Source organism: Pontibacillus yanchengensis (assembly GCF_009856295.1).
Taxonomy (GTDB): Bacteria; Bacillota; Bacilli; order Bacillales; family BH030062; genus Pontibacillus; species Pontibacillus yanchengensis_A.
In genome coordinates, this window is sequence record NZ_WMEU01000004.1 from 403,700 (window position 1) to 461,370 (window position 57,671).

The window sequence follows — 57,671 nt, forward strand, 5'->3', positions numbered from 1 at the left end:
GCTGGCATTTTGAACTTAAATGCTGTGCGCTATGCCAAGTTCAAACTAAAACCCGCACTTATATCAGCAGGGGTGGCAGCTGTACTATATTTAGTACTACCGTTCTTCTTATCATGAGAGCTGACCTATCGAAAATAACCTCGATGTCTCACTCCATCAGACAGAAAAAAGATCAGCCTTTATGAGCTGATCTTTTTATCATGAGAAAAGGTTGGATGTGTACTTCTACCTATACGCTCCACAATCTTGTACAAGAAATACATACATAAAAACACACCGATACAGAGCACTTCAAGGTTTATATAATACCAGACTCCACTACCTAGTAAATCGAGTGGTGAATTAACAGTTGGAGTGTCAGAGAGGTACAAATAATTGGCTCCAATCACCATGTTTAAGAAAAAGGCAAATACTGCATATACGTTCAAATAGGCATACGTCTCAACCATAGAGCGGAAGGTGATGCTAACTTGAGACGTGAGTACAAGAAAAACCCCGGTTAACGATATCGTCATATGATGAACGAAAAACTTCCAAAATCGAAAATGCGGGAATCCATAAATTAATTCTGGTGTTAGAAGCGCTATAAAAGCTGGTATAATACCAATAAAATAAAGGATCTTTATCATTTTTTTGCTATTGGAAAGGATGGCGATCATCCCAATAATTCCTGCAATGCCACATAAGTGGAGGGGAGCATGTTCGCGCATATTCCATGTATTTGTTGATAAGGCCCAGGTCGTGTAACCAAGTTCAGACACAAGCAAAAGCGTAAATAGTGTCCATTTGGTAAATGTGTAAAGTCTTTTTTGATTAAGCAACGGTTTGTAGGCTAGGAAAAAGTATAGGAGTACGATGAAGTAAATGCTAACCATCGTAAAATGGCTTGCTGAAAATATATCAAATGAATTCGTAACTTCAGGTGCGAACCAGTGCTTCATATGACCAGTCCTTTTAGCTGATTTTCCATTCATTGTAGCACAACGTATGTCCCTAGAGAACGATTTTGAAGGAGGGCAGCATGACAAAAATAAACTGTTTTCAATGTGTACATTTTTACACAACATGGAACCCTAAGTTTCCGCGAGGGTGCAAAGCGTATGGGTTTAAAGCCAAGGAAATCCCATCAGATTACGTGTTGAAGGTCTCAGGATCCCCTTGCTTTCACTTTGAATCAAAACAGAAACCAACTTCACCAAAACCGACTAGTCTCTCTACATTTGATGTGAAAAGGTAAACGATTATGCAAGCCTATGGCTGAGTTTACGCCAAGTCTTGAAGGAAAGAGTGGTCCATAATTGAATCAGCTGGCCATAGAAGCATAAGGAAATGAACGTTCCAATAAATACTGGACCTCCAAGCAATAGCGCAGAGCTAGTTGCTACAAACGATATGGAGGTTTGAGCGAAGCGGATACTTTTGTGAAACCGCTCGCTAATCGCCAAGAATAGATCATCGCGTGGTGCATTTGGGTAACCTACAGTCATATATGTTGCGACACCAAAGCTAGTTAATCCAAGACCGATTACAAACAGAACGACTTTCTCGATAAACAGCTGACCGTCCATGGTGAAAGAATGAAACACAATCTCTAACCAAAAATCAAAAAGAACTGCCTCTAATACTAAAGGAAGAATGGGCGAGAGAGACGGCTTACGCTTAAATAGCAGCGCATTAACAAAGATTAAGATAAATTGGGTGAAGCCATACCAGAATCCGATGGTAAGGCCGAATTGATGTTCAAGTCCAGCAAAAAAAGCTGTCCAAGTCCCAGTTCCTATATTGGCTTTGACCATCAATGCCGCACCAATAAAACAAATATTCATTCCGACCAGATAAGCAATAGATTTTACATAAAGCATTTTTTCACCAACCATTACAATAAAATTTTCAAAGGGATGAGCATCATTGAATTTAGAATCATTAAACTATTTCATAGAAGTGTGTAAACAAAATAGCCTGACAAAGGCAGCTGAATCCCTCTTTATCTCCCAGCCAGCATTGAGCAAGCAAATGAAGTCGCTGGAGGAACAATTTGGTTATGCGCTATTTCATCGCACACATCAAGGTATTGAATTAACAGAAAAGGGTCAAAAGCTGTATGATGATCTGGAGCCCCATTTCGCAGCCATTGCGCACAAAGTGGAACAAAATCAATTAAATCAACAGATACGATTTGGATCCATCCCCTCTATTAGTACCTATTTGTTACCTAAATACTTAGATCAATTAAAGAAGTTATCCGTTGAAGTGACTGTCGTTAAAGATTACAGCAAAGACTTGCTTCCTCTTCTCAAGAAGCAGAAAATTGATGCAGCTATTTTGCCAGATCCCCCTGACGTAGAGGAGCTATATTCCCGCTTTCTATTTCATGATGAGATCTATGTTGCTGTATCTACCTCTCATCCATTAGCGGAAAAGGAAAGCATTACGATAGAGGAATGCTTTCAATATCCTCAGCTACTCACACCATCATCAACACTTCTATATCAACAGGTCTTTCAACTGATAAAAGAAGCGGAGCAATCGCCTATCATTAAAGAGATGAATTACTATGAGATGCTAGGCTATGCATATTTAGGAGATGGTGTGGCCTATATACCAGGGTTGTTAGCAGAAAATACGTCTCATATAGGAGTAGTGTTCTTAAAGCTAAAACATGCTCCATTAAGTAGGAAGATGTTTTTATATGGTGCTACAAAAGAAATAGTAGACAGACTTTACTGGGTATTCCTACCTCCTGAATAAGTTGTATGAATCTATCTTATATCGTTTGAACAAAATAGAAGAAATACTGTTTTTTTATGAGGGCATAACGACTGGTTATATCCCTGTTTTTTACGTAGTAAAAGACAATTGTTATATAATTGAAATTTCAGAATTCATCTATCCTTTAGTGCGATTGTGTGCTATAGTGATGTGTATTTGATACGTAAGGAGGTTATCTAAGATGGCAAGAGAAAAATGGGCATCGAAGCTAGGCTTCATGCTGGCCGCCATGGGATCAGCAGTAGGTCTAGGGAATATATGGCGCTTCTCTTACGTAGCCGGTGAAAATGGTGGAGGAGCGTTTTTACTTCTGTACCTTGGCTTCGTATTTCTAATCGGAATTCCGGTACTGCTTTCGGAGTTTAGTATAGGTAGACAAGGACAAGGAGATGTAGTTGGTTCCTATCAAAATTTAGCACCAAAAAAACCGTGGTATTTAGCGGGTTATATGGGAATTGCAAGTGCCTTTTTAATATTATCCTTTTATAGTGTTGTTGCAGGTTGGTCTTTATATTATTTATGGAATTATATCAACGGCACATTCTGGGTCCTTCCAGATGCAGGGTACGGGGCTACATTCCAATCATTAATTTCAAATAACTACACACCACTATTTTGGCATGCATTATTTATGGTGTTTACGATTCTAGTCGTCCTTACTGGTGTAAGGCAGGGAATCGAAAAAGCCAATAAAATCTTTATGCCAGCTCTAGCGGTCATGATGATTGGTTTAGCGATATACAGTGTGTCATTAGACGGCGCTATGGAAGGGCTAAAGTTTCTTTTCCAACCAGATTGGAGCAGTTTAACAGACCCTTCAGTGTATTTAGGGGCGTTAGGACAGGCTTTCTTCTCCCTTAGTATAGGGATGGGTGGCATGATGACTTATGGAAGCTATTTATCCAAAAAAGAATCCCTACCATCTGCTACGGTTGGCATTGGAATTATGGATACTGTATTTGCAATTATTTCAGGTATTGTCATTTTTCCTGCTGTATATGCATTCGGTATCTCACCAAGCTCAGGTCCAAGCCTTGTATTTATCACGTTGCCAGGTATATTCGCAGAAATGCCGTTTGGCAACGTCGTTGGCTTTACGTTCTTCTTACTCTTATCGATTGCATCGTTATCATCAGCAATCTCAATATTAGAAGTACCTGTGGCCTATTTCACTCGTAAATTTAATTGGTCTCGAACCTTCAGTAGCGGCCTCGTTGGAAGTATCATGTTCGTATTAGGAATCTTTGTATCCCTAGGTATGGGCGTTTGGTCTGGAGTAACCTTAATTGGCGAGAATAATATAATGGATTCGATGGACTATGTCGCATCTAATATTTTCTTACCACTTGGAGGCTTAGTGATTGCTATATTTGTAGGCTGGCAATGGAAGAAGGATGAAGCTTTTCAGGCAAGTGATATGTCAACGTCCAAGCTTCGATTTGTATGGTATGGTTTGATTAAATTTATCGCACCATTATTAATCATTATTATCTTCCTTCAATCGGTTGGCTTGCTTGGTTGGTAGACGATGAACTGCGCGTAACAAGGAGCGACTTTTAGAATATTAGAGCGAGATTCGAAATTAGGAGCAACTTTCGAGATATAGGAAGCGACTGCAATCGTGATTCGAATTACAGTAAGCACTGGCCACCTTATTGAGGTGAACCAGTGCTTTTCTTATCTCTGAAATATCATTACATGAAGAAAAGCAAGCATATCAGGCGTTTGCGGTAGGAATCTGATATACTAGAAAAAAGTACATAGGGGATTGGTATGGTGGTCAAAAAGCGCTTAATCCTTATATTTCTGTTATCTACCTTATTAATACTAATAGGTTCGATAGGGTATATGATTCTAGAGGACCTGGATTTTTTTGATAGTTTATGGCTTACGGTTGTCTCGGTTCTTACGGTTGGATATGGTGATGCTGTTCCTTCGACACTTGGAGGTAAACTATTTACTCTTGCCTTGATTCCAATAGCGATAGGAATCGTTACCTATACTTTAGGGATTACTGCCGCAACCATTATTGAAGGCACATTTTCAAAGGAAGCAAGGATGAGGAAAATGGAAAAGAAGCTCTCTAGATTAGAAAATCATTTTATTTTATGTGGGTTTGGTAGAGTGGGGGAGCAGGTTTATGAACAACTACTAAAGCACAATCATACAGTAGTCATTATTGATCGGGATGAAGAAGTAGGGAGTAGACTCGGAGATCAAGTGTTGCTGCTAAATGGCGATGCTACAGATGATGAGACGCTTGAGAAGGCAGGAGTTGAGAAAGCTGCTGGACTCGTTACGACACTACCAAACGATGCCGATAATGTCTTTGTAACCTTAACGGTAAAAGGGTTGAATGATAAACTTCAAGTCGTGGCGCGTGCGGAGAAACAAGCAAGTGAGGAAAAATTAAAACGAGCTGGAGCGGATCGTGTAATCAACCCATCTCATTTAGGTGGAAGACGTATGGCGTTGTCTATTTTAAAGCCAGTTAGTATAGAATATATAGATACTATTTTACATGCGGGTCATGAGGATTATAATGTAGAGGAGATTGAGGTATCCAGTAGCTCCGCCTGGCATAAAAAAAGTATCAAAGACCTTAATATTCGAGCGATTTATGGGATTACGGTGGTTGGTATAAAACGAGGCGAGCAATTCATACGAAATCCTGCTCCTGATGAATCTATCCACACAGGTGATGTACTTATCGTATTCGGTGAACAATCAAGATTAGACCTATTTGAAAAGCAAGCGTAAGGAGGAAAACATCATGTCTGTTTCATACGATCAAATTTTACAAAAAATGATGAAGGAGCTTCAGGAGGCCAACCTTTTGAAGCAACATCCAGAGAAGGTACAAGAGCATGTCCGAGCTGTAAAGTTATTAGCAGACTTAATCGTAGATGATGATGGGGCATCCATGCAAACCATGCAGCAACCATCTACATCATCTCAGCAAATAGCACCAACACAGTCTCAACCTACAGCTTCTCCATCACCACAACCGGCTCCAAAGAGCGAACCTTCCATTGATCATGAAGAAGCAAATGGAGACTCATTATTTGATTTCTAAGTAGCAATAGATAGAAAGGGGAGTTAGAATATGAAATTATTTTTAATCCTAGCCGTTGTAAACGGGTTTATTTCCGTTGCACTTGGAGCGTTTGGTGCCCATGGGCTAGAAGGTAAAGTATCAGAGAAAATGTTAAAAACATGGGAAAAAGCAGTCGATTACCAAATGTTCCATACGATGGCACTGTTTATTGTAGGATTGCTTATGAGTAAAATAACAGGCAATCTTGGCGCTGCAGGCTGGGCTTTTTTAGTGGGCATTATCCTGTTCTCCGGTAGCTTATACATTTATAGCGTAACAAGCATCAAGACCTTTGCGATGATTACACCACTTGGCGGTGTATCATTCTTAATCGGCTGGGTTTTACTTGGCTATGCCATTGTGAAGTATCTCTAAAAATACAGGATTGTAGCGAATACCACAATGAGCAGAGCACGAATGACTTGTTGGGCGAACGGAAGCATTTCGTGTCTGGAGTAGTGCGCTAAGCCTTCAAAAATTAGACTTAATGCTAGGGAATAAAATACAAATAATAAAAAGAATACAAAACTCGTTTTTATTAAAAACATAATACCAAACAAGAATGCTACACCTAGCATAACAAACTGAAGCTGCACAAATTTTTGAGAAGGATGCTGCAAGGACATGCACTCCTTTCTAATCCGTTGATAATAGAAGAGTAGGAGTATCCATCAAGGATACTCCTTTTTTATCGTCTAGGAAACTACAAACGGGTTAAGTTTGTGGATAACATTAATAAAGTAATGTGGCCACATCCAGCGCCCAGCGACTAGTATGCTTCCCTCACCTCCGTACGATAAGTTAACATCGAATCGCTATCGCTCTTCGTGTTGCCTTTATCTCCTACGGCTCAGTCCAGCATATACGTCGCTAACCGGGCGCTTGCGCTTTTGTTCTATCCAGCTCCAGCGCCCAGCGACTAGTATGCTTCCCTCACCTCCGTACGATAAGTTAACATCGAATCGCTATCGCTCTTCGTGTTGCCTTTATCTCCTACGGCTCAGTCCACCATATACGTCGCTAACCGGGCGCTTGCGCTTTTGTTCTATAAATACATGCTTTTCTCCGTGGAGTGGAAGAAAAGCTATTACTCTACATCAGCAAAACATTAGGGATAAAGGATTAAATCATGAACATGTGCTGAACATTTATATTTATGATTGAAAAGATAAAATATGAGTGATTTTCTGATTAAAGGAATCGGAAAATCTACAAAGAATTATAAAAAACGGTTGCCATTATCGCTGGTTATTACCTGTGTTCCCACCGTATGGGTAAGCGTAGTTAATTTCCTCAGGGAAGGTGATGTAGTCAAGATAAACCATCAGTAACAGGTAACGTATCCCCGTTTCAGGATCACTTAGAATGATATGATCTCTTCCTGCGGCTTCAATAATGCCTTTAAAAACTTTAGCATTCCAATTCTCATTATTTTCAAAGGTCATATAAACGGTTGCTTGCTTCCCTTTATTCAAACGAAGAATATTTTCAATATAGGATTCTTCTTCTGGTAGCATTCCAGGAAAATTAGTGTAGCCAGGACTTTGTGTTTGTGGGAATGGAGGAACTTGATATTGTCCCTGTTGCTGACCTTTTGGCTGTTGCATTTGCTGTGGCATCTGTTGTTGGCCCGCCATTTGACTTTGATAAGGGTACATCATAGGCTGCCCCCCTTGACCTTGTTGACCATATTGCCCATAGCTATAAGGGTTATTCCCTTGACCGTATGAGCCTCCTTGATGTGTAGGTGTCATTCTCCAATGCACTCCTTTCAGATGTTAAAACGCTTTAGGGCATTCAGAACGTAATATGGGTTGTAGAAACAGTGAGATTTGTAACGGCCAAGATTGGATTGCCCAAACCATTCGGCAGGACAATCACCTTCTGGTCTGAAGAACCATAGTGAATTGCTAGCTGGGTGATACTATCCTGAATGGTTTTCTTCGCCTAACGTTTGTCTTTTTCTCGAGCTCGTTGATAGAAGTAACCTTTCTGGATCGCCTCAAATCCTCCAGGGCTTTGATAGATTATTTCATCAAGACGATTGATGCCTTTTAAATCGAGGCAGTTTACGTGCATGCGATTTATGCCAGTGTTACCTACCATCAGCATCCCAAGTTTCCCATCACCTTCAGCTCGCATAAGCCTAGCCAGCAACTTCAAATCACTTTGATTATAAGGAACGACGGCCATAGGTTCACCCCTTTTTAACCTGACATCAGCATATGCCCTAAAAGGAGGATTCGTTCCTTACCACTACTCACAATCCTCTTAGAACCATGTGTATGTACCAAAATGCTGATTATGAACAAAAATATAAGCTGTTGGGAGGATGGGAGAGGCTTTGTTGGGGTGTGATTTGATTATAGGGAGGAAAAGAGCGGATAGTGAGGGGAAACTCACGCATATCCAGAGAAACTCCTGATCTTTTTTTAATCCTAGAGCAAACTTCGACCTTTCATTGTAAAAATCAAGGGAGAGCTCAACTAAAACTGTAGTTATGCCTACAAATTCTATAGAGTAGTTTAAAGTGTTTCTGCGCAAAATAGATGTAAATCTAATATTGGAGGTAGCGGAAGTATGACACTACAAAACGAACATGAAATCCGCGAAATTATGGAAGCATACGGCAAGATGCAAAATGCTGTACAACAAGCTCAAAATAGTGGGGACTCACAGCAAATTCAGGAAACGCAACAACAATTACAAGAGTTGCAGGCAAAGGTGCAAAAAGCTCAAGGCAAAGCTACAAAATCAAATGATCAATCCAATGTGAAATTGTTTGATGCTCAACAACGTTTAGAACAATATGAGCAACAAATGACGCGGGCACAATCGAATATTTCTGCCCAACGAAACACGATCGAATAAAAATAACGTTTCACCTATACATCAACAAAAAGAAGGCACCCACATGCCGGGCACACTAAAAAACGTCTAGGGTCAACATAACCCTAGACGTTTTATGAATTTATTACTTGTAGTTTGTAGCTGTTGGTCTCCCTCAGCCTACACGTGTAAAAACTGTGGAAGCTGTTCTGGCTTCAATAGGTTACCTACATAGAAAGAACCGAAATCGCCATAACGAGCACTTACTTCGTCAAAGCGCATTTCATAAACAAGTTTTTTGAATTGAAGTGGATCGTGTGCGAATAGCGTTACGCCCCATTCCCAATCGTCAAAACCAACGGAACCGGTGATAATCTGGCGGACTTTACCTGCATACTTACGGCCAATCATACCATGGGAATACATAAGTTTGCTTCGTTCTTCCATTGGTAGCATGTACCAGTTGTCTTCACCGTCACGGCGCTTGTCCATAGGATAGAAGCAGATATAATCCCACTTAGGTAGAATTGGCTTAAGGCGAGCTTGGATTTCAGGATCATTGTCCACGTCCTTACCTTTCGCCATATACGTAGATAGTTCTACGATGGAAACGTAAGAATAGCTTTTAGTCGTAAATTCAGCTAACTTTGTTTTGTTAAATTCATTCTCAATTTCGTTTAATTCTTCTAATGTTGGTCGAAGAATCATCATAATAAAGTCAGCTTTTTGGCCAACCACAGTGTATAAGGAATGGCTACCTTCTTTCTTATCCTCTGTATCCTTCCACTTATCTAGAAGTTGATTGAATTCATGTATAGCTGTTTCTCGTTCATCACTAGAAGCTTTCTTCCAGGATGTCCAGTCCATTGTGCGTAAATCATGAAGGCAATACCAGCCTTCCATTGTAGTAGCTGCTTCTGGCATTATGATTCGCTCCTTTACATTGTGAAAATCGAATGTTTCTTAAAGAAAGTATTAGTTGTTGACTTTTACATGTCTAGCTCCAGCGCCCAGCGACTAGCAAACTTCCTGCACCTCCTTACGATAAGTCAACATCGAACGCTTGCGCTCTTCGTGTTTCCTTTATCTCATACGGAGCCGTCCAGTTTGTACGTCACTAGACGGGCGCTTGCGCTTTTGAAGTGTCTAGCTACAGCGCCCAGCGACTAGCAAACTTCCTGCACCTCCTTACGATAAGTCAACATCGAATCGCTAATGTTTTCGTGTTGCTTTTATCTCCTAAAACTTAAAGGAAGTTCGATTAAGATCGCTACGTCACGTAGCAACATCGAACCAACCGACGTCCTGTCGGCAGGCTAACCCGGGCGCTTGCGCTTTCTTATTTGCAACTGAGTCAACTATAACATAAGTTTTAACCAATTAGGAAACGCTTAGAAAAGGGTGGAAGCGGGAACAACGGTATAGGAAAGCATCTAGTAGAGAGTGTTTTACAATCGTGTGAAAATAAAGACATTTTTGTATAGGCATGTCTTGACTTTCATTTGAACACAAAACGATTTATCATATATAACAGATACACTGATGGAGGGATAAAATATGAGCAATCTATTTGATTCTTTACGCGATAAATTAAGCGGTTCTAACAAGCGAGTCGTGCTTCCGGAAGGCTTAGACGAACGAATCTTAGAAGCAGCTGCTAAGTTAGCAGAGGAAGGTTATATCACACCTGTATTAATTGGAAATGAAGATGAAGTGAAACAGAAGGCTTCCGATTTAAACGTAGATGTTAGCGGTGCAGATATTCTTGACCCTCACAATTATGAAGAATTTGATACCATGGTACAAAGCTTTGTAGAACGTCGTAACGGCAAAGCGACAGAGGAAAAAGCACGCGAAATTCTATTGGATGGAAACTACTTTGGGACGATGCTTGTCTATATGGGGAAAGCAGACGGCCTTGTAAGTGGTGCAGCGCATTCTACTGCTGACACCGTACGTCCAGCTCTACAAATCATTAAAACGAAGCCAGGCATCAAGAAGACATCTGGTATCTTCATCATGGTTCGAGACGATGAAAAATATGCATTTGCTGACTGTGCCATCAACATTTCTCCAGACAGCCAGGACCTTGCAGAAATTGCATTAGCCAGTGCAGAAACAGCGGAACTATTCGACATCGATCCAAGAGTAGCGATGCTAAGCTTCTCTACAAAAGGATCTGCTCAATCACCTGAAACAGAAAAGGTAACCGATGCGATTCAAATTGCCAAAGAACAAAAACCAAGCCTTACCCTTGATGGTGAGTTCCAATTTGACGCAGCATTCGTTCCATCTGTTGCAGAGAAAAAAGCACCGAACTCTGAATTAAGCGGTGACGCCAACGTATTCGTATTCCCAAGCTTAGAAGCAGGAAACATTGGCTACAAAATCGCACAACGAATGGGCGGATTTGACGCCGTAGGCCCTGTTCTTCAAGGTCTAAACGCACCTGTAAACGACCTATCCCGTGGTTGTAGTGCAGATGAAGTGTACAAGCTGTCCATTATCACAGCAGCTCAGTCTTTAAAATAAATGAAATGATAGTAAGAGAGTCCAGACCATTAATGTGGCTGGGCTTTTTTGTTGGATGGGGTGGAAGATAAGCTGGAATTAGATCGGGGATTAAGATATCAAAGTTAGATTTTGGGAATAGGAGCGAGAATCAGAATTTAGGAGCGAGATTACAAAATCAGGAGCGAGTCTACATTTCAAAGCCACCCCCTCAACAATAAAAAAGCACTGGCACCTATTCCAGGTGATCCAGTGCTTTTCCATTTCGTTGCACCATATGTTCGAAACGTTGTTCAAACCATTCCATCTCTTGATTGGATAAAGGGTCTGTTACAATATGACCGCTTAGCTCGTGTAGCTTATACAACATCCGGTTGCGAATGTCTTGAACGGATAGATCCTTCTGAAAAAGTTCCTCTAAGGAAGCCATCGTTTCCGGTTCAATGGTAGGGTAGGCGAAGCGGGTTTCTTCACCTTTTTTGCTTATATCATAAAAATGTCGCAACAATGCTGCACGTTCTTGTCCACTTCCTGTCACGCACAAATAGATTTGAACCGCACTGCCATTTTTCACTCGTCGTTGTGAAATACCGGCAAATTTTTTCCCATCAATACTTAAATCATAGGTACCAGGACAATAGGATCCTGTAATTTCGAACGCTTCAATCGGATAGCCTTCTTCTTGAAATAACAGCTTAATAAATTGCACCATCGCTTCGTAACCATCATGGATATTAACCTCTTTCGCATCCGGAAAAATGAACGAAAGGTTTAACACTCCATCATCTAAAACAACGGCAAGCCCACCTGAATTCCGAACAATGGCTTGGAAGCCTTGTTCTTTTAAATAATCGATTCCTTCATCAATATAAGGAAGTCTTGCATCAGGGATCCCCAACACAATGGTGTTGTGATGGACCCAAAGGCGAGCGGTCGTAGGGGAGTTGCCTTGCCCTACCGACATGGCAAGAGCATCATCCGTCGCAAACGATTGAAGGGCAGAAAAGGTCGGCCCCATTTCACTTTGATCGATAAAACGGTATGTAGAAGGGCGTAGTAAGTTATGTATAGCTTGCATCATCCGTTCTCCTTTACCTCATTGCATTACTATCTATTATATCAAAAACGACAGCCAAACGTCTGGAGGAAATAACATTCACACTTGTCTGGATTTTCATGTCTAAACTTTATGAGTGTATCCAACTCCCTGTCGAACTAATTGTATATGGTGTTAAAAAACGTTCTCTCTATTTCACCTTTAATTTCATATTGACGTTCACTAAAATTAGTTACAAATATTGACAAATACTCGCATAATAGAGGTGGATTATAGTGGGCAAGAAGACCGAATTTAATTTTTATATCGTTATTGGGTATCTTGGGATCGTGTTAATAATGTTACCGGCAGTAAGGTTGTTAGCAAAAGAAGGTTACTTTCCCTTCATGTCAGTAATGGGTTTTATTTGTATTAGTTCTTATTTTACCTTTTTAGAGAAACGGGCAAATGCGGACCGAAGAGTTATTAATATAACCAAAACTATAGTAATACTAGCATTAGGCATTCTATCGATTATTCTTTATTATTAAGTAAAAATGCAAGGTCACATCATGGATGAATTGATTTGATAGGCATAATAGCGGCCAGTACCTCGAATGCCGAAAGCAAGTGAACATCTTGCATATGAATCTGTTTCTTTGTACAATACCATTTAGTCTTATCAAACGAAAAAAAGAGGACATGGGTAAGGAGGGAAGCATAGTGGCTAACGAATTTCGAGTATGTGATGATTGCCAGGCAACTAATATGAAAACGTTGCTTCCTCGCCTAGAACAGATTGACCCTGATGCAGATGTGCAAGTAGGGTGCCAATCCTATTGTGGACCAGGACGGAAGAAATCTTTTACATTTGTGAACAATCGCCCTGTTTCTGCATTGAGCGAAGATGAATTAATAGACAAGATCGATTCCAAATTAAAAAAAGATGCCAAAAAAAGACGATAGTTTAAAAGCCTGTTCTCCCAAGTTTTGGATGTGTTGAGAACGAATGATACAGACGCCTTGCCATAAGTCAAGGTGTTTTTTCACTTTCAAAAGGTTTAAAATTTCTTATAGGATGAAAGTATAATTTTCTGGCGCTTACGTGTCTAGCTCTAGCCCCCCTCGGGGTCTTAAGGCAATATCGCCACGACGAGGCTTTGCTTAAGCCTGTCGGGGATGAGCAAGGCGCGTGCGCTTTTCTTTATATGGTCCATTTTCGACTAAAATAGGGAGAAGGTAATAACATTCTACATGTTTCAGATTTGGAATGTTTCGTATATAATAAGTAAAAGTATATCTCGAAAGAGGAAGGGCATTTATCTATGGCGTATAAAGACGAAAAATTACACGAAGAAAAGGTTTTTAAAGACCCTGTCCATCGCTATATCCATGTTCGTGATCGTGTCATCTGGGATCTAGTTGGTACTCCCGAGTTTCAACGCTTGCGTAGGGTTAGGCAACTAGGAACCTCGTATTTGACGTTCCACGGAGCGGAGCATAGCCGTTTTAACCATTCGCTCGGTGTCTATGAAATTGTGAGACGGATTATCGAGAACTTCGAAAATCGTCCTTATTGGAACCACGAGGAGCGGTTGTTATGCCTAGCTGCTGCACTACTTCATGATTTAGGACATGGTCCGTTTTCCCATTCCTTTGAGAAGGTGTTCAAACTCGACCATGAGGATTATACAAGGGCGATTATACTAGGCGACACGAAAGTAAATGCCATTTTACGTAAAGTAGAGGAGTCCTTCCCTCAAAAAGTTGCCGACGTCATTAATAAAACGTATGAAAATAAGCTGGTCGTAAGCTTAATTTCAAGTCAAATTGATGCGGACCGTATGGATTACTTACAACGAGACGCTTATTTTACAGGTGTTAGTTATGGACACTTTGATATGGAACGCATTCTTCGCGTGATGCGTCCAATGGAAGATCAAGTTGTTGTAAAAGAAAGCGGGATGCATGCTGTAGAAGATTACATCATGAGTCGTTATCAGATGTATTGGCAGGTGTACTTTCACCCTGTAACGAGAAGTGCTGAAGTGATTTTGACGAAGATTCTACATAGAGCGAAAGAGCTGTATGAAAATGATTATACGTTTTTCCTTGAGCCTTATCATTTCACCTCCTTTTTCACAGGAGAAGCTGATTTAGAAGCTTATTTAAAGCTAGATGAAGCTGTTACGCTCTATTATTTTCAAATCTGGAGAGAAGAAGCAGATCCCATCTTAAGTGATTTGTGTGACCGTTTTGTCAATCGTCACCTATTTAAGTATGTGGAATTCAACCCAAATCTTCATATGAATGAATGGATGGAACTTCATCAGCTATTTCAAAAAGCTGGGATTGACCCTGACTATTACTTGGTTGTAGACTCCTCTTCGGACTTACCGTATGATTTTTATCGACCTGGGGAGGATGGAGAGCGTTTGCCAATTCATTTATTGCAACCAAACAATGAGCTGAAAGAACTCTCCAGAAAGTCAGAGATTGTGGAAGCTATATCAGGGAAAAAACGAACGGATCATAAATTATATTTTCCAAAAGACCTAATCGAAGGGTTATCCAATCGAAGTAAGACGAAGAAGCGAATTATGGAAATCTTGTACGGATAGGAGAGGAACCGTTTTGTTGAATGATCACGCCAAATTGGTTAAGTTTTTTTCGCAGTGTGATGAAGTCGTAGGAAGAAAAAGACTCCAGAAAATGATCTATATTTTAAAGAAGGCTGGCTTCCCATTTGAAGAACGCTATCAATTCCACTTTTATGGACCATACTCAGAGGAATTAACACTACGTGTGGAAGAGCTGTGTAACCTTGGATTCCTACAAGAAACGTGGGAAAAGAAAAGCAATTACTCCCAATATCGATACGCCCTGACAGAGGGTGGCGAAGAATTTCTTGAGCACTATCCAAATATGACATTCCCTCGAATGACAGGCCTCATCGAAGGAATGAATGAGAAAAGCTCCCGTTTTCTCGAGCTTGTATCTACGATGATGTACTTTGATGATCTCACAAGAGAAGAAGTCGAAGAAAAAGTACAAGCCGTTAAGAGTAAACAGAACTATACAGAAGAAGAACTCCAAGAAGCATGGAGCTTCATTGACCGCATGCTTCAACAATAGGCCCACTTCATAAAGCATCTCTTGTTTTCTACTGCACCAGAAAGCAAGGGATGCTTTTTTTAATCACTCATCAAAACCTACTGTCCCTCCTTCCGATACCAATTCGTTTCACTTCATAGATAACGAAAAATCACATACAATAAGAAGCATGAATCAGTAGCTTCGGCAGACGTGATGTTAGCCCTTGTAGTATGTTAGAATAAAAAAATAAACGGTGCTATGAAGAAGGAGGAGTATGAAAAGATGTCATCATCTGATCAATCCAATTCCAATAAAAAGAACAACCAGTTTACTATTATTAATGATGATTCCACCGATGGTCATGGCGGTTATGGAGCAGGAACGTTAAGCTTAGAAAATATTTCGCCTGTATTTGTCTGTCCTTCAGCTGGAACAGCAGAAGTAGATATGGGAGCACTCCACGCCCGAAGCCAAGTGGAAAAGCGTGTAAAATTCAAGCCGGACAAAAGTATTGTACCAAACCCAACGTTGTACTGGCTCGTATGGGTTACAGTAGAACATAATGAAAATGGACCTTACTATGCAGGTGTAGCTGGCTGTGAAATGCTCGTTGATAAAGAAAATCGTCGCGGCTATAAATCCATGCCAGAACATGTGAACAATATGGATAAATCAATGAAAGGGAAAGTTGTGGTGGAGCAGATGGACGATGAATCCAAGCGTCTATTAGGGGAATTTCTTCATCAGCACAGCGAAGATATGTGGAACAACTCACCTGATGAATTGAAACAAGCGTTAGAAGTTTAAAGAGAGAAAGCCTTTGCCCATTGTTGCGGGCAAAGGCTTTATTATTGTTGTATAAGAAATGTTGAAATGGTTGCTTGAATTTAAATTACCTAAACTTAACTTCATATTCTCAATAAATTAGAAAAAGGCCGGCACTGTGTGGGTAGCCGGCCTTTTTCTGTGTCCTAGTAAACATGTGAATAAACCATGTGCTTCATATTTTACAAATTTCCAATCAAAACCTCAAGAATTTCGTAATTTATTCAAAAATCAGACACATTTAGATGCTTCCTTATAGGTCTTTTGGCTTGAATGAAGGGACTAAAACATAATATCTAACCAGTTTTTAAGGCCGCTTTTATTCTTTTGCTTATCCACTTCTTCGGGGGTTCTGCGTTCCCCATTTTCATCAATTGGAAGGTGAAGCTCGCAATAACTAGATGGCTCTGTCCCTTCTATGAAATAAGCTAATCGATGATGGGTGCAGTATGGTGTTGCTAATTGTCCGCTATCTGGATCAATGTATACGCCTACAACTCCATCTGTTGGAGTGAATTGAGCATATGGTAGGTCTTTGTGGGTGTTTTCCATGAAATCAGCCCAAATATCTTTTGCATATTGATGTTCCTTTACTTTATCAATTGGTTTGTTTTGGTCATAACCAGTCCAAATCCCAGTTGTCACCTCTGGGCTGAATCCAATCATCCAGCTATCTGTCTGAGTAGTTCCAGATTTACCAGCGAACGGTCGGGATAGTTTATCCGTGATTGATGAACCAGTTACTTTCATATAATCATTTAAGGATTCATCGAACATACCAGTCATCAAGTGAGCCATGACAAACGCATGGTCTTCGTCTATGATTTGTTTTCCGGGATTATGATTTCGTTCATATACGGTATGACCATAGGAATCGGTAATGCGTTGAATCGTATGAGGTGATACTTCTTTACCTCCATTAGCAAATAAACTATAAGCTCCGACCATTTCCTGAACGGAGACAGATGCAGTTCCTAGAGCGAGAGATGGAACAGCTGGCAAGGAGCTTGAGATGCCCATGCGATGAGCCGTTTCTACTAATGTTTCCTCACCTAAAAATACATTCGTTTTAACAGCGTACACATTGTCCGATAACGCAATCGCCTGAGCAAGTGTGATTGGTTCATACGCATAGTATCCATTGTAGTTGCTTGGCTCATATACATTGCCATCTTCTAATTCAAAATAGGTTGGCTTACTCATCAGGGTAGTAGCTGGTGTGTACCCATTTTCTAACGCTGCGTAATAAAGAAACGGTTTGAAGGTAGACCCAGGCATTCGTTTGGCTTGCACGGCCCGATTATAAGAGCTTTTCTCATAATCACGTCCACCCACCATAGCTAAGATATCTCCTGTTTGTGGATCCATGCTCATTGCACCAATTTGCAAATCAGTGCTAGTTGGGATTGTCTCTTCTACTGTTTTTTCAAGTTCTTGTTGTAGGTCTACATCAAGACTTGTAAACACATGATATCCTCCTGAACGGATGGATTCCTCATCTAATTGTAAAAGTTGTTCCGCCTCATTCATCACAACATCCTGAAAATATGGTGCTACTTGTTGCTGGTGCTGTTCCTCCTGAGGAGCAAGCTCTAATGATGCCTGGAGTGCTTCTGTTTTTTGCTGCTCTGTAATATAGTCTGTCTTTTGTAAATTTTCTAGAATAAGGTGCTGACGTCTCTTTGCATTCTCCATGTGAACATAAGGAGAATAGTAAGAGGGACCTTTTGGGATGGCTGCTAATAAAGCAGACTCAGCTAGATTTAGTTCATGAGCATCTTTTTGAAAATAGTACCGACTAGCTGCCTCGATTCCGTAGGCACCGTGGCCATAGTAAATCGTATTTAAATACCCTTCTAGTATCTCATCTTTTTCATAGAACATTTCCAGTCTTACCGCATAAAGGGCTTCTTTTATTTTTCTCGTCCATGTTTTCTCGTGGGAAAGGTAGAGATTACGTGCATATTGCTGGGTGATCGTGCTCGCACCCTGGGCTTTAGACATGGATTGGATATCATGGTAAATAGCTGCTGCAATACGCTTGAGGTCAAAGCCAAAGTGTTCATAAAAGCGCCTGTCCTCGGTTGCTATCGTAGCTTGAATAAACTCAAGGGGCATCTCGTCTAGCTCAATCCAGTAGCGGTTTTCACTACCATGCTCCACACCTATGACCTGGGCATCATGGTCGTAAAAAATAGTATTTTGTTCGTTTTTTAGAGGGGGTGCCCCTAATAGATAACAATAGAGTAATACTCCCGCAATCGTACTTAGGCTTAACCCTGTCACAGAAATCACTCCGATCGTTATCCATCTCCAGGGACCAGTACGCTTGAAGGTAGAGAGTATTCTATCCATACACAATCATCTCCCCTACCCAATCAACGTTCGTTTTTTAATCAGTATGGCTAAAAAACAAGTTTCTAAACCTATGGGTCTAGTGAAGGGGGGGAGATGGAGGGACAGGTTCCTCGTCCCAAGGGTATAGGGTTTCGGAGCGAGAATCGAAATATAGGAGCGACCGGCCCAAGTCCTGACTCTAACTAGAGAGGGAAATACCAATCTCATCCAAAAAAACTTGCTTTTTTTTGGAGATTCTCTATAATTTGATTGTTTGAAAGATTTGAGAGCATGGTATGATAAAACAATAGACTTCACTACATTTCATTACATAGGTTGAATCGTTACAATCATTTACATAATGAGAGGGGCAATGGATATGGAACTTTGGTACACAGAAAAACAAACGGATGGTTTTGGGATTACTGCAAAGGTGAAACAAACCCATCATACAGAACAAACGGATTATCAACGGCTTGATATGCTAGAAACGGAAGAATGGGGCAATATGCTGACGCTAGATGGGATGGTGATGACAACGCAGCGAGATGAATTTGTTTATCACGAAATGGTAGCTCACGTTCCATTATTTACGCACCCTAACCCGAAAGACGTGCTCGTAGTTGGTGGTGGAGATGGTGGTGTGATTCGCGAAATTCTTAAGCATCCAAGTGTTGAGAAAGCGACACTAGTCGAGATTGATGGCAAGGTAATTGAGTACTCCAAACACTATCTCCCTGAAATTGCTGGTGACTTAGACGACCCGCGTGTCGAAGTGAAAGTAGCGGATGGGTTTATTCATATTGCGGAAAGTGAAGCAGCTTATGATGTCATTATGGTTGATTCTACTGAACCTGTAGGGCCAGCTGTGAGTTTATTTTCAAAAGGGTTCTATGCTGGTATCTCAAACGCCCTTAAAGAGGATGGTGTCTTCGTTGCCCAAACCGATAACCCATGGTTTAAAGCAGACCTTATCCGTCAGGTATTCCGTGATGTGAAAGAAATCTTCCCAGTTACACGCCTTTATACGGCGAATATCCCTACCTATCCAAGCGGGCTATGGACATTCACAATTGGAAGTAAGCAACACGACCCATTAGAGGTTAGCGACGAACGTTTTCACGAGATAGATACGAAATATTATACGAAGGAGCTTCATAAAGCTTCTTTTGCATTACCGAAATTCGTTAAAGATTTAACAGAGTAGGGGGGAAAAGCATGCGATTTGATGAAGCATACTCAGGCAAAGTATTTATAATGAGTCGTCCGGAGGTTGAGGATTGTGATGTCGTGATGTATGGTATGCCGATGGATTGGACGGTTAGCTTTCGTCCTGGTTCTCGTTTTGGTCCCAATCGGATTCGGGAGGCATCCCTTGGCCTGGAGGAGTACAGTCCTTACTTAGACAAGCACTTGGAGGAAGTCTCGTACTTTGATGCAGGTGATATCCCTCTCCCATTTGGGAATCCAGCACGTAGTCTTGATATGATTCAGGACTATGTTCAACAAATTCTAGACAAAAATAAATTCCCGCTTGGTTTGGGTGGCGAGCACCTAGTAACATGGCCAGTCCTCAAGGCAATGTATGAAAAATACCCTGATATGGCATTTGTTCATATTGATGCTCATGCCGATTTACGTGAGGAATATGAGGGAGAAGTATTATCTCACTCCACACCTGTTCGTAAAATATGTGAGTTAATCGGTCCTGAAAATGTGTATTCTTTTGGTATTCGCTCAGGGATGAGAGAAGAATTTGAGTACGCAAAAACAAGTGGCATGCATATGGACAAGTATGAAGTGGTAGAGCCGCTAAAAAAAGCACTACCGTCGCTTGAAAACCGAAATGTCTATGTAACGATTGATATCGATGTGTTAGATCCTGCCTTTGCACCTGGAACAGGAACAGCGGAAGCAGGTGGAATTACCTCTAAGGAATTACTAGAGGCTATTCATTTGTTAGGTGAGGCAAACATTCATATTGTAGGTGCCGACCTCGTGGAAGTGGCTCCGGCTTATGATCCAACAGAACAAACGCAAATCACAGCTAGTAAATGTATCCGCGAGATGTTGCTTGGCTGGGTGAAGTAATCGATTACTTCCTGGAGGTGAGGATAACGCCTTTAGGAAGTTTTTTTAAAGATTTCTGGAGCTTACCTGTCTAGCTTCAGCGCCCAGCGAATAGTGTGCTTCCCTCGCCTCTGTACGATAAGTCACCATCGAAGCACTCATGTTTTCGTGTTTCCTTTATCTCCTACGGATTCAGGGAGATTCTAGGGTGAAGGAGGTTCGATTAAAACCGCTGCATCATGCAGCAATATCGAAATGACCTACGTCCTGTAGGCCGCAGCCCCTACGTCGCTAAACGGGCCTGCGCTTTTCTTTAAGTAAAAACATCACTTAATCTGCTTGCTAGTCGACAAGTTTTAGGAACCCATCGACGTGACATGTATACTTGTGTAAACCTGTAAAGTATGGCATATTTCCATTATTCAATTAATTCTGGAAATGATTTGACCTTTATATAATCGCAAAGGATAATGGGAAGGTAGCATTGCCTCAGTCTATCTTACCAGAGCTGTGCTTGGGAATGAAACGTAACGTCATTTATTTCATAAAGATAAAGAGGAGCTCGATTTTTCGAATGATATTATTTGAAAATCGCATCCTATTAATAGAAACTAGCCTTTCATACATATCATGCAACGTTTCAGGGCTAGCATATAGTTTGAAAGGGATGAAAGTAAGAGAATGCATAATGATGAAATACGTAGTGATCTAAATCCTATATGTAACTCGCTATTCTTAAAGGAGAAGCAATTAAAAGCTACATATTCAAACCAAGAAGCCATCCACAACATGAAGGAGTATATTTTACATTCTACAACTCCTTGTGAACTGCGTTATGGTTTAGAGTATCTGTATTTAAATGGATTTTTTCATGAGCTTCCCCAACTTATTGACATCAATCTTGCCTCAAGTTATGCAGTCAATCAACAGTGGGGATGGGTGTATCAACTATTACTAGAGCGTTATCGTGATCAGACTGATCCTAATGTTTTTTTAGCAAAAGTTGCAACCATACATCCTCTTGAAGATCATATGGCGTTTTTAAAAACGTTGATGCATATTTATGGAAACAATGCTCTTCATCGTTACAACGTATTTGGCTTGTATCTCGATGATATACAAGAATACCTCCGAAACATGGACAACAATTTCCTGAAGGATTTATTTCAGTTTCGTGTCGATGAAGTTCTTTTTCACTATCATTGGAAACGAAATGAGTTAGTCATTTCACGTAAGTATGCATTTCGATTAATCAATCACTTTCATAATGATTATAAAGTAGGTCTCATTCACAATGTACTAGCCTATACCTATATATTTGAAAGCTATGAGCAAGCCATGTATCACGCTCAACAAGCTTTGTACTTGTCACAAAACTGTCCATTCAAAGATTTAGAATACCTCGTTACACAAAATACAATCCCCTTTGTTTCCAGTATTCATGAAAAAGCAGAAGGTATCACATCAGAGGATAAGGGGGAAATTGCACACCTTGCTATTGCTAGAGGGGATGTAGAAGAAGCCATTCAATATTTACGTTCTTTCTCTAACCTTTCTCCATTTAAAGAATATTACTTAGGTAAAGCTGAACAAAATATGGATTTATTGCAGCGCTCTTACAATCGTTTTATTCAAGAGCAAAGTGATTATTTCTTTGCTCGACTCCCTTTAAATGAGATGCAGAAAATCAAGCGTAACTGTAAAAATTAGAATTAAATGTTTATTAATGGTAAAATGGTGTTTCTTGAGAATCGGTTTGTGTTGTGGCAAGCTATGTTAACATTAGTAGTATATTCAATGATGAAACTCTCGTCATGATTTTCTATTTTATGCTTTGGGGATGGTTTAATGATTCAACCACAAAATAATAGCTCTACCTTTCAATGGCACCAGTGGACGGAACAAGATGCGCAACATGCGATTGCTCCTTTTTTGCAAGAAGGTTTCGAAGCCTCCCTTCACAACGTTCAACGTATGTTGTCTCTTCAATATGATTCTGAAACCACCGCCCAACTTATGAAAACATTATGTCTTGAAACGAATTCTGACTTGAATCAACGCCATGCGCTAGAATATATGTATATGAACGCTTTCTTCCAAGAACTTTTGGATATGATTGAAAAAAATAAAGTATCCTCAAACCCAACCAACAGGCAGTGGGCCTATATATATGAACTGATCTGGAATCGAATTGCCAAGAAACCAGATCCTAATCTTACGCTACAAAAAATCAAAGAGCTTATACCTTTAGATGAAGGGTCCGAGGTACTTCAAACCTTTCTTATTCAATATAGCTACTTCGATTTATTAGCATATGGGGAGTTTGGAAACTACTATCAACGTTTAGTTGAACAAGTTAGTGGGATTGATTCCCCTTTTCTATCCTACTATTTTCAATTACGGTTAGAGGATTTTCAGTTTTACTATCATTGGAAGCGTAATGAGGTCATTATTGCTAGAAAGTATGCCTTTCGTGCTTTAAATAAAACCATGTCTCCTTTTAAAAAATGCCATCTTCAAATAGCGTTAGCAGAATCTTATTCCATCATTGATTATGACCAGGCAATTTTTCATATGAATGAAGCTTTGAACATAGCAGATTACTATCAATTTGCCATTCGGGATGCGATAAGAACGAGATTTTATCCCTTTATTTCGGCTGTTCATAACAAAACGGAAGGATTGACAACAACAGACCTTCCAGAACAAGCACATCTTGCTGCAGCTCGGGGAGATGTTGGGAAAGTGCAGGAGATCCTTGGGGATTGTGAAGAGCTAACGCCGTTTCAGGAATACTATTTAGGGTTAGCCACCCAAAGCGTTAGATTGCTCACAAACTCATATCGACGGTTAATGAATGAGTATGGCGATTACTATTACGCAATGCTGCCATTCCAGGAACTTCAACGAATCAAAACACATAACACCATTACACTGTAGGTGGTTACGATGACAAACCATGAACAAAACTTTATAGATGAGAATGAGCAGGTTACTCAACAGGATGACAACAAGTTAAAGCAAGTAACAAATGGGAAACTTGATATGCCTTTATATCACGTGAATAAAATTCTATTTGTGTTGTACGAAGAAAACCAAGCCCTTCATCTAGTGAGGCAGTATTGTTTTATGACAACGTGTGATGAGAATAAACGCATGGGTCTCGAATTCTTATATTGGAATGGCTTCTTTGAAGCGTTGCCTATTTTGATTGAGAAGAATTACCAATCTGAAAACCCCATCAATCAACAATGGGCTTGGATTTACGGTGTCATGTTGGATCGACTCAAAAATAGACCTGATCCATATGAGTACATGGAAAAGGTAAAGAAAAAAGGATTCATTGATGCAGACCTTCAATGTTTGTCTACTTTTCTAATGGTTTATGCGTATTTTGAATTGCATCAATTCGGAAAGCTGGGTACGTATCTGGAGCAAATCCAATCCCATTTAGAGCGAATGGAACAAAACTTTTTACAAGACATGTTTACCGATCGCTATTATGAACTCGTTTTTCAATATCATTGGCGTCGAAATGAACTATTGATCGGTCGTAAATTTGCCTATCATTTTATGAATCGATCTAATAATCTGTTCAAAAAGACACAGATGCACATCCAACTGGCGGAGACGTATGTATTTGAGAGCTATGAACAGGCGATGTTTCATATTCAAGAAGCACGTTCCATTGCAAAACGACGAAATGACAGCTTTTCCATAAAACTTATCGAAAGCCGCACAATACCCTTTATAGCAGCAGTGAATGAAAAAGCAGAAGGCATCGTGACAACTTACCTTCCAGAAAAAGCACATGTGGCCATAGTAAACGGAGATGTGGAAACAGGCATAGCTATATTAGAAAGCTTTGAAGAGCTCACCCCGTTTCAACAATATTACTTAGGCAAAGCCACCCAAAACAAACTATACCTTCAAAAAGCTCATGATCGTCTCTTAAACGAACAAAGTGATTACTTTTTTGCAAGATTACCTTTGCGAGAATTACAAAAACTACAACAACATACCTACTATCAAAACGGCTAGCTGGAAATGGAGGCAAGTCGTTTTTTAATTTTTGGTTCTCTCTGGAGTGCGTTATGCTCTCTTCAAACCGACTTATGCTCTCCCCATCACCTCATGCCCCCTTACCTACTGTTTTCACCAATTCATCTCAACTTCAACTCTTCAATATTATACCTTGATTATTGAATAATTTATGTCTTCGATTTAATCAACTAAAGGAAAAACCAGCATTTACAAGCTACTACCTAACCTCCATCTATTGTATTTTTGACGTGGAATTCTTATAATGGTTAAGTTAAGGACATTGTACGTTTGCAAATCGTAAAAAGAGGTGACATCCGAATTGTCAGATGAACGCACGCCGATACAGGTTAAATTGGTGACGGAAATTAAAAACCAAGACCATACAGATGAGATTGTTGTAGAAGAATCAGGGGATTTTATTCATAAAGGCAATGCCTACATTTTGCGCTTTACAGAGCATCATGATGAAGAACAACCTATTGATAATTTAGTCACGATTCATCCGGACAAAGTGATCGTACGTCGGACCGGCCCCGTTCGTATGAATCAAGTGTTCCGCGAGAATGCCATAACAGAAAATGTGTACTACCATCCTTATGGTAAATTTCATATGCAAACCACCACGAAATCTATTACGCTTGAGGAATCTTCCGATCAGATAAAGGGTAAGCTGATGATCAGCTATGATTTAGAAATGAATGGACAGGACAAGCAAGGGCATCGTTTATCACTACGTTATAACGAGGAGGGCCAATCATGAATATCGTAGAACAAACAGAACAAAGGCTGAAGGATGAAATTATCCAAGCCGTCTTAAAAGCTGAATTGGCAACAGAAAGCCAGTTACCACCAGTAGTTTTAGAACAACCGAAAGATAAAAATCACGGCGACTATGCCACTAATATGGCCATGCAGCTAGCGAAAATAGCTAAAAAAGCACCTCGCCAAATTGCGGAGGATATTGTTGCACACTTTGATACATCCAAAGCGTCCATTGATAAAATGGAAATTGCCGGACCTGGATTTATTAACTTTTTCATGGACAATCAATACCTTACAAACCTAGTACCGACCATCCTAAAAGCTGGCGAAAGCTACGGTTCTAGCATGGTTGGAAATGGCCACAAGGTACAGGTAGAGTTTGTATCTGCGAATCCAACAGGGGTGCTTCACCTTGGACACGCTCGTGGAGCTTCTGTTGGGGATGCAATGTGCAACATTATGGCAAAAGCAGGCTATGATGTAGCCCGAGAATACTATATTAATGATGCAGGAAATCAGATTAATAACCTGGCTACTTCTGTTGAAGCTCGTTATATGCAAGCACTTGGTGATGATTTCCCGATGCCTGAGGATGGCTATCATGGGAAGGATATTATTGAGCTTGGCGAAAAACTCGTAGAAGAGTATGGGGACGAGTGGAAGCATAAATCAGAAGATGAACGTCTATCTTTCTTCCGTGACTACGGCTTGAAGTATGAACTGAAGAAGATTGAACAAGATCTAGAAGAGTACCGCGTTCCGTTTGACCATTGGTTCTCTGAGACATCCTTATACAATGAGGGCAAAGTAGAAGCCATCGTTGAAACGCTTCGTGATAAAGGTTATGTCTATGAGCAGGACGGCGCAACATGGTTCCGTTCAACGGACTTTGGCGACGATAAAGATCGCGTGCTCATCAAGAATGATGATACGTACACGTACCTGACACCAGATATCGCCTATCACAAAAATAAGCTAGACCGTGGTTTCGAAACGCTAATCAATATCTGGGGAGCCGACCACCATGGCTATATCCCACGTATGAAGGCTGCAATCCAGGCTCTAGGTTATGATGAAGATACGCTAAAAGTTGAGATTATTCAAATGGTCAACCTATTCCAGGATGGCGAAAAAGTGAAAATGAGTAAGCGTACAGGTAAAGCCGTTACGCTACGCGAATTGATGGAAGAGGTCGGCATCGATGCGATGCGCTATTTCTTCGTTATGCGTTCCAGTGACTCTCATTTAGATTTTGATATGGACTTAGCGAAATCTGAATCAAATGACAACCCTGTCTTTTATGTACAATATGCACACGCGCGTATTTGCACGATGCTTCGTCAGGCAAGTGAAAAAGGGTTCGAACTTACCGAAGCCATTGATCCTTCTCACTTGAATTCTGAAAAAGAAGAAGCACTTCTGAAGCGTTTAGGAGACTTCCCGCAAACCGTTGCAGACGCAGCACAAAAACGCACACCACACCGCGTGACGCAATATGTGTTCGACCTAGCATCTGATTTGCATAGTTTCTACAACGCAGAAAAAGTAGTCGACGAAAACCAGCCAGAACGCACGAAAGCACGTGTAGCTTTAATGGAAGCGACAAGACAAACACTTCAAAATGCACTGAAATTAATTGGCGTATCTGCCCCAGAACGCATGTAAAAGAATGAAGCTCCCAGCACGGACGGTGCTGGGAGTGTTTTGTGCTGTTGGATATCTAGAGTGGAATTTTGGCTTTGGAGCGACTTTCTGAGGATATGGGCGAGAATTGAAAAATAGGAGCGAGCCTCCTTATTTCCATGAAAAATATTTATGATAGTTGTGAAATCGCATACAATAATAGGTGGACGTTACATAGAAAGAGGAGGTAACAAAGTGAAAACAATCATTTTAGCACTTATAACAGGATTTATAGTAGGATTTGTGTTTGCATTATTTAAATTACCCATCCCAGCTCCGCCGGCGCTTGCAGGTGTGATGGGGATTGTCGGGATTTATGCTGGGTTCAAAGTATATAGTATGGTTTCACCAATGCTAGAGTCGATGTTCAAATAAAGGTTAAAAATCGATTTCGCCACCAGCGATTCGTTTTACACCACGAATAGAGGCCAGCTCTTCTACAAGTTGTAGGAGTGCTAGGTCTTTTTCTTTTGCTTCAATCATGACATCCAGAATGTCCGTTTTTTGTTTGCATGCCTTTAAAAAGGGGAGAGCAAACTGGAGATCAATGCGGTCCGCGTGACTTCGGTATTCCTTGTCGTTTTTAGGGGAGGATAGATGTACTTTTGGTGGATAACCGGTGTAATCCCATGTGTTAAAAAGTCGTTTCAACAGCTCTTCATAAGGGACTTCGCTTGGATTCGCTTGCTCATGATGATAATCAAACATAACTGGAATCCCCTTATCCTCCGCAACTTGCAGGGTTTCTTCGCTCGTGTACGTTTTATCATCATTTTCGATTGTCATCCGTGCTTTCACTTCCTCAGGCATCTGGTGGATTTGGTTTTTAAAACGTTCGATTGCCGAGGTTTTATCTCCGTAAGCACCTCCTATATGAATATTGATAAACCCTTCATCTTCAAGCCCCATTGCTTCGAGCATTTGATAGTGATACATCATATCACGTACTGAATTTTCGGTGACATGCTGTTTATCGCTTGTGAACACCGTAAATTGGTTAGGGTGAAAACTAATACGCAGTTGCCCTTCTTTAACAATATGCCCAATCTCTTCCCAATGCTCTCTAAAAGGAGTTTGAAAGTCCCATAGTACTTCTGGATGCGTTGCAAGCGGTACGATAGAAGAAGATAAGCGATAGAGTGGAATCTGGGCAGCCCGATTAAACAATAAAGCTCGTTTCGTATTATATAGATTGGCCAGTGTCACTTCCCGCAACTTTTCTTCTCGTTCCACCTTGCTTAATTGCTTATATCGTTTGAATGTTAGCGTTCTGGCAGGTACCGCCTCCCACAGCGAAAGGGTGTGTGAGACGTAGCCAAATCGAATTCTCATATTCTTACTCCTTTAATCATGGCTTGATGAATGATGCTTAGTGTTAAAAAATAAGCTTTTATGTTCTAAAATCTGTACAAGGATGAAACCTTCCATGCCTAATAAGGTTTTAGGAGTCAGGGGAATCGGCCTTGTTATGAGTGGCTTTTTCGATATAGGGTCGAGAATTGGAAATAAGAGCGACAATACCGATATATGAGCGAGCCGCCTCCAATCGGACCGGTCTCGCCAGCCCAAACTTATAACAAAGGACGGACCAAATAAGCTAATCCTATTCTTATTTTTGTGCCTAAATTGAATAATTGGGTGTAGTGGTCATCAAATGGTTGGCTATCTTGGACATCACGTAAGTAAGCTAAGCGCAAGTCCATGACAAAACGTTTGTTAAAGATAAGCGTATTGACCTCTTTGTTTAAGAACAAACTTCTTCGATCAAAATTGGCTGTTCCAATGTCGCATAGCTCTTGATCAATGATGATAACCTTTGCATGATAAAAGCCTAAATCAAAAAAGTATACTTCGCCGCCAGCTTTACGAACTCTGGATAAGTATGGAAGGCCAGCTTCTTTGACAAAAAGGTGGTCGGCTTTCATAGGAACAATCACTTTCACATCCACACCACGGTCCATTGCACTGAGTAAGGCCTTCATCAAACGTTCGCTTGGGATGAAGTAAGGAGTTCCAATGAAAATTTCGTCTTGAGCTTGTTGGATCAAGGTCATAAATACATCTTCCAGTTGCCCTCCATCAGTAGAAGTAATCTCTACTTCTTTACTCCCTTCTGAGGTAGGTTCTGGGATGTGATCATAGGATTCACCAGTATTTAAATACCAATCATCAAAGAATGTGATTTGCAAATCTTTTACGACATCTCCGATGAGGCGTAAATGGTAATCGCGCCAGTTACCTAGTTCTGCATCACGTCCTAGATACTCTTGCCCCATATTAAAGCCACCTACATATCCTATTTCATCATCAATGATTGTGATTTTACGGTGGTTTCTCCTTTGAATCCGGTAATATAGAAAAGGAAATTTCGGAGTAGAAGAAAAAGTAAACTCTATTCCTGCTTGTTCCAACTGTTTTACCGTCGCTTTGTTAATGCGGAAACTTCCAATTCGATCGACCATCAACCGGACTCGAAGGCCTTCTTGAGCCTTTTTCTTTAACAATTCAAGAAGCTCATGGCTTATATCATCATCTTTCACGATGAAGAACATGACATTGATTTGCTTTTTGGCATGACGGAGATCGTCAAATAAATCAGTGAACAACTGATCACCGTTCGTGTACAAGTTATAATCGCCCGTTGTAGGTTCGAAGTCTAAAAATCGAAGGTTCTTGATATGATTTCGTTTTCCTAATTGATAATCCAAGAAAAGTAGACATGAAATGAAAAAAATAATCGATATAATTACAATTAGTGCGTACAAATGACAGCGTCTCCTTCCGCGTTATAAGAACCTTTTTAAAGATATACTCTAGTAGCATTCCCTGAATTGGATAATTATCAACATGAAATTATCTAGGAAAGTTGTTGACTGAATGTTCATTCATTATTAATATTAAAGTATAGAATTCAGAAAATTTTTGTTGGTTTTATGATTTTTAGGTAGGAGGTACGGAAAGGTTTAAGTATAGAAATATGGAGGGGGAAGGAAGATGGGTTTGCTGTTGGTGAACTGGATTTTGTTTTTAGCAATTACGATTTATGCACTCTATATATTCGTACGAGTTGTGCGTACACGAATCGCGTATATTCAGTTAGGGCAAAAGATAGATTTTGATTTACAGCTGAAAAAACGTGTGAATGACTTGATTGTGTATGTATTTGGCCAGAAAAAATTGATAAAAGATAAAAAATCAGGCGCGATTCACGTCATGATGTTTTATGGATTTATTCTTGTGCAATTTGGTGCCATTGACTTTATTGTTAAAGGACTCGCTCCAGGATCTCATTTGCCATTTGGTCCATTATATTCTGGATTTGTCTTTTTCCAAGAGCTTGTAACATTAATGATTGTTGTGGCGGTTATATGGGCATTTTACCGTCGTTATATAGAAAAGCTAGTCCGTTTAAAACGAGGATTTAAAGCGGGGCTTGTACTTATTTTTATTGGTGGGTTGATGCTTTCTGTATTAATTGGAAATGGCATGGAGCTCATCTGGCATGGGGAAGAAGGAACATGGACAGAACCTGTAGCGACAACGATTGCTGCCGCATTCGGTTGGATGGGGAGCACAGCTGCTGCTGTTGTATTCTTCTTAAGCTGGTGGGTGCACCTACTTATTTTACTAACATTCTTAGTCTATGTACCTCAGTCTAAGCATGCTCACTTATTAGCCGGTCCTGTAAACGTATTCATGAATCAGGACAAGCGCACTGGTAAATTAGAGAAGATTAATTTTGACCTAGAAGAAGAGGATGAAGAGAACGTATCCTTTGGAGCAGGAAAGATTGAAGACTTCACCTATCTACAAATGATCGACCTTTATGCTTGTGTGGAATGTGGGCGTTGTACCAATGTCTGTCCGGCTACTGGAACAGGAAAAATGTTATCACCAATGGACTTAATTATTCGTTTACGTGATCATTTAACAGAAAAGGGTGCAGCTGTTACAGGTCAATCCCCTTGGGTTCCTGCAGGCGCATTCTCCAACACAGAAGGGAATCAGTTAGCTCAAATGGCTCGTACCGCTCAAGGTCAAGGCCAACAAGAAACAGCAGCTAGCCTTGAAAATGTAGAAAGCTCTACCTTAATTGGTGATGTTATCACAGAAGAAGAAATTTGGGGCTGTACGACATGTCGTAACTGTGAAGATGCTTGTCCTGTTATGAATGAGCACGTGGATAAAATTATTGACCTTCGCCGTTATTTAGTTTTAACAGAAGGTAAGATGGATCAGGAAGCACAGCGTGCCATGATGAACATTGAACGTCAAGGTAATCCTTGGGGGCTGTCTAAGAAGGAACGTGAAAATTGGAAGGACGAAGATGAAAGCGTTCGCATACCAACGGTTAAGGAGCTTGAGAAAGAAGGCGAAGAATTCGAATACCTATTCTGGGTTAGTTCGATGGGCTCTTACGATAACCGAAGCCAAAAGATTGCCATGTCTTTTGCCAAGCTTATGAACAAAGCTGGTGTTAAGTTCGCTATCTTAGGTAACAAAGAACGTAACTCTGGTGACACAGCACGCCGTATTGGTAATGAGTTTTTATTCCAAGAGCTTGCTGAAAAGAACATTAAAGACTTTGAGAAGCATGGTGTGAAAAAAATCGTAACGATTGATCCACACGCATATAATGTGTTCAAACGAGAATACCCTGACTTCGGATTTGAAGGGGAAGTATATCATCATACAGAGCTATTAGCCGAACTTGTGAAAGAAGGCAAATTGCAACCGAAGTACGATGTAAATGAAACGATTACCTATCACGATTCTTGCTACCTAGGTCGCTACAATGAAGTCTATGAACCACCTCGTGATATTTTGAAGATGATCCCAGGTGTAAACGTAGTCGAAATGCAGCGTAATCGACAAAACGGTATGTGTTGCGGTGCCGGTGGCGGCATGATGTGGATGGAAGAAAAATCAGGTAACCGTATCAACGAAGCACGAACAGAACAAGCCTTAAACGTTTCCCCAACGACAATTTCAAGCGGCTGTCCTTATTGCTTAACGATGTTAAGTGATGGAACAAAAGCGAAAGAAGTGGAAGAAACGGTAAGCACGAATGACATAGCTGAAATCTTAGCACGTTCGATTTTTGGAGATGAAAAAGAGGAAAAGACAGCATAAATGTCGAAATAAAAGAAAAGGCGGAAGCGTACGTTAGTTGCTGTGCGCTGGAGCTAGATAGGTAAAAGCCAAGGAAAGTGTACAGGGAAGTCCGTACACTTTCCTAATGATTGTATATTGAGCGAGCGTTCAATCAAATTTTTTTGCTGATATGTGAAAGCGTTATCAATTGGGAGGAGGAATAAACATGGCTAAAACAGTGATTGTATCGGGTGCAAGAACACCTTTTGGAAAATTAGGGGGTAGCTTAAGTACGATTACAGCTTCGGAACTCGGTGGAACGGCCATTAAAGCAACCCTTGAACGTGTCGGATTTAACCCTGAGCTTGTAAATGAAGTAATTATGGGATCCGTTCTTCAAGGGGGACAAGGGCAAATTCCTTCACGACAGGCAGCGCGTCACGCGGGTTTGCCTTGGGAAGTAAAGACAGAAACCATTAATAAAGTATGTGCATCTGGTATGAGGAGTGTCACGCTAGCTGATCAACTGATTCGAGTTGGGGATGAGCAAGTCATTGTAGCTGGTGGTATGGAAAGCATGAGCAATGCCCCATATTTTATGCCGAAAGCACGTTGGGGATTTCGCATGGGCGATCAATCCGTGAAAGACTTAATGATGCATGACGGACTGACGTGTACATTTAACGGCGTTCACATGGGCAACTACGGAAATGAAACTGCTGAAGAATATGAATTAAGTCGGGAAGAGCAGGACAAATGGGCATATCGAAGTCATCAATTGGCAACGAAAGCAATAAATGACGGAAAGCTCGCTGAAGAAATCACGGAGGTGGAGGTCCCTCAACGAAAAGGTGACCCTATTAAAGTAGATACAGATGAGGCCCCTCGTCAGGACACAACCGTTGAGGCACTAAGTAAGCTTCGTCCTGTGTTTGGTTCAAACGGTACAATTACAGCAGGTAACGCTCCAGGAGTGAATGATGGTGCTGGCGCCATGCTATTAATGTCAGAACAATATGCATATGAACATGGATATGAGCCAATGGCAACGATTTTAGCTCGCGATGAAGTAGCTGTAGAAGCCAAGGATTTCCCAAAAACACCTGGCCTTGTTATTAATTCTCTGTTAGAAAAAACCGGTAAGAAGATGGAAGACATCGATTTATTCGAAGTCAATGAAGCGTTTGCCGCTGTTTCATTAGCAAGTGGTAAGATTGCGGGTCTTGATCCGGACAAAGTAAACGTAAATGGTGGCGCTGTTGCGCTAGGCCATCCAATTGGAGCAAGTGGTGCCCGTATAATACTGACATTGATGTATGAATTGAAACGTCGTGGCGGAGGCATTGGAATTGCAGCCATTTGCAGTGGTGGCGGTCAAGGAGACGCTGTCATGATAGAAGTTCCGAAACAATAAAAAACAAAAGCTCGGAGCGCCTTGGTCACCCACGACAGGCTTAAGGCAAGCCTTGAATTGGCGTTCTTTGTGCCACAGCAAGGATTGACTTAAGACCCCGAGGTGGTAGGCGCTAGAGCTGGACGTCGCCTATATACGTATTAAGTTATACACAAGCCAACATTTTTATCGTTTCACTATACAAGAACAATTTATAGAGAAAGAGAAAGGGGTAGGAAAGATGGCCATAAATACAGTAATGGTAATTGGTGCAGGTCAGATGGGGGCAGGGATTGCACAGGTTTTTGCCCAATCAGGTTTTGACGTAAAGCTGAACGATCTTCAAGAGGAAGCTTTGGAAAAAGGGAAAGCAGGTATTGAAAAACGGTTAACCAGAGCCGTTGAAAAAGGTCGGATGACAGAAGATGATAAAACATCTACATTAAGTCGGCTAGCTACAACAACGACACTGGCTGATGCACATGATTGTGACTTTGTCATTGAAGCGGTAGTGGAGAACATGGATGTGAAGAAGAAAGTGTTTTCTGAACTGGATACCCATTCGCCAGCTCATGCCATTTTAGCTTCCAATACTAGTTCTCTACCAATCACAGAGATAGCAGCTTCTACGAGCCGAGCAGATCAAGTTATTGGCATGCACTTCATGAATCCTGTTCCAGTCATGAAGCTAGTCGAGATCATTCGCGGTCTCCAGACAAGTGATGAGACGTATCAAGCGATAGAAGATATGACAAAGCAACTTTCCAAAACACCAGTAGAAGTGCGCGACTTCCCAGGCTTTGTATCGAATAGAGTGCTTATGCCAATGATCAATGAAGCCATTTATACCGTATATGAAGGGGTGGCAGAGCCTGAAGCAGTTGATGAAGTGATGAAACTAGGGATGAATCACCCAATGGGCCCTCTAACCCTTGCTGATTTTATCGGCCTAGACACATGCCTTTATATCATGGAAGTCCTTCATGAAGGGTTTGGGGATAGCAAATACCGTCCATGTCCATTGCTACGCCAATATGTTCAAGCAGGTTGGCTTGGTAAGAAATCAGGACGAGGATTCTATCAATACGAAAGCTAAGAGCGGAGGAGAAAACATGAACCTAGAATTTACAGAAGAACAAGAGATGATGCGCAAAATGGTTCGTGACTTCGCCCAAAAAGAAGTCGCTCCCATTGTCGAGAAGATGGATAAAGAAGATTACTATCCAACAGATCTCGTGAAAAAAATGGGGGAGCTTGGGCTTATGGGAATCCCGATTCCTGAAGAATATGGAGGAGCGGGAATGGATTTTACGTCTTATATCATCGCCATTCACGAGCTTTCCAGAGTGAGTGCTTCTGTAGGTGTTATTTTGTCTGTGCACACCTCGGTAGGCACCAATCCAATCCTATATTTTGGATCGGAGGAGCAAAAGAAAGCTTATATTCCAAAACTTGCATCAGGTGAATACATTGGAGCATTTGCTCTTACCGAACCAGGTGCAGGATCGGATGCAGGATCATTAAAAACGAAGGCTATAAAAGACGGGGATCACTACATTCTGAACGGCTCCAAAGTTTTTATTACAAATGGGGGCGAAGCGGATACATATATCGTATTCGCAAGAACGAATCCAGACGCTGGTAGTAAGGGTGTGTCCGCTTTTATTGTAGAAAAAGGGACACCTGGATTAGAAATTGGTAAGAAGGAAAACAAAATGGGCATGAATGGATCCAGTACCGTGTCATTAAGTTTTGATAACTGTAAAGTACCTACCTCGCAACTGTTAGGGAAAGAGGGTGAAGGATTTAAGATTGCCATGGCCAACTTGAATATTGGCCGAATTGGTATTGCGGCACAATCCCTAGGCATTGCGGATGCTGCTTTGGAGGAATCCGTCTCATATGCCAAGGGGAGAGAGCAATTCGGAAAGTCGATTGCTCAGTATCAAGGCATATCTTTTAAACTAGCAGACATGGCTACAGCGGTTGAGGCTTCAAAACTATTAACCTACAATGCCGCAAGTCTTCGTACGAGAGGTGTAGATTGTGGGAAAGAATCCTCTATGGCGAAAATGCATGCATCACAAACCGCGATGAGCGTAACGACGGAAGCGATTCAAGTGCATGGAGGTTACGGCTATACAGAGGATTATCCAGTCGAACGCTTTTTCCGGGATGCGAAAGTGTGCGAGATTTACGAAGGAACAAATGAAATTCAGCGTATTGTCATTGGAAAACATTTATTTGAAGGGAAATAGGGGGAGAAGACATGAATTTTCAATTAACAGAAGAGCAAGAGATGCTTCGTAAAATGGTCCGTGATTTTGCTAAGAATGAAGTAGAACCAACAGCTGCCGAGCGAGATGAGGAAGAACGCTTTGATCGCGAAATTTTTGACCAAATGGCTGAATTAGGACTTACTGGGATTCCATGGCCGGAAGAGTATGGTGGAATTGGTTCGGACTTTGTGAGTTACGTTATTGCGGTAGAAGAGCTTTCAAGGGTATGTGCTTCAACAGGTGTAACGCTATCCGCTCACATCTCATTAGCAAGCTGGCCACTATACAAATACGGAAATGAAGAGCAGAAAAAGACATTTCTATATCAATTAGCTCAAGGAGAAAAACTTGGTGCGTATGCGTTGTCAGAGCCAGGTGCTGGTTCAGACGTAGCTTCCATGAAAACGATGGCCAAAAAAGATGGCGACCACTATGTCCTTAATGGGAATAAAGTTTGGATTACGAATGGCGGGGTTGGCGATATTTACATTGTGTTCGCCAAGACCGATGCGGACGCTAACCATAAAGGCATTAGTGCATTTATCGTTGAAAAAGGAACGCCAGGATTTACGTTTGGAAAGAAAGAGAAGAAGCTTGGTATCCGTTCTTCTCCAACAACAGAACTTATTTTCGAAGATTGTAAGATTCCAGCGTCCAACCTACTTGGAAACGAAGGAGATGGCTTTAAGATTGCCATGACTACGCTGGATGGTGGCCGTAATGGTATTGCAGCTCAAGCTTTGGGGATCTCTCAAGGTGCGCTAGATGCGGCTGTTGGCTATGCCAAGGAACGGGAACAATTCGGAAAACCAATCGCACAAAATCAAGGTATTTCCTTTAAGCTAGCGGATATGGCAACAGATATTGAATCAGCTCGTTTATTAACCTATCAAGCTGCATGGCTAGAATCAGAAGGGAAGCCATATGGAAAAGCTTCCGCAATGTCGAAGCTATTTGCCGGAGATGCAGCGATGCGCATTACAACCGAGGCAGTGCAAGTATTCGGGGGATATGGCTATACAAAAGATTACCCAGTTGAACGGTATATGCGTGATGCGAAAATCACTCAAATCTACGAAGGTACAAATGAAATTCAACGTCTTGTTATTGGTCGAATGCTTACGAAAGAGTAGAGAGGAAGGCGATTATGCACGAGCTTGCTGAACGAATCCAACAACGAAACCTGCGAGCATTAGCAAGAGCCATCACTCTTATTGAAAATGATGATCCTGACAAACTGGATTTACTGAGTGATTTATTTTCGATACAAAAGCAGGCTCATTACATTGGCATAACAGGATCGCCTGGTGCCGGAAAGAGTTCGCTTGTGAATCGGATGATTTCTTTTTTACGTGCTCAAGATCTTACGGTGGCCGTCATAGCTGTCGACCCAACAAGCCCATTTAGTGGTGGAGCGTTATTGGGCGATCGGGTACGCATGAATGACCACTTTACGGATCCAGGAGTGTTTATCAGGAGCATGGCGACAAGAGGGAGTCTAGGAGGATTATCTCGAGCTACTAAAGATACCATTCGTGTCTGTGATGCATACGGATTTGATGTCATTTTAGTGGAAACAGTTGGTGTAGGACAGTCAGAACTAGACATTATGAAAGTAGTCGATACAACTTCTGTAGTGCTCACGCCGAATAGTGGCGACGTCTTGCAGATTTTCAAGGCAGGCATTATGGAAATTGCTGACTTATTTATTATCAACAAAGCGGACCTACCTGGTGTGCGAAAATTAAAGACCCAGCTCGAGGAGTTTATGATGATTAGTAACTCCAAAGGTTGGCAAGCACCCATCGTCCAAACCGTATCTACAGAAAACAAGGGGATAGAAATGCTATGGGAAGAGATGAAGCGGCATCGAACGTATCTATACGAAACGAATCTTGGCAAAGAACAGCGGAAAAAGCAACTCGTTCATGAAGTGTATGACCTGATGAGAGAAGAGTTGTGGCAATCGATTGAAGATTTTGTTGAAAGCGATAACACAAAACGTGAGCAGTTGGAGAACGTAGATGCTGACCCTTATCAAATGGCGAAGAATTGGTTAGAGGAGTGGAAGCAAGGGGGAGGTTGAGGTAACAGTCATGAAAAAAGTACCCTCATCAATCAAAGACGAGAAGCTCATAAAAATGCGTCGTGATCAAATGATCAAAGGTGCCGTAGCTTTATTTAAAGAAAAAGGATTTCACAAAACAACAACACGAGAGATTGCCAAAGCTTCTGGATTTAGCATTGGCACCCTATACGAATACATTCGAACGAAGGAAGATGTTTTGTTTCTTGTATGTGATTTTATTTATGAGCATGTAAAAGAGCGGATGGAAAGCATCATTGATATGAATGACACCAACACACATAGCTTGAAAGGTGCGATTCGAGCTTATTTTCAGCTTATGGATGAGATGCAGGATGAAGTCGTCGTCATGTATCAGGAAGTGAAATCCTTATCGAAGGAAGCACAGGAGTATGTGTTACAAAAAGAGCGAGATATGTTGAACTTACTTGAACATGTTATTCGTCATAGCTTGCCAGAACCACTTTCTGACCTCGACATGGAACTGACTGCTAACAACATTTTCGTTCAAGGACAAATGTGGGGCTTTCGCCGTTGGATGCTACATAAGCATTTTACGATCGAGAGCTACACCGAAAGACAAATGCATTTCTTATTTCAGGGGCTACCGATTCCTGAAAAAGCTTAACATGATAGGAGGAACTGGTATGGAAAAAGCTCAAGTTTATGAGCCAAAGAACGCTATTCGTTTTGTCACAGCGTCGAGCTTATTTGATGGCCATGATGCGTCCATTAACATTATGCGTCGTATCTTACAGTCTAGTGGTGCAGAAGTCATTCATTTAGGACATAACCGTTCGGTGGAAGAAGTGGTGAATGCAGCGATTCAAGAGGATGCGCAAGGAATTGCGATTTCATCCTACCAAGGTGGACACGTAGAGTATTTTAAATACATGGTTGATTTATTGAAGGAAAAAGAGGCATCTCATATCCAAGTTTATGGTGGGGGCGGCGGGGTTATTATCCCTCGAGAGATTACCGAGTTGCATGATTACGGGGTAGCGCGTATCTACTCTCCAGAAGATGGTCGCGAACTTGGCCTACAAGGAATGATCAACCTCATGCTGGAGCAGTGCGATTTTCAAACGCCATTAGATGTAGAAAAAGATTTACAACGCCTTACGGAAGGGGATAGCCAATCCATCGCGCGTTTTATTTCCTATGTAGAAAATACCGCAGGGCAAGAACATGGAGCAGCTGCCGCTCTGGAAAAAGTGTTAGATACGCAGAAGAAAGCCGCCCCTGTATTGGGTATTACGGGAACAGGCGGAGCAGGGAAAAGCTCGTTAACTGATGAGCTCATCCGTCGCTTTTTAAATGAAGTGCCCGACCGCAAAATTGCGATTCTATCCGTTGATCCGACCAAGAAGAAAACAGGTGGCGCATTACTAGGAGACCGTATTCGTATGAATGCAATATTCTCCGATCGCGTATATATGCGCTCCTTAGCAACACGTGATTCAAGGAGTGAGCTTTCCAAAGCGATACAAGAAGCGATTGATGTTGTGAAAGCTGCCGGGTTTGATTTTATTATCGTGGAAACGAGTGGTATCGGGCAAGGAGACGCAGCGATCACCGATGTAACAGACCTGTCCATGTATGTGATGACAGCTGAATTCGGAGCTCCTTCTCAGCTAGAAAAAATCGACATGATTGACTTCGCTGATTTTATCGTTATTAACAAATTTGAACAAAAGGGTTCAGCAGATGCGCTTCGCCAAGTTCGCAAGCAATATGAGCGTAGCCATATGATGTTCCACGAAGACCAAACAGCATTCCCTGTGTACGGAACCATTGCGAGTCAGTTTAATGATCCCGGCACCAATACGCTGTTTGCGGCCCTCATTGATAAAATGAATGAGGCGTATGGATGGGAAGAGTCCACGCCTTTTGAACGAGTAACAGACGTGGAAAAGCAAAACTTAATTATCCCTCCAGAACGACGCCAATATTTACGCGATATCGTGCAAACGGTTCATAATTATCATGATAAGGCTGAAGAGCAAAGTGATATCGCTCGTAAGTGGTATCAAGTGAAAGGGACATCAGAACTCGTTGAGGATACCTCTTCAAAAGAAACAATGGAGAACCTTGCAGCGGAGTATGAACAAAAGCTAGAGCCAGCCAATAAGCACATGCTGGAAGAGTGGGACGAAGTCAAAGAGCGTTACGCCCAAGACGAAATGACGTTCAAGATTCGTGATAAAGAAATTACCATGGATTTGAACACGGAAAGCTTATCCGGCTTGAAAGTACCAAAAGTAGCGTTACCTCATTATCATGACTGGGGAGACCGTTTACTATGGTTGCTGAAAGAAAATGTTCCAGGCGCATTTCCATTCACCGCAGGCGTATTTCCATTCAAACGAAAAGGGGAAGACCCAACGCGCCAATTTGCGGGTGAGGGCACGCCAGAACGGACGAATCGTCGTTTCCACTATCTATCAGAAGGAGAGCCAGCCAAGCGCTTAAGTACAGCGTTTGATTCGGTTACCTTATATGGAGAAGACCCAAATGAGCGTCCAGATATTTACGGAAAAGTCGGCGAGAGTGGCGTATCGATTTGTACACTGGACGATATGAAGAAGCTTTATGCAGGATTTGACTTATGTAATCCAACTACATCTGTATCCATGACCATTAACGGCCCAGCACCGATCATTTTGGCAATGTTCTTTAACACAGCCATCGATCAGCAAATCGACATGTTCAAAGAGCAAGAAGGACGAGAACCTTCTGCTGAAGAGCGAGCGAAGATAAAAGATGAAACCATCTCGGTCGTTCGAGGTACTGTACAAGCGGATATTTTAAAAGAGGATCAAGGTCAAAATACGTGTGTTTTCTCTACCGAATTTGCCCTGCGTATGATGGGAGATATTCAGCAATACTTTATAGATCAACAAGTGAAAAACTATTACTCTGTATCGATTTCTGGCTATCATATTGCCGAAGCCGGCGCAAACCCAATCACTCAGCTTGCCTTCACACTCGCTAATGGGTTTACGTATGTAGAGTACTATTTAAGTAGAGGGATGGACATCAACAAATTCGCACCAAACCTTTCCTTCTTTTTCTCAAATGGCCTAGACCCAGAATATACCGTGATCGGACGTGTCGCTAGGCGCATTTGGGCAATCACGATGCGTGACAAATATGGTGCAAATGAACGAAGCCAAAAATTGAAATACCATATCCAAACATCTGGCCGTTCCTTACATGCTCAAGAAATTGATTTTAATGATATTCGTACAACACTACAGGCGCTTATTGCGATTCAAGACAACTGTAACTCCCTACACACCAATTCGTACGATGAAGCGATTACCACACCTACAGAAGAATCGGTTCGTCGTGCCATGGCGATTCAAATGATTATTAACAAAGAGTTTGGCTTGACGAAGAATGAAAACTCTCTACAAGGATCCTTTGTCGTAGAGGAGCTTACGCAACTAGTAGAAGAAGCTGTATTACAAGAGTTCGAACGCATTAACGAACGTGGCGGTGTACTAGGAGCTATGGAACGACAGTATCAACGAGGCAAGATTCAAGAAGAATCTCTCTACTATGAAGGGAAAAAGCATAGTGGTGAGCTTCCAATCGTAGGCGTAAACACGTACTTGAATCCAAATCCATCATCAGAAGATGACATTAACTCCATGCAATTAGCACGTGCATCGAAGGAAGAAAAAATGCACCAAATCAACTCATTGAGAGAGTTCCAGCAGAATCACTCCGATGAAACAGAAGCAGCACTCCAACGTCTAAAGCAAGTAGCCGCTGGAGGTGGCAACGTCTTTGAAGAGTTGATGGAAACCGTAAGAGTCGCCAGCCTAGGCCAGATTACCAACGCTCTCTATGATGTGGGCGGACAATATCGTAGAAATATGTAAGCAGAAGGCGCCCATATAGGGGGCGCCTTTTTGTGTGGGAGGAGAATTGGCAGCGAATTATACATTTCGGGCGAGTCGCTGCGAAATCGGGGGAGGCCCGGCGTAATTGGACAGTCGCTCCGATATTCGAAAAGTTGCTCGCAAATCGGGCAGAGTCGCTCCAAAATTCGCATCAACCTCCTGTGGTGAACCACCGTAACATAATGAGTAGATCCTTATTAGTATAAAAAACACCATATCTGAACAGATTGAGCCTAAAATGTTTCCCTATCCTATAAAAAGGTAATAGTAAAATCTGAAATAATAGCGTTTATGTCTAGCATAAACATTATTGAATTGTTTATAATGTATGGTAGGCTTGATTCGGAGTAACGTAGATTTTATACTTGTGAAGCGTATGAAAAAGAGTGGGAGTAGCGGATTGATAAGTCTTCTCCGTCTTTTCACACTTTCAGAGGTTTACATCACTTAAAAGATTGCATAAGTGCAACTAGGCTTCTGACTGTGCCAAAGGCTTGTCCATCGACAAGTTTTCTTTACATGTTTATGAATAAATTTTTGATATAAAGGGAGTGCTGGACGTGAGCTTTAAAAACTATAGCCACGACGAGATTGCTGAAATGTCTATGATTGAGATCGTAAATGAGATTCTATCAGACGAAAAGCAAGCGCTAGATTTTAACGAATTAATGGATAAGTTAGCTGCAGCAAAAGGGTTTAATGAGGAGCAAAAGAAAGCTCGTATTGCTCAATTGTACACAGACATGAATACAGATGGTCGTTTTATGACGATTGGTTCAAATATGTGGGGACTGAAGCGTTGGTATCCAGTAGAACAACAAGAAGAAGAAGTACAGGCCCCTGTGAAGAAGAAGAAAAAGAAAAAAGCAGCTGCTAAGAGTAAGAAGAAAGAAGTTGAACCAGAAGAAGATATCGTAGAAGACGATATCGAAGAGGATCTAGACCTAGACGATGAAGAACTAGACCTAGGTGAAGATGGCGAAGAAAACAGTGGCTTAGATGAAGATTTTGACTTAGATGAAGAAACAGAATCTGGTTATACTGAAGGCGAAGAAGACAATAACGTCTTTGGTGATGATGATGAGGAAGATGACAGTGATGATAATAGCGAGGATGACAGCTATTATAAGGATAAGAAAGAGGAAGAATCATAATCATCTTGACTTTATAGAGTGATATCAGTATTATTTTATTTGGGCTCTTAAATTGAGATCGTTATATAAGGCGCTCCCGTATTATTACGGGGGCGCTTTTCTTATTTTATATAAGATATACTATCCTAGTTACAAGTAACGGATAGATTCTTTTCTAATAAAACAAGTGGAGTATGCGAACGATAATGACACGCAAGTCTCCTTAGAACATTGAATGGAAGAGGGGTAAATATGACAAAGTATATTTTCGTAACAGGTGGCGTTGTTTCTTCTCTTGGTAAAGGAATTACAGCAGCATCTCTTGGTCGTTTATTAAAAAACCGAGGACTTAAAGTGACAATCCAGAAGTTTGACCCATACATTAACGTGGACCCAGGGACAATGAGCCCTTATCAGCACGGTGAGGTTTTCGTTACAGAAGATGGTGCAGAAACTGATCTAGACTTGGGTCACTATGAACGTTTTATTGATATTAATTTAAGTCAATACAGCAACGTAACAACAGGTAAGGTGTACTCAACCGTTATCAAAAAAGAACGTCGTGGAGACTATCTTGGAGGAACGGTTCAGGTTATTCCGCATATTACAAACGAGATTAAGGAACGTGTTTTCCGTGCTGGGAATGAAACGAATGCGGATGTAGTCATCACTGAAATTGGTGGTACGGTTGGGGATATCGAATCCTTGCCATTCCTAGAAGCAATTCGTCAGATTAAGAGTGATATTGGAAAAGATAATGTCATGTATATTCACTGTACGCTAGTACCTTACATTAAAGCGGCAGGAGAAATGAAAACAAAACCAACGCAACACTCTGTAAAAGAATTGCGTTCATTAGGAATTCAGCCTGATGTGATTGTGCTTCGAACAGAGATGCCAATCAGCCAAGAAATGAAACAGAAGATTGGTTTGTTCTGCGATATTAATGAAAATGCCGTTATTGAAGCTGGAGACGCCGAAACATTATACGACGTACCACTTACCCTTCAAGAACAGAACCTTGACCAACTAACATGTGAACATTTTGGGCTAGATTGTGGTAGAGCTGAAATGACTGAGTGGAATGAACTAGTTAATCGAGTGAAAAACTTGAACAAAGTAACCACCATTGGTTTAGTAGGAAAGTATGTGGAGTTACCAGATGCTTATATTTCTGTTGTTGAGGCATTAAAGCACGCAGGCTATGCCTTTGATAGTGACATTAACATTGAATGGATCAACTCTGAGGAAATCAATGCGGAGAACGTAGCTGATAAATTACAAAACGTCGACGGCGTACTAGTACCAGGCGGCTTCGGTGATCGTGGAATTGAAGGGAAAATTGAAGCGATTCGATATGCTCGTGAAGAACAAGTGCCATTCTTCGGTATTTGCCTCGGCATGCAATTAGCTTCTGTAGAGTTCGCACGTAACGTCCTAGGACATAAAGGCGCTCATTCTGCAGAAATCGACCCACTTACAGAATTCCCAATCATCGACCTGCTTCCTGAGCAAAAAGATGTAGAAGATTTAGGTGGAACGCTTCGTCTTGGTGTGTACCCATGTAAGCTTACAGAAGGTACGAAGACGAAAGAGGCATACGGTGAAGAAGTTATTTATGAGCGTCATCGCCACCGATATGAATTCAGTAATCAGTACCGCGAACAAATGACAGAAGCAGGCATGGTCTTCTCTGGTACAAGCCCAGACGGCCGCCTAGTTGAAATCATTGAACTTAGCGATCACCCATGGTTCGTTGCTTGCCAATTCCATCCAGAATTTAAATCAAGACCAACCAACCCACAAAGCCTATTCCATGACTTTGTTGGCGCAAGTATTCAATATAAAGGTGAATAATAGTCGGTTAGCACACAAACAAGCTCAGAGTAGTTGCTCTGAGCTTGTTTTTTGCATACGAGAGGGAGCGTTATGATCGAGATTTAAAATATATGAGCGAGCCTACTCTCTACCAGGCCTCGAACTCCCATCAGAATATCTCTCAACAAAAAAGGACGACATTCTCACAGAATGTCGTCCTTTAAATCTGTTACTATTCATATTCCGAAATAATTTCTTTCGTAATCACAAATAAAGCGTGATATACATAAAGCATTCCCATTATAGATGGAAATCCAATTCGATCCATATCAAATGGCAGCATTGGACCGGAAATATGTGTGTCAATGTAGAAGTCAGCCAACTCTTGAATAGGGTTCCCTTCTTTTATTGAAGCAGATATATGGATTACCTGAGCATCTTGGGCTTGGACTTTTTTCGTAAGAGCTAGTGCTTCTTCATCATTTGCATATCGAGAGGCGATGATGACTCGGTCAATATGAGATAGATTGGTATCATCCGTGTACAATGTTGTTTTTGGTAACGCTTCAGGTCCTGATTCCACCTCGTCATGCAATGCTCTCATTTCGCCAGTACCTATTACATACACATGACCTTCTCCCACAATCGCTTGCGAAAGAGCGCGGGCTGCATCCTCGATTCGTAATTCCTCTTTTTCATAAATTCGTTCAAATGCCCCACTTAGTTGTGTGGTTAGCATCTTTATCATAAACAATACCTCCTTTTCGTCCATCAATCATGTATGTAAGCATAGCATAAGTAGTTACACGTTTTCGAATTGGAAAAAACGCATTTTTATACAAAGCAGGAAATTAGCCCTCCTAGGGAGAAAGTTGATAATTGGGATGGAATTAGATAGAAGAAAACACACTTTTGATTTTGGAGGGCAATTATGACGAAAACGGTACTAGTTGTAGACGACCAACCAGGAATACGCATGTTATTAGAAGAGGTCATTAAAACAGAAGGGTATCATATCCTTCTAGCACAAACTGGACAAGAAGCAATTGATCAAGTAACGCAACACCAACCAGACTTGATGTTGGTTGATTTAAAATTACCTATAAAAGATGGTTTGACTGTTGTAAGGGAACTAGAAGAGGAAAATCGAATCGTTCCAACTATTATCATGAGTGGTTTGGCAGAGGATGAACTAGTAGGTAAAAAGTTCTCATCGAACATTAAAGGAGTCATCGCCAAACCTTTTAATATACAGGATGTACGAGAGTTAATTATAGGTCAATTAGAATAGGAAAAGATGTCAATTTGATGAAATTTACGGATGTAAACGCTATCTCAACAATGTGTTCTTGCACCAGTGGTATGGACTTGGTATGCTATACATGTTGAATAAAACACGTACATAACGGAATGTTGCCAACTGAAGGGTGCACATAGTAAGAGTTGACATATTCTGTGTGAAAGAACATAAAGGAGGATCTAGTCATGCCACTAGTTTCAATGAAAGAAATGCTAGAAAAGGCCAAGGAAGAACGCTACGGCGTTGGCCAATTTAATCTTAATAACCTTGAGTACGCTCAAGCGATTCTTCAGGCAGCTGAAGAAGAACAGTCTCCTGTAATCCTTGGTGTATCTGAAGGTGCAGGCCGTTACATGGGTGGCTTTAACGTAGTTGTTGCTATGGTTAGAGAACTTATGAATTCTTACGGTACTACTGTTCCAGTAGCGATTCACCTTGACCATGGTTCTAGTTTCGAGAAGTGTGCAGAAGCCATTCATGCTGGTTTCACTTCCGTTATGATCGATGCTTCTCACGATCCACTAGAAGAAAACATTGCACTAACTCGTAAAGTTGTTGAGCTTGCTCACATTCATGGAGTATCTGTTGAAGCAGAACTTGGCCGTGTAGGTGGACAAGAAGATGATATCGTAGTTGAAGATGCAGAAGCAGCATACGCAATTCCTTCTGAGTGTAAGCAACTTGTTGACGAAACAAACGTTGACGTATTTGCTCCAGCACTTGGTTCTGTACACGGACACTACAAAGGTGAGCCTAACTTAGGCTTTGATCGCATGGAAGAAATCATGGGTCTTGTAGACAAGCCACTAGTTCTTCATGGTGGTACAGGAATCCCATCTGAAGATGTTAAGAAAGCAATCCGTTTCGGTACTGCTAAAATCAACGTGAACACAGAAAACCAAGTAGCGCAAGTAAATGCAGTGAAAGAAACATTAGCTGAAAAACCAGACCTATACGATCCACGTAAATATCTTGGACCTGGCCGTGACGCAATCAAAGCAACGGTTATTGGCAAGATGCGTGAATTTGGATCTTCTCAAAAAGCTTAATTGTTGAAAAGTGAACCGCCTTCTGGTGGTTCCCTTTTGTTATTTTCACTTTAAAGAAATGGTTTCTTTAAGTGTCATGAATATGAAAACACATCGACTTTTCTCCGCAACTGGTGAAAAGTCATGTTTTTCTGAAATATGAAAACGCACACAAAATGGGGAGGAATTAAGAATGAAATTTTTTGTAGACACAGCGAACATCGAAGAAATCCGTGAGGCAAATGCTTTAGGTGTTTTAGCGGGAGTAACAACGAACCCATCATTAGTAGCGAAAGAAAATATATCGTTTCATGATCGTTTGAAAGAAATCACTAACGAAGTAGATGGATCGGTAAGTGCAGAAGTTATTTCAGAGGACGCAGAAGGCATGGTAAACGAAGGGAAAGACTTAGCTGCTATAGCTCCAAATATCACCGTTAAAGTACCAATGACATTGGAAGGATTAAAAGCAGTAAAGCAATTCTCTGAGATGAATATCAAAACGAACGTAACGCTTGTATTCTCTGCAAACCAAGCATTGCTAGCTGCTCGTGCAGGTGCTACATACGTTTCGCCATTTATTGGTCGTTTAGATGACATTGGCCAAGATGGTTTGAATCTTATTGCACAAATCGCTGATATTTTTGATCGTCATGCAATTGATACTGAAATTATTGCGGCCTCCGTTCGCCATCCGGTTCATGTAACAGAAGCAGCTACACACGGAGCACATATTGCAACGGTTCCACTAAAAGTGTTAAAACAATTAGTAAAGCACCCATTAACAGATGCTGGAATTGAAAAATTTCTTTCTGATTGGAAGAAACAAAACTAGTATGATAATGGAAATTTTGTGCAAAATAAGCGTAACAAATTATGGGTTTGCCTAGATTAGAAGGGAGTCCACCATGGAAAAACTGCTTGTTGAAGGAGGTCACTCTTTAAATGGGAGATTACGCGTTAGCGGGGCTAAAAATAGCGCAGTTGCATTATTACCTGCTGCTATTCTAGCTGAATCTCCTGTTACGATTGAAGGGTTACCAAACATATCTGACGTAGACACATTAGGTCAATTGTTAGAAGAAATTGGCGGCACAGTCCAAAAGCAAGGACAAGATGTTTATATTGATCCATCTCGTATGATTTCGATGCCACTACCAAATGGGAAAGTGAAAAAGTTGCGCGCATCATATTATTTTATGGGCGCAATGCTAGGTCGATTTAAAAAGGCGGTTATTGGTTTACCAGGAGGTTGCCATCTTGGCCCACGCCCTATTGACCAACACATTAAAGGCTTTGAAGCACTTGGTGCAGAGGTAACGAATGAACAAGGTGCGATTTATTTACGTGCCCAGGAATTACGTGGAGCTCGCATTTACTTAGATGTAGTAAGTGTTGGAGCAACAATCAATATAATGCTTGCCGCTGTGAAAGCGAAAGGGAAAACCATTATTGAAAATGCTGCAAAAGAGCCTGAAATCATTGATGTCGCCACTTTACTTACGAGTATGGGTGCTAAAATTAAAGGCGCAGGTACAGATGTGATACGCATTGAAGGTGTTGAATCACTAAGTGGTTGTCGTCATACGATTATCCCAGATCGTATTGAAGCAGGGACATATACCATTATGGCTGCAGCAAAAGGGGAGGAAGTGTTAATAGATAACGTCATTCCTCAACATTTGGAATCCTTGCTCGCTAAGCTTAGAGAAATGGGTGTAACAATTGAAAGTTCCAATGATCAGTTAATTGTTCGTAGGTCAAATCCATTGAAAAGTGTAGATATTAAAACACTTGTTCATCCAGGATTTCCAACTGATTTGCAACAACCATTTACTTCTTTGCTAACACAGGCTTCTGGGACTGGCGTTGTGACCGACACCATTTATCAAGCAAGGTTTAAGCATATCGATGAACTTCGTCGCATGAATGCTGACATTAAAGTAGAAGGTAGTTCAGCAATTGTGAATGGCCCTATAGTATTGGAAGGCGCTAAAGTGAAAGCAAGTGACTTACGTGCAGGTGCAGCTCTTGTTGTAGCAGGGTTACTTGCAAACGGAGTAACAGAAATCACCGGATTAGACCACATAGACCGTGGCTATGAAAACATTGTTGAGAAGTTACAAGAGCTAGGCGCAAATATTTGGCGCGAAAAAATGACAGAAGCTGAGATTGAACAATTTCAGAATTCATAGTATTCGTTGTCACAGATAACAGAATAATCGCAAAGCATCCATCTGCAAGAGAGTGCTAGGCTTTTTGAGGGAAAAGTCGACAATGCCTCTCAGCGGATTGTTGTTTTCATTTAGTGTTCATTCATATAAAGGAGATGGGTACTTCAAGATCCATGGAGATGAGGGAGTAAAAATCTTTTCAATATTCATTCAGAAAAAATGATCTGAGAATTTGGTAAGTCAATGGAACTGTAATGGTACGCTTTTGAAGGTTGAGGGGCCTTTAGAATGCGCTGTTATGGTAGGATCATTTCAAAGAATAAGAGGAGGAACTTAACCATGGAAAGAAGCCTATCAATGGAGTTAGTAAGAGTAACAGAAGCAGCAGCATTATCATCCGCACGTTGGATGGGAAGAGGAAAAAAAGACGAAGCGGACGACGCTGCAACAAGTGCGATGCGTGACGTTTTTGATACCATTCCAATGAAAGGTACAGTTGTCATTGGGGAAGGTGAGATGGACGAAGCACCGATGTTATATATCGGTGAAAAGTTAGGAAATGGCTATGGACCACGCGTGGATGTAGCCGTTGACCCACTAGAAGGAACCAATATTGTAGCTCAGGGGACTTGGAATGCACTTTCCGTTCTAGCTGTAGCGGATCATAGCAAATTATTGCATGCTCCTGATATGTATATGGATAAAATCGCTGTCGGACCAGAATGTGTGGGGAAAGTCGATATTAATGCATCCGTAACGGAAAACTTGAAAGCCGTAGCAAAAGCGAAGAATAAAGATGTAGAAGATGTTGTAGCGATTATATTAAATCGTGAACGACATCAAGCTGTTATCGATGAAGTTCGTGATGCTGGTGCTCGTATTAAGCTGATATCAGATGGAGACGTTGCAGCTGCAATCAATACAGCCTTTGACCACACCGGTGTCGACATCCTACTTGGAAGTGGCGGTGCTCCGGAGGGAGTACTTGCTGCTGCAGCGTTGAAATGCCTGGGGGGAGAAATCCAGGGTAAGCTGTTACCAGAAAACGAAGAACAACGACTTCGTTGTTCTGGCATGGGTATCGATGACATAGATCGTGTTCTTCATTTAGAAGACATGTGCGGAGGCGATGATGCCATATTTGCAGCCACAGGAGTAACAGATGGAGAATTACTAAAAGGCGTACAATTTAAAGGGATGAAAGCAACAACCCAAACCCTAGTCATGCGCGCCAAATCTGGAACCGTACGTTTCATTGACGGCAACCACTCCTTGAAGAAGAAACCAAATCTAGTTATCAAACCATAAATAAGTAGTTGTGATGGTGTACAATCACACTATCTAACACGAAAAAGGCTTGGGCTAAACCCAAGCCTTTTTCGTTGTATACCGTACAATTATAAAATTCAATCCTTGTGTATAACTAAAAAAGTGATGTGGCCACGTCCAGCTCTAGCGCCTACTTTTTTACGTGAAGAGTTACCATTCACCTTAACGAAAGAAAATGCAAATCAATATAAAATTGTGCAGGAACGAAACGGTGAAATGACAGGGCATGCTAATGTTACCTATACGTTGAATCGAGTTGATGGTAGTTGGCATATTGCAAATATGGACCGAGATAGAATCAAAAAAGAAAACAATAACAATGTGCAGGACCCAGAAAATAAAAAACTAGATAAAGCAGAAGTAGCAAAAGTGTTAGCAGACTATGAAGCTGGTTTTAAGAAGATAGAGCACAACACAACACAAACAATAAAGGCGTTCAGCAAGTTTACCAGTCCACTAAGGAATTCAACATCACCTAGTATTTCATGTTTCGGACAGCATGGCCAAGTCTCTAACGGAGACGCATTTCCGAGAAGAAAACGGAAAGGTCTATGTAGAACCTAAAGGTGCCCCCGTGTTCTTGGATGAAGATGCTTTCTTCACCTTGAAAGAGACAGGTGATCCTGTCATTTCTAAGTCACGCTCTTAGATAACTTTGTTGCCCAGAGATTCTTCAGGGTTACCTAGTTGGTTTATTGAAGATATACAAACAACAGAATTAGAGTGATTGTAACAAATCAGGGCGTATTTAATACGTCCTTGTTTTAAGTATGCAAAAAATCCGTCGATAAGTGGTGGGTAGTTCGAGGGTGATAGGTGTACTATAATCAGGGTAAGGAGTAAAATAGAAACAAATGTAAAATGTATGACGAATAAAGGAGTTGCCTCGATGAAACAGATAGGGTTCTGTTGCTTAATGTGTTTTTTCTTGGCAGGGTGCTCATTTGGCAATGCCGAAAAAAATCCAACCATTACGCTTGACCATAATCCTCCTAAGAAACAATCAGGCCCTGACACCCAATCCTTACCGAACGATGAGAGCCTTCAGTCTTCTCCATTGAATAAGACAAAGGCAGAAATTATCATAATGGATTATGCGAAAACGATTAATCTAGTTGCTACCAATACAGAAAAAGATAGTTCCAACCTTCTTCACTATGATACAAAAGAAGAATTGATAAGACATTTTTCGCATTTCATGACGGAAGATTTCTCCAGGACAACAGTCAATCAATATTTTAAAATGGAAAATGGTAATCTACATGTAAAAAAGGCTTATGAACGAACGAACATTAGCGAGCGTTTGCCGTTCACTCTAGAAAAAGTAAACAATAAGGAGTACAAGATTTTTCAACAACGAGAAACGCAATCTAGTGGGATAGAAAATCTTTATTTTACACTTCGTAAAGACAATGGAGTGTGGAAAGTAAAAGGATACTCGAAAGAACTCATTCCTTATGAGAACAACAATGAGGAGTTAGCTCGAAACATTTTATACGACTATGAAATGGCCTTTAAAGATGTTTTGCTTATGAATGATCATAAGCTTGAACAAACATTTGATACAAAGGAAGACCTCAAAAAACATCTTCGCACGTTTGTCGATGCAACGTTAGCCCAATCCCATGTGGAAGAGCATTACAAAGAAGTGAATGGAGACCTTTCCATTCAGGAACACGATGCTCCTATATTTTTAGATCGTGACGGATCCTTCAAGCACTCCGTATCGGATGATAATGAGCTAATAGTCGTTCAGGAGCAGAATAATCCTTTGATACAGCATCGTATGATTGAATTTACCCTTACAGGTGAAAATGGGTATTGGGCAGTGGATGAGATTGATGTGACAAGTTTGGTGGACAAGGATGAATAAGAGGTGGGCGTTATGCCTTCCTCAAAAACTTTTTTTGTAGGTAATATGGAGGTCCATTTTCATGTTTCTAAATTTATAGTTGTATATTTGTTGAGAATAAGGTTAAAATAAAAGATGTTTAATGTGTCTGAAGTTCAGGAATTGTGTACGTAGTGCCCCGTTTGAAACTTCTATTCTAGCTTCTGGATATTCCTTCTCAAAAACATCCTATCTAAGAGAAGCTATTTCGAATAACTTTCATAGAATTTTCTTAATCATAATAGAAAAAAATAAAATAATGGTTAGGTGTGGTGATATTGTGTCTGCTTCATTAACAATTTCGCATTTAGAGACGAAGAATTTAAAAGAATTATATTCTCTTGCTAAGGAATATAAAGTCTCTTATTATGCAAAGCTGACAAAACGAGAATTAATTTTTGCTATTTTAAAGGCTCAGGCTGAAAAGGATGGCTTCTTATTTATGGACGGTATTTTGGAAATTATTCCTTCTGAAGGTTTCGGTTTCCTACGTCCGATTAACTATTCTCCGAGTGCTGAAGATATTTATATTTCAGCTTCTCAAATTCGTCGTTTTGATTTGAGAAATGGAGATAAAGTATCCGGTAAGGTACGTCCTCCGAAAGAAAATGAACGATATTATGGATTATTGCACGTAGATGCTGTAAACGGGGAAGATCCCGAAATCGCTAAGGAACGTGTTCACTTCCCAGCTTTAACACCATTATATCCAGATCAAAGAATGAACCTTGAGACGGAAAGCAAGCGTCTCTCGACTCGCATTATCGATCTTATGACGCCTGTTGGATTTGGACAACGTGGACTTATTGTAGCTCCTCCTAAAGCGGGTAAAACGATGCTGTTGAAGCAAGTTGCTAATAGTATTTCTCATAATCATCCGGATTCCAAGTTAATCATCTTGCTAGTAGATGAACGTCCGGAAGAGGTAACCGACATAGAACGTTCTGTTGAAGGCGATGTCGATGTAGTAAGTTCTACCTTTGATGAGGTTCCGGAAAACCATATTAAAGTTTCTGAGCTTGTATTAGAACGCGCGATGAGACTAGTGGAACATAAGAAAGATGTCATCATTTTAATGGATAGTATTACGCGTTTGGCTCGGGCTTATAACCTTGTAATCCCACCAAGTGGACGAACATTATCCGGTGGTATCGACCCTGCTGCCTTCCACCGTCCGAAGCGTTTCTTTGGTGCGGCTCGTAATATTGAAGAGGGTGGTAGTTTAACCATTCTGGCAACGGCATTAGTTGATACAGGTTCCCGTATGGATGACGTCATTTATGAAGAATTCAAAGGAACAGGAAATATGGAATTGCATCTTGATCGAAGTCTTGCTGAACGCCGTATTTTCCCTGCGATAGATATTCTTCGCTCAGGTACACGAAAAGAAGAGCTATTATTGCCTAAATCCCATCTTGATAAAATTTGGGCGATTCGAAAAACATTCGGAGATCAATATGACTTCGTCGATCGATTCCTACGTCGCTTAAAATCTTCTAAAAATAACGAAGAATTTTTCCAGCTGATGGATGAGGACATGAAAGGCAAGTCTCCATCAAGGCGTTCGTAGCACAATGGTAACGAAGAACTAAATCTTGCAAATGTGCAAGTGGACTGTTATAATCTTTCTATGTGAGTTTCGATAATGACTAGTAGTAGTCTGTTAACGGCTCTTATAATAACTCTGTATTCCACAGGATTCAGGGCAAAAAGGAGTGTAAGGTATGAAGGAACAAATTCATCCGCAATATCAGAAAGTTGTATTTCTAGACACTAGTTCAGATTACAAATTCTTAACTGGTTCTACGCTAACTTCTGATGAAACTATCGAATGGGAAGACGGCAATACGTATCCACTATTACGTGTTGAGATCAGTTCAGCTTCTCATCCGTTCTACACTGGTAAGCAAAAAGCCGACAAAGAAGGCGGCCGTGTGGATCGTTTCAAGAAAAAATACAATCTTGGATAAGTATCAGTTTTCTTTTTCGAAAGAAACGAAAACTTATTACAGAGTTGAAAAAACAGGCAAATTGTCTTTCTTTGCCTGTTTTTTTATTCGTTAAAAACCCATTTTTATAAAAATATACGTTTTAGCTTTAAATTTGGATAGCTAGTATAAACTAGTAGTACAAAAAATGTAATGACATGGAATTTCTGTACTGAGGTAGAAGGGAGAGACCGAGCTGTGCATGTAATGAAACAAAGCGGTTGGATTGAGGTTATTTGTGGAAGTATGTTTTCAGGTAAATCAGAAGAACTGATTCGTCGAGTCCGTCGTGCTACATACGGTAACCTTTCCGTACGAGTCTTTAAACCTGCAATCGACAATCGCTATGCAGATGACTCCATCGTATCCCATAATGGTACGTCTGTTTTAGCTCGTCCGGTTGATTATTCAGAGGATATTTTTTCTTATGTCGACGATCATGTCGACGTTGTAGGAATTGATGAAGTGCAATTTTTTGATGACAATGTAGTTGAAGTAGCCCAAACCTTAGCAGAACGTGGCCATAGAGTGATTGTCGCTGGCTTAGATTTAGATTTCCGTGGAGAGCCATTCGGTTCTCTCCCAACCTTCTTAGCAGTAGGGGAATCTGTCACAAAGCTTAGCGCCATTTGCCCAATCTGTGGTTCACCAGCTAGTCGAACACAACGATTAATCGATGGCCGACCAGCCTCCTATGATGACCCAGTGATTTTAGTAGGTGCATCGGAATCCTACGAACCACGCTGCCGTCACCATCACGAGGTTCCGAACAAGCCCAGGCACATCTTAACATCAAAGCAATCTCAGTAGTAATTTAATAAAATTAGCACAAAAGCCTTCAATTATGAAGGCTTTTTTTAATAAGTAAAGAAAGGATAAGTTTCTGGCGCTTACTTGTCTAGCTCCAGCGCCCAGCAAACTTCCTGCACCTTCTTGCGATAAGTCAACATCGAACGCTTGCGCTTTTCGTGTTTCCTTTATCTCATACGGAGACGTCCAGTTTGTACCTCGCTAATCGGGCGCTTGCGCTTTTGTTCATGGATAAGATAACAAAAGATATGGTTCTCCCCCCATTTATATCAGGAGTCATATTACATAAAAGTGAAAAATTACCTTGAGGAATTTTCACACACCGCTTCCTTTACCTGATACAAATCTTCAAGATGGGAAAGCTAACCTCAAACAATCATAAAAGGAGGTTCCCATTTTGCGATATTTTCTTGTATTAGCAAGTGTAGTGGGCATGTTGATCGTATCAGCTTGTGCATCCAATCCACAGGGCACGCAAGAGGTTCGAGATAATCAAACACTCAATATTCGAAATAACGATACAATGGAAGAGCATCATACAAAGCGTGGTCTTCAGCAAACTGATAACCCAAAACAAATGAATCAGGTTGGAGAGACGTGGGGGATTCGTTTGGATAAAGAAAAAGTTCATGAAGCTATCGACTTAGTTGATGGTGTTGAAGTTCGTCGGGTGAACTTCACGGGTAGTCATGCGTACGTATCCATTAGAGCAACACAAGATAACTTATCCGATGATGAAAGAAAGGTTCTTGAAAACAAAGCGCAAACCGCAGTTGAAAACGCGCTACCACGTTATCGAATCCGTGTGAAAATGAGATAACAACAGGCGTAGGTACTCTGAATTTTGTAAAATAGTGACGAAGGTTGGAGTGCCTGGTGCCGTGCTCTTTCTTCTTTGACTCCATAATGAAGCTGTACTATAATTAGAATGTTATGGACGAAAAAGAGGTGGATGAAAGTGTTAGAAAAACTTCAAACCTTAGAAGATCGGTATGAAAAATTAAACGAGTTACTAAGTGACCCGGAAATAGCTAGTGATTCCAATAAACTACGCGAATATTCCAAAGAACAAGCGGGTCTAGAAGAAACGGTTCAAACGTATCAAGAATACAAAGACATCTGTAGTCAGCATGATGACACAAGAGCAATGCTGGATGATGGTCTAGATGAAGAAATGAAAGAAATGGCAAAAGCCGAAATGGAAGAACTCTCTGAAAAGAAAGCAGAACTAGAGGAACGCCTGAAGTTCTTACTTATTCCGAAAGATCCAAATGATGATAAGAACGTAATCATGGAGGTTCGCGGAGCTGCAGGTGGCGATGAAGCTGCATTGTTTGCAGGAGATCTATTCCGTATGTATTCTCGTTTCGCAGAATTCCATGGATGGAAAATTGATATCATGGATTCTCATGAAAGTGAAGTTGGTGGCTACAAAGAAATCATCTTCATGGTAAACGGAACAGGTGCGTTCTCAAAACTGAAATTTGAGAATGGTGCACACCGAGTTCAACGTGTACCGCAAACAGAATCTGGCGGACGCATTCATACATCAACAGCAACCGTAGCTGTCTTACCTGAAGCAGAAGAAATCGAAGTGGATGTAAACGAAAAAGACATCCGTGTTGATACATTTGCTTCTAGTGGACCAGGAGGACAGAGTGTTAACACGACCATGTCTGCTGTTCGTTTAACACACGAGCCAACTGGTATTGTTGTTTCCTGTCAGGATGAAAAATCCCAGATTAAGAACAAAGAAAAAGCAATGAAGGTATTACGTGCTCGTATTTATGAGAAATTTCAACAAGAAGCACAAGCAGAATACGATGAGCACCGTAAATCAGCAGTTGGTTCTGGTGACCGTTCCGAACGTATCCGTACGTATAACTTCCCGCAAAACCGTGTAACGGATCACCGCATCGGATTAACGCTTCAGAAGCTCGATCGAATTCTAGAAGGTCAACTAGATGAAATTACAGAAGCGCTTCTTATTGAAGAACAAACCAAAGCTCTAGAGCAACTTGGTGAGTAATATGATGGAAGCGAAAACCATTTTTGAAGTCCGTCGCTGGACTTCTCTTTTTTTGCAGGAAAACAATCGGGAAACGGGAGTTGGTGAACTGCTACTCCAGCACCATCTCGGTATGACGCGAGCCCAACTTTTTGCTAATGCCCGTGATGAAGTGTCTGTTGATGTGCGTCAAAAAATAGAGCTGAATCTTCGGCAACATGTCGCTCATGGAACCCCAGTACAGCACTTAATCGGTACGGAGGAATTTTACGGACGCCTGTTTAAAGTCAATCAGGACGTACTTATCCCGAGACCGGAGACGGAAGAACTAGTCCTAGGAATTCTCAACCGATTGAAACAAAAAGGGATG

At 41.0% G+C, this 57,671-nt stretch carries 54 protein-coding genes and 1 pseudogene (2 of these 55 running past the window's edge); 44 read left to right on the top strand and 11 right to left on the bottom strand.

The window, feature by feature from the left end; all coding sequences use genetic code 11:
• Positions 1-117 carry the end of a Na+/H+ antiporter NhaC family protein gene (locus GLW08_RS14415; RefSeq protein WP_160849336.1) on the top strand. It extends 1,320 nt beyond the left edge of the window, so the window shows 117 of its 1,437 coding nt (coding positions 1,321-1,437); its start codon lies beyond the left edge, outside the window; the stop codon is at positions 115-117.
• Between the two features lie 62 nt (positions 118-179).
• On the opposite strand, the gene GLW08_RS14420 is transcribed toward GLW08_RS14415, so the two are convergent.
• The gene (locus tag GLW08_RS14420; RefSeq protein ID WP_160849337.1) at positions 180-941 is read right to left on the bottom strand and encodes a TIGR02206 family membrane protein; all 762 of its coding nucleotides are present in this window, start codon (positions 939-941) and stop codon (positions 180-182) included.
• A 300-nt stretch (positions 942-1,241) separates the two neighbouring features.
• Positions 1,242-1,862: a YczE/YyaS/YitT family protein gene (locus GLW08_RS14425; RefSeq protein ID WP_160849338.1), complete on the bottom strand. Its 621-nt coding sequence runs from the start codon at positions 1,860-1,862 to the stop codon at positions 1,242-1,244.
• A gap of 46 nt (positions 1,863-1,908) precedes the next feature.
• Here GLW08_RS14425 and GLW08_RS14430 point away from each other — a divergent pair, with 46 nt between their 5' ends.
• The 5 genes from GLW08_RS14430 to GLW08_RS14450 all read left to right on the top strand — a co-directional run bounded on the left by GLW08_RS14430 (position 1,909) and on the right by GLW08_RS14450 (position 6,241).
• A complete protein-coding gene (locus tag GLW08_RS14430) occupies positions 1,909-2,748 on the top strand; it encodes a LysR family transcriptional regulator (protein WP_160849339.1) in 840 nt (279 codons plus the stop codon).
• A 202-nt stretch (positions 2,749-2,950) separates the two neighbouring features.
• Positions 2,951-4,294 carry a sodium-dependent transporter gene (locus GLW08_RS14435; RefSeq protein WP_160849340.1) on the top strand — a complete coding sequence of 448 codons (1,344 nt, stop codon included), beginning with the start codon at positions 2,951-2,953 and terminating at the stop codon, positions 4,292-4,294.
• Positions 4,295-4,542: 248 nt separating this feature from the next.
• Positions 4,543-5,529 carry a potassium channel family protein gene (locus GLW08_RS14440; RefSeq protein WP_160849341.1) on the top strand — a complete coding sequence of 329 codons (987 nt, stop codon included), beginning with the start codon at positions 4,543-4,545 and terminating at the stop codon, positions 5,527-5,529.
• A gap of 13 nt (positions 5,530-5,542) precedes the next feature.
• Entirely contained in the window at positions 5,543-5,845 is a 303-nt protein-coding gene (locus GLW08_RS14445) for a YwdI family protein (RefSeq protein WP_160849342.1), read from the top strand.
• Positions 5,846-5,875: 30 nt separating this feature from the next.
• Positions 5,876-6,241, top strand: coding sequence for a DUF423 domain-containing protein (locus GLW08_RS14450; RefSeq protein WP_160849343.1), 366 nt, complete (start codon positions 5,876-5,878; stop codon positions 6,239-6,241).
• Here the strand turns inward: GLW08_RS14450 and GLW08_RS14455 are convergent.
• The 3 genes and pseudogenes from GLW08_RS14455 to GLW08_RS14465 all read right to left on the bottom strand — a co-directional run bounded on the left by GLW08_RS14455 (position 6,238) and on the right by GLW08_RS14465 (position 8,059).
• Positions 6,238-6,486 carry a hypothetical protein gene (locus GLW08_RS14455; RefSeq protein WP_160849344.1) on the bottom strand — a complete coding sequence of 83 codons (249 nt, stop codon included), beginning with the start codon at positions 6,484-6,486 and terminating at the stop codon, positions 6,238-6,240. The two genes, GLW08_RS14450 and GLW08_RS14455, sit on opposite strands and share 4 nt — an antisense overlap.
• A gap of 618 nt (positions 6,487-7,104) precedes the next feature.
• Positions 7,105-7,620, bottom strand: a complete 516-nt coding sequence (gerQ, locus tag GLW08_RS14460) for a spore coat protein GerQ (RefSeq protein WP_202406408.1) — start codon at positions 7,618-7,620, stop codon at positions 7,105-7,107.
• 24 nt (positions 7,621-7,644) lie between these two features.
• A pseudogene (locus GLW08_RS14465) lies at positions 7,645-8,059 on the bottom strand (cell wall hydrolase).
• Between the two features lie 387 nt (positions 8,060-8,446).
• Here GLW08_RS14465 and GLW08_RS14470 point away from each other — a divergent pair.
• Entirely contained in the window at positions 8,447-8,737 is a 291-nt protein-coding gene (locus GLW08_RS14470) for a hypothetical protein (protein ID WP_160849345.1), read from the top strand.
• A 138-nt stretch (positions 8,738-8,875) separates the two neighbouring features.
• Here GLW08_RS14470 and hemQ read toward each other — a convergent pair whose 3' ends face one another.
• Entirely contained in the window at positions 8,876-9,619 is a 744-nt protein-coding gene (gene hemQ / locus GLW08_RS14475) for a hydrogen peroxide-dependent heme synthase (protein WP_160849346.1), read from the bottom strand.
• A gap of 633 nt (positions 9,620-10,252) precedes the next feature.
• On the opposite strand from hemQ, the gene pta reads away from it, so the two are divergent.
• Complete coding sequence (gene pta, locus GLW08_RS14480) at positions 10,253-11,227, top strand: phosphate acetyltransferase (protein WP_160849347.1); 975 nt, start codon at positions 10,253-10,255, stop codon at positions 11,225-11,227.
• A gap of 214 nt (positions 11,228-11,441) precedes the next feature.
• Here pta and GLW08_RS14485 read toward each other — a convergent pair whose 3' ends face one another.
• Positions 11,442-12,284, bottom strand: a complete 843-nt coding sequence (locus GLW08_RS14485) for a lipoate--protein ligase family protein (RefSeq protein WP_160849430.1) — start codon at positions 12,282-12,284, stop codon at positions 11,442-11,444.
• A 254-nt stretch (positions 12,285-12,538) separates the two neighbouring features.
• Between GLW08_RS14485 and GLW08_RS14490 the strand changes: the two genes are divergently transcribed.
• The 5 genes from GLW08_RS14490 (at position 12,539) to GLW08_RS14510 (ending at position 16,145) form a co-directional block, all read left to right on the top strand.
• On the top strand, positions 12,539-12,793 hold the full coding sequence (locus GLW08_RS14490; protein ID WP_160849348.1) for a hypothetical protein: 255 nt from the start codon (positions 12,539-12,541) through the stop codon (positions 12,791-12,793).
• Between the two features lie 172 nt (positions 12,794-12,965).
• Positions 12,966-13,208 (top strand): DUF1450 domain-containing protein, encoded by a 243-nt coding sequence (locus GLW08_RS14495; protein WP_160849349.1) that lies wholly within the window; start codon positions 12,966-12,968, stop codon positions 13,206-13,208.
• 359 nt (positions 13,209-13,567) lie between these two features.
• Complete coding sequence (locus tag GLW08_RS14500) at positions 13,568-14,863, top strand: HD domain-containing protein (RefSeq protein ID WP_160849350.1); 1,296 nt, start codon at positions 13,568-13,570, stop codon at positions 14,861-14,863.
• 13 nt (positions 14,864-14,876) lie between these two features.
• The gene (locus GLW08_RS14505; protein WP_160849351.1) at positions 14,877-15,377 is read left to right on the top strand and encodes a YwgA family protein; all 501 of its coding nucleotides are present in this window, start codon (positions 14,877-14,879) and stop codon (positions 15,375-15,377) included.
• A 243-nt stretch (positions 15,378-15,620) separates the two neighbouring features.
• Positions 15,621-16,145, top strand: a complete 525-nt coding sequence (locus GLW08_RS14510; RefSeq protein ID WP_160849352.1) for a YwhD family protein — start codon at positions 15,621-15,623, stop codon at positions 16,143-16,145.
• 300 nt (positions 16,146-16,445) lie between these two features.
• Here the strand turns inward: GLW08_RS14510 and GLW08_RS14515 are convergent, their stop codons facing one another.
• Positions 16,446-18,518, bottom strand: a complete 2,073-nt coding sequence (locus GLW08_RS14515; RefSeq protein WP_160849353.1) for a transglycosylase domain-containing protein — start codon at positions 18,516-18,518, stop codon at positions 16,446-16,448.
• 361 nt (positions 18,519-18,879) lie between these two features.
• On the opposite strand from GLW08_RS14515, the gene speE reads away from it, so the two are divergent.
• The 8 genes from speE (at position 18,880) to GLW08_RS14555 (ending at position 27,434) form a co-directional block, all read left to right on the top strand.
• Entirely contained in the window at positions 18,880-19,707 is an 828-nt protein-coding gene (gene speE / locus GLW08_RS14520) for a polyamine aminopropyltransferase (RefSeq protein WP_160849354.1), read from the top strand.
• Between the two features lie 11 nt (positions 19,708-19,718).
• A complete protein-coding gene (gene speB / locus GLW08_RS14525; RefSeq protein ID WP_160849355.1) occupies positions 19,719-20,591 on the top strand; it encodes an agmatinase in 873 nt (290 codons plus the stop codon).
• Positions 20,592-21,251: 660 nt separating this feature from the next.
• Complete coding sequence (locus GLW08_RS14530) at positions 21,252-22,280, top strand: AimR family lysis-lysogeny pheromone receptor (protein ID WP_160849356.1); 1,029 nt, start codon at positions 21,252-21,254, stop codon at positions 22,278-22,280.
• 138 nt (positions 22,281-22,418) lie between these two features.
• Entirely contained in the window at positions 22,419-23,510 is a 1,092-nt protein-coding gene (locus tag GLW08_RS14535) for an AimR family lysis-lysogeny pheromone receptor (protein ID WP_160849357.1), read from the top strand.
• 9 nt (positions 23,511-23,519) lie between these two features.
• Entirely contained in the window at positions 23,520-24,611 is a 1,092-nt protein-coding gene (locus GLW08_RS14540) for an AimR family lysis-lysogeny pheromone receptor (RefSeq protein ID WP_160849358.1), read from the top strand.
• A 322-nt stretch (positions 24,612-24,933) separates the two neighbouring features.
• Positions 24,934-25,374 (top strand): DUF1934 domain-containing protein, encoded by a 441-nt coding sequence (locus tag GLW08_RS14545; RefSeq protein ID WP_160849359.1) that lies wholly within the window; start codon positions 24,934-24,936, stop codon positions 25,372-25,374.
• Positions 25,371-27,041 (top strand): arginine--tRNA ligase, encoded by a 1,671-nt coding sequence (gene argS / locus GLW08_RS14550; RefSeq protein ID WP_160849360.1) that lies wholly within the window; start codon positions 25,371-25,373, stop codon positions 27,039-27,041. The genes GLW08_RS14545 and argS overlap by 4 nt, the downstream gene beginning before the upstream one ends.
• A gap of 213 nt (positions 27,042-27,254) precedes the next feature.
• The gene (locus GLW08_RS14555) at positions 27,255-27,434 is read left to right on the top strand and encodes a DUF1427 family protein (RefSeq protein WP_160849361.1); all 180 of its coding nucleotides are present in this window, start codon (positions 27,255-27,257) and stop codon (positions 27,432-27,434) included.
• A 3-nt stretch (positions 27,435-27,437) separates the two neighbouring features.
• On the opposite strand, the gene uvsE is transcribed toward GLW08_RS14555, so the two are convergent.
• Entirely contained in the window at positions 27,438-28,391 is a 954-nt protein-coding gene (gene uvsE, locus GLW08_RS14560) for a UV DNA damage repair endonuclease UvsE (RefSeq protein ID WP_160849362.1), read from the bottom strand.
• Positions 28,392-28,630: 239 nt separating this feature from the next.
• Entirely contained in the window at positions 28,631-29,824 is a 1,194-nt protein-coding gene (gene cls / locus GLW08_RS14565; protein WP_160849363.1) for a cardiolipin synthase, read from the bottom strand.
• Positions 29,825-30,053: 229 nt separating this feature from the next.
• On the opposite strand from cls, the gene GLW08_RS14570 reads away from it, so the two are divergent.
• The 10 genes from GLW08_RS14570 to GLW08_RS14615 all read left to right on the top strand — a co-directional run bounded on the left by GLW08_RS14570 (position 30,054) and on the right by GLW08_RS14615 (position 44,812).
• The gene (locus GLW08_RS14570; protein ID WP_160849364.1) at positions 30,054-32,192 is read left to right on the top strand and encodes a (Fe-S)-binding protein; all 2,139 of its coding nucleotides are present in this window, start codon (positions 30,054-30,056) and stop codon (positions 32,190-32,192) included.
• A 187-nt stretch (positions 32,193-32,379) separates the two neighbouring features.
• Entirely contained in the window at positions 32,380-33,567 is a 1,188-nt protein-coding gene (locus GLW08_RS14575) for an acetyl-CoA C-acetyltransferase (protein ID WP_160849365.1), read from the top strand.
• 220 nt (positions 33,568-33,787) lie between these two features.
• Positions 33,788-34,642, top strand: a complete 855-nt coding sequence (locus tag GLW08_RS14580) for a 3-hydroxybutyryl-CoA dehydrogenase (RefSeq protein WP_160849366.1) — start codon at positions 33,788-33,790, stop codon at positions 34,640-34,642.
• 16 nt (positions 34,643-34,658) lie between these two features.
• Complete coding sequence (locus GLW08_RS14585) at positions 34,659-35,804, top strand: acyl-CoA dehydrogenase (RefSeq protein WP_160849367.1); 1,146 nt, start codon at positions 34,659-34,661, stop codon at positions 35,802-35,804.
• Between the two features lie 11 nt (positions 35,805-35,815).
• Positions 35,816-36,958 carry an acyl-CoA dehydrogenase gene (locus GLW08_RS14590; protein ID WP_160849368.1) on the top strand — a complete coding sequence of 381 codons (1,143 nt, stop codon included), beginning with the start codon at positions 35,816-35,818 and terminating at the stop codon, positions 36,956-36,958.
• 14 nt (positions 36,959-36,972) lie between these two features.
• Positions 36,973-37,911 carry a methylmalonyl Co-A mutase-associated GTPase MeaB gene (gene meaB / locus GLW08_RS14595; protein ID WP_160849369.1) on the top strand — a complete coding sequence of 313 codons (939 nt, stop codon included), beginning with the start codon at positions 36,973-36,975 and terminating at the stop codon, positions 37,909-37,911.
• Positions 37,912-37,921: 10 nt separating this feature from the next.
• Positions 37,922-38,539: a TetR/AcrR family transcriptional regulator gene (locus GLW08_RS14600; protein WP_160849370.1), complete on the top strand. Its 618-nt coding sequence runs from the start codon at positions 37,922-37,924 to the stop codon at positions 38,537-38,539.
• Positions 38,540-38,558: 19 nt separating this feature from the next.
• Positions 38,559-41,801 carry a fused isobutyryl-CoA mutase/GTPase IcmF gene (icmF, locus tag GLW08_RS14605; protein WP_160849371.1) on the top strand — a complete coding sequence of 1,081 codons (3,243 nt, stop codon included), beginning with the start codon at positions 38,559-38,561 and terminating at the stop codon, positions 41,799-41,801.
• 581 nt (positions 41,802-42,382) lie between these two features.
• Positions 42,383-42,976 (top strand): DNA-directed RNA polymerase subunit delta, encoded by a 594-nt coding sequence (gene rpoE / locus GLW08_RS14610; protein ID WP_160849372.1) that lies wholly within the window; start codon positions 42,383-42,385, stop codon positions 42,974-42,976.
• A gap of 231 nt (positions 42,977-43,207) precedes the next feature.
• Positions 43,208-44,812 carry a CTP synthase gene (locus tag GLW08_RS14615; protein ID WP_160849373.1) on the top strand — a complete coding sequence of 535 codons (1,605 nt, stop codon included), beginning with the start codon at positions 43,208-43,210 and terminating at the stop codon, positions 44,810-44,812.
• A gap of 193 nt (positions 44,813-45,005) precedes the next feature.
• On the opposite strand, the gene GLW08_RS14620 is transcribed toward GLW08_RS14615, so the two are convergent.
• On the bottom strand, positions 45,006-45,521 hold the full coding sequence (locus GLW08_RS14620) for a DUF2529 family protein (RefSeq protein ID WP_160849374.1): 516 nt from the start codon (positions 45,519-45,521) through the stop codon (positions 45,006-45,008).
• A gap of 183 nt (positions 45,522-45,704) precedes the next feature.
• Between GLW08_RS14620 and GLW08_RS14625 the strand changes: the two genes are divergently transcribed.
• The 13 genes from GLW08_RS14625 to prmC all read left to right on the top strand — a co-directional run.
• Positions 45,705-46,064: a response regulator gene (locus GLW08_RS14625; protein ID WP_160849375.1), complete on the top strand. Its 360-nt coding sequence runs from the start codon at positions 45,705-45,707 to the stop codon at positions 46,062-46,064.
• Between the two features lie 194 nt (positions 46,065-46,258).
• Positions 46,259-47,122 (top strand): class II fructose-1,6-bisphosphate aldolase, encoded by an 864-nt coding sequence (gene fba, locus GLW08_RS14630; RefSeq protein ID WP_036815728.1) that lies wholly within the window; start codon positions 46,259-46,261, stop codon positions 47,120-47,122.
• Between the two features lie 172 nt (positions 47,123-47,294).
• A complete protein-coding gene (gene fsa / locus GLW08_RS14635; RefSeq protein ID WP_160849376.1) occupies positions 47,295-47,936 on the top strand; it encodes a fructose-6-phosphate aldolase in 642 nt (213 codons plus the stop codon).
• Positions 47,937-48,009: 73 nt separating this feature from the next.
• Complete coding sequence (locus GLW08_RS14640) at positions 48,010-49,296, top strand: UDP-N-acetylglucosamine 1-carboxyvinyltransferase (RefSeq protein ID WP_160849377.1); 1,287 nt, start codon at positions 48,010-48,012, stop codon at positions 49,294-49,296.
• Positions 49,297-49,614: 318 nt separating this feature from the next.
• Positions 49,615-50,583 (top strand): class II fructose-bisphosphatase, encoded by a 969-nt coding sequence (gene glpX / locus GLW08_RS14645; protein ID WP_160849378.1) that lies wholly within the window; start codon positions 49,615-49,617, stop codon positions 50,581-50,583.
• 126 nt (positions 50,584-50,709) lie between these two features.
• The gene (locus tag GLW08_RS14650; protein WP_160849379.1) at positions 50,710-51,168 is read left to right on the top strand and encodes a hypothetical protein; all 459 of its coding nucleotides are present in this window, start codon (positions 50,710-50,712) and stop codon (positions 51,166-51,168) included.
• Positions 51,169-51,493: 325 nt separating this feature from the next.
• The gene (locus GLW08_RS14655; protein WP_160849380.1) at positions 51,494-52,477 is read left to right on the top strand and encodes a hypothetical protein; all 984 of its coding nucleotides are present in this window, start codon (positions 51,494-51,496) and stop codon (positions 52,475-52,477) included.
• A 298-nt stretch (positions 52,478-52,775) separates the two neighbouring features.
• A complete protein-coding gene (gene rho / locus GLW08_RS14660) occupies positions 52,776-54,065 on the top strand; it encodes a transcription termination factor Rho (RefSeq protein ID WP_237582663.1) in 1,290 nt (429 codons plus the stop codon).
• A 154-nt stretch (positions 54,066-54,219) separates the two neighbouring features.
• Positions 54,220-54,465, top strand: a complete 246-nt coding sequence (locus GLW08_RS14665; RefSeq protein WP_036821369.1) for a type B 50S ribosomal protein L31 — start codon at positions 54,220-54,222, stop codon at positions 54,463-54,465.
• 216 nt (positions 54,466-54,681) lie between these two features.
• Entirely contained in the window at positions 54,682-55,293 is a 612-nt protein-coding gene (locus GLW08_RS14670; protein ID WP_160849381.1) for a thymidine kinase, read from the top strand.
• Positions 55,294-55,690: 397 nt separating this feature from the next.
• On the top strand, positions 55,691-56,113 hold the full coding sequence (locus GLW08_RS14675; protein ID WP_160849382.1) for a hypothetical protein: 423 nt from the start codon (positions 55,691-55,693) through the stop codon (positions 56,111-56,113).
• A 138-nt stretch (positions 56,114-56,251) separates the two neighbouring features.
• The gene (gene prfA, locus GLW08_RS14680) at positions 56,252-57,322 is read left to right on the top strand and encodes a peptide chain release factor 1 (RefSeq protein ID WP_160849383.1); all 1,071 of its coding nucleotides are present in this window, start codon (positions 56,252-56,254) and stop codon (positions 57,320-57,322) included.
• 1 nt (position 57,323) lies between these two features.
• Positions 57,324-57,671 carry the start of a peptide chain release factor N(5)-glutamine methyltransferase gene (gene prmC / locus GLW08_RS14685; protein WP_423808657.1) on the top strand. The gene runs 525 nt beyond the window's last position, so 348 of the gene's 873 nt are visible here — the first part of the coding sequence; its start codon is at positions 57,324-57,326; its stop codon lies beyond the right edge, outside the window.

Bases quoted from the DNA above. Each gene is read 5' to 3' on its own strand.
- GLW08_RS14420 (WP_160849337.1), bottom strand. From the start codon at position 941: ATGAAGCACTGGTTCGCACCTGAAGTTACGAATTCATTTGATATATTT.
- GLW08_RS14425 (WP_160849338.1), bottom strand. From the start codon at position 1,862: ATGCTTTATGTAAAATCTATTGCTTATCTGGTCGGAATGAATATTTGT.
- GLW08_RS14435 (WP_160849340.1), top strand. From the start codon at position 2,951: ATGGCAAGAGAAAAATGGGCATCGAAGCTAGGCTTCATGCTGGCCGCC.
- GLW08_RS14440 (WP_160849341.1), top strand. From the start codon at position 4,543: ATGGTGGTCAAAAAGCGCTTAATCCTTATATTTCTGTTATCTACCTTA.
- GLW08_RS14445 (WP_160849342.1), top strand. From the start codon at position 5,543: ATGTCTGTTTCATACGATCAAATTTTACAAAAAATGATGAAGGAGCTT.
- GLW08_RS14450 (WP_160849343.1), top strand. From the start codon at position 5,876: ATGAAATTATTTTTAATCCTAGCCGTTGTAAACGGGTTTATTTCCGTT.
- gerQ (WP_202406408.1), bottom strand. From the start codon at position 7,620: ATGACACCTACACATCAAGGAGGCTCATACGGTCAAGGGAATAACCCT.
- GLW08_RS14470 (WP_160849345.1), top strand. From the start codon at position 8,447: ATGACACTACAAAACGAACATGAAATCCGCGAAATTATGGAAGCATAC.
- hemQ (WP_160849346.1), bottom strand. From the start codon at position 9,619: ATGCCAGAAGCAGCTACTACAATGGAAGGCTGGTATTGCCTTCATGAT.
- pta (WP_160849347.1), top strand. From the start codon at position 10,253: ATGAGCAATCTATTTGATTCTTTACGCGATAAATTAAGCGGTTCTAAC.
- GLW08_RS14485 (WP_160849430.1), bottom strand. From the start codon at position 12,284: ATGCAAGCTATACATAACTTACTACGCCCTTCTACATACCGTTTTATC.
- GLW08_RS14500 (WP_160849350.1), top strand. From the start codon at position 13,568: ATGGCGTATAAAGACGAAAAATTACACGAAGAAAAGGTTTTTAAAGAC.
- GLW08_RS14510 (WP_160849352.1), top strand. From the start codon at position 15,621: ATGTCATCATCTGATCAATCCAATTCCAATAAAAAGAACAACCAGTTT.
- GLW08_RS14515 (WP_160849353.1), bottom strand. From the start codon at position 18,518: ATGGATAGAATACTCTCTACCTTCAAGCGTACTGGTCCCTGGAGATGG.
- speE (WP_160849354.1), top strand. From the start codon at position 18,880: ATGGAACTTTGGTACACAGAAAAACAAACGGATGGTTTTGGGATTACT.
- speB (WP_160849355.1), top strand. From the start codon at position 19,719: ATGCGATTTGATGAAGCATACTCAGGCAAAGTATTTATAATGAGTCGT.
- GLW08_RS14530 (WP_160849356.1), top strand. From the start codon at position 21,252: ATGCATAATGATGAAATACGTAGTGATCTAAATCCTATATGTAACTCG.
- GLW08_RS14535 (WP_160849357.1), top strand. From the start codon at position 22,419: ATGATTCAACCACAAAATAATAGCTCTACCTTTCAATGGCACCAGTGG.
- GLW08_RS14540 (WP_160849358.1), top strand. From the start codon at position 23,520: ATGACAAACCATGAACAAAACTTTATAGATGAGAATGAGCAGGTTACT.
- argS (WP_160849360.1), top strand. From the start codon at position 25,371: ATGAATATCGTAGAACAAACAGAACAAAGGCTGAAGGATGAAATTATC.
- uvsE (WP_160849362.1), bottom strand. From the start codon at position 28,391: ATGAGAATTCGATTTGGCTACGTCTCACACACCCTTTCGCTGTGGGAG.
- GLW08_RS14570 (WP_160849364.1), top strand. From the start codon at position 30,054: ATGGGTTTGCTGTTGGTGAACTGGATTTTGTTTTTAGCAATTACGATT.
- GLW08_RS14575 (WP_160849365.1), top strand. From the start codon at position 32,380: ATGGCTAAAACAGTGATTGTATCGGGTGCAAGAACACCTTTTGGAAAA.
- GLW08_RS14580 (WP_160849366.1), top strand. From the start codon at position 33,788: ATGGCCATAAATACAGTAATGGTAATTGGTGCAGGTCAGATGGGGGCA.
- GLW08_RS14585 (WP_160849367.1), top strand. From the start codon at position 34,659: ATGAACCTAGAATTTACAGAAGAACAAGAGATGATGCGCAAAATGGTT.
- GLW08_RS14590 (WP_160849368.1), top strand. From the start codon at position 35,816: ATGAATTTTCAATTAACAGAAGAGCAAGAGATGCTTCGTAAAATGGTC.
- meaB (WP_160849369.1), top strand. From the start codon at position 36,973: ATGCACGAGCTTGCTGAACGAATCCAACAACGAAACCTGCGAGCATTA.
- GLW08_RS14600 (WP_160849370.1), top strand. From the start codon at position 37,922: ATGAAAAAAGTACCCTCATCAATCAAAGACGAGAAGCTCATAAAAATG.
- icmF (WP_160849371.1), top strand. From the start codon at position 38,559: ATGGAAAAAGCTCAAGTTTATGAGCCAAAGAACGCTATTCGTTTTGTC.
- GLW08_RS14615 (WP_160849373.1), top strand. From the start codon at position 43,208: ATGACAAAGTATATTTTCGTAACAGGTGGCGTTGTTTCTTCTCTTGGT.
- GLW08_RS14620 (WP_160849374.1), bottom strand. From the start codon at position 45,521: ATGATAAAGATGCTAACCACACAACTAAGTGGGGCATTTGAACGAATT.
- GLW08_RS14625 (WP_160849375.1), top strand. From the start codon at position 45,705: ATGACGAAAACGGTACTAGTTGTAGACGACCAACCAGGAATACGCATG.
- fba (WP_036815728.1), top strand. From the start codon at position 46,259: ATGCCACTAGTTTCAATGAAAGAAATGCTAGAAAAGGCCAAGGAAGAA.
- fsa (WP_160849376.1), top strand. From the start codon at position 47,295: ATGAAATTTTTTGTAGACACAGCGAACATCGAAGAAATCCGTGAGGCA.
- GLW08_RS14640 (WP_160849377.1), top strand. From the start codon at position 48,010: ATGGAAAAACTGCTTGTTGAAGGAGGTCACTCTTTAAATGGGAGATTA.
- glpX (WP_160849378.1), top strand. From the start codon at position 49,615: ATGGAAAGAAGCCTATCAATGGAGTTAGTAAGAGTAACAGAAGCAGCA.
- GLW08_RS14650 (WP_160849379.1), top strand. From the start codon at position 50,710: ATGTGGCCACGTCCAGCTCTAGCGCCTACTTTTTTACGTGAAGAGTTA.
- GLW08_RS14655 (WP_160849380.1), top strand. From the start codon at position 51,494: ATGAAACAGATAGGGTTCTGTTGCTTAATGTGTTTTTTCTTGGCAGGG.
- GLW08_RS14665 (WP_036821369.1), top strand. From the start codon at position 54,220: ATGAAGGAACAAATTCATCCGCAATATCAGAAAGTTGTATTTCTAGAC.